Source organism: Collimonas sp., from assembly GCF_035566555.1.
In the GTDB taxonomy this organism is placed as follows: Bacteria; Pseudomonadota; Gammaproteobacteria; order Burkholderiales; family Burkholderiaceae_D; genus Collimonas.
This window is the reverse complement of sequence record NZ_DATMRB010000062.1, coordinates 1-56838: the sequence shown is the minus strand read 5'-3', so window position 1 is coordinate 56838 and position 56838 is coordinate 1. Positions and strand designations below refer to the sequence as shown.

Here is a 56838-nt window from a genome sequence, read left to right as displayed (position 1 = left end):
TCGGTCAATTTCGACGGCGCCCATGAGGGCTGGTTTTCGCAATACATGTCAGGCGCCGCGGTCGCCATCACTGCCGATACCCTGTGGCCGCCGGCCCAGACCTGCAGGATGATGGTGCGCGAGGGTGTCACCATGACGTATGTGCCGCCTGGCTGCGCTGCTCAATTGGCGGAATGGGCGCTGGCGCATGGCGCGCCGCCGACCCTGCGCTCGCTGACGGTAGGCGGCGAAGCTACTTCGCGTGAAGCCTTTGCAGTGATGCGCCGGGCCTTCCCGGAGGTGCGTATCGTCAACGGCTACGGCCCTACCGAAACGGTGATTACGCCGATGCTGTGGATGTTCCGTCCACAAGACGATAGCGGCAAGTTGGCTGACAGCGCCTATCTGCCGATCGGCACGCTGGTCGGCGCGCGCAGCGCCCACGTGCTGGATACCCGCCTGAATCCTTTACCGGTCGGCGTAATCGGTGAACTATACCTGGGCGGCGAGGGCGTCGGCGTGGCGCGCGGCTACCTGCAGCGGCCGGCGCTGACTGCCGAACGTTTTGTGCCGGATCCTTTCGGCGCGGCTGGCGCGCGGCTGTATCGTACCGGCGATCTGGTCAAGCGCCGCGCCGACGGCGTGTTCGATTTTATCGGCCGGGTGGACCATCAGGTCAAGCTGCGCGGCCTACGCATTGAACTGGGCGAAATCGAGGCGCAACTGGCTGCCCATGACGACGTGCGCGAGGCGGTGGCGATTGTCCACGGCAAGGGCACGCAGGCAGCCCTGGTGGCGTATGTCGAATTGAGCGATGAAGCAAGGGCGCGCCAGCTGCGCGCCGACGCTGCTGAACTGGACGCCCATCTGCGCCATACCTTGCCGGACTATATGGTGCCGGCGCATATCGTCGTGCTGGAAGCGCTGCCGCGCAACGCCAACAGCAAGGTTGACCGTGCTGCCTTGCCGGAGCCGGAACGCCAGCAGCGGGTATACGAGGCGCCCAGTGCCGGCATTGAAACGGCGCTGGCGCAAATCTGGCGCGAAGTCCTGAATGTCGAACGGGTTGGCCGCGCCGATCATTTCTTCGAGATGGGAGGGCACTCCCTGGCGGCAGTCCGGGTTGCGACCCGTGTAGCCGAGCGTTTGGCGCGCGAGTTGCCGGTACGGGCCTTGTTCGAGGCGCCGCTATTGTCGCAGTATGCGCAACGGGTGCTGGCGGCGGCACCGATAGAGACTGATTTCCAGTCAGATTTTCATGGCGCCGCCGGCGCCTCAATATGCGTCGATGCCAATGGCCTGTTGCCGCTGTCGCCGGCGCAGCTTGGCCTGTGGTTCCTGTGGCGTAGCCAGCCGGATAATGCCGCCTACAACATTCCGCTGGCAATGCGTTTGCGCGGACCGCTGGATCTGGCTGCGTTGCGCGCGGCTTTTTCCCTGGCCGCCGCACGCCACCCGGCGCTGCGCGCCAGGCTGGTCGAAAGCGCCGGCAGCCTGCCTCGCCAGCGCATAGAGCAACATCGGGAAGTCGCGCTGCCGTTGATCGACCTGACGCATGACACCAGCGAAGCGGGGCGGCTGGCCCGCGCGACTACGCTGACCGACGAAGATGCGCTGACGTCATTCAACCTGGGCGAGGACAGCTTGTGGCGCGTCCGTTTGCTGCGCCTGGCGGATGACGACCATGTGCTGTCGCTGGTAGTTCACCACATTGTCTCGGATGGCGATTCGATAGCTCTGTGGCTTGACGATATCCGCACCGCCTATGTCGCCCAGGTTTCAGATTCTGTCTCTGCACGCCTTGCATCGGCGCCGCTACCGCTGGCGGACCTGCCGCTATTGCCTGGTGCCGCGCCGCGGGCAGGCCTGGCGTTCTGGCACAACGCCCTTGACGATCTTCCGCAACTGCTATTGCCTGCCCCTTCCGATGGGCGCGCAGCTGCGCCGCGCTGGCTGGCGAGCCGCCTTCCTTTCGAGGTCGACCGCTCTTTGCTGCAGCAGCTGCGCGCGGTGGCGCTGGAGGCCCATGCAACGCTGCCGATGTTGCTGCATGCGGTCTTGAATGTGGCTTTGTACCGCGCTAGCGGCGCCTGTGACCAGCCGATCGGCGTGCTGGCTTCGACGCGGGAATTGACACATGAGTCAGCTTCAGACGCCGCACGCCTTGCACTTGGCTTGTTCATCAATGCCGTAGTGGTGCGCACCCGCTTGTCGGGCAGCGATTCTCCGGCAGTGATCCTGGCGGCTGTGCGCGACGCTGCGCTGGCGGCTTATGCGCATGCCGATACACCTTTCGCAGACGTCGTGGCGGCCTTGCGGGCGCCGCGCGGCGCTATCGGCAACCCGCTATTCCAGGTCATGTTCAATTACATGCGGCCGCATGGCGGCGCCAGTAAAGACTGGGCCGGCCTGACGCTGAGCGACTTCAGCGACGTCAGACATCGTGTGGTGTTCGAGCTGGAGCTGGATGTGGTCGAACACGCCGACGGCCGGGTTACTGCGGCATTCTCTTATGCCAACGAGCTGGTCGATGCCGGATTCGTCGAGGCGCTCATGGCGGACTACCTGAACGTAGCCCGGCGGTTTGCCGAAGCGCCGCATGCTGCGCTGGGCCCGGCGCTGGTCCGGCCCGAACAGGAAATCCGGTGTGCGCCGCCTGCCGCTGCAGCAAGCCAGATACCTCTGGCGCAAATCGCTCAGCTTGCCGAAGCGCTGGAGCAGGTCTGGGATGGCTTGTTTGGCAGCGCGCCTTCGCACTACGACAATCTTTTTGATGCCGGAGCGACGTCCTTCGACATTGTGCGCTTTGTCGATGCGGCTTGCGTTGCCGGCCATGCGCTGACGATTGCCGCGGTATTCGGTACTCCCTATTTTGCCGGACTGGCGGAACGGCTCGCAGCCGGCCTTGCCAATCCAGTGACGCTGCGCGATGACAATTGAAGACGGCTGGGCAGTGCCAGCCACGGATTTTTCTTTGACCGGCGCATTTGCTGTGCCGGCTAAAACTGATAAGGACCTTAGACATGCAACGAGATAGCCTGTTTGACATGATTGGCGTCGGCTTCGGGCCGTCCAATCTCGCACTTGCCGTGCGCCTGGCGGAAGAGCCTGGCGCAGCCAGCCTGGCGCATTGCTTTATCGAACGGCAGCCCGAGTTCGGCTGGCATCGCGGCATGCTGCTGGATGATTGCCGCATGCAGATTTCCTTCCTCAAGGATCTGGTTACCTTGCGCGATCCGAAGAGCCGTTTCACTTTTATTAATTATCTGTTTGAACGCGGCCGCCTGCCTGATTTCGTCAACCTCAAGAGTTTTTACCCGACCCGGGTCGAATTCCATGATTACCTGAACTGGGTCGCCCAGGCCTTCGACGACAAGGTGCATTACGGCGAGACGGTGACCGGCGTCGAGCCGGTGATGGCGCAGGACAGCAGCGGCCAGGTCAATGCCGTACGGGTGTTTTCGCGCAACCAGGCGGGGCGCGAATGGCAGCGCATAACGCGTGCGCTGTCGATCGGCATCGGCGGCAGCGCGCAGGTGCCGGAGGCGTTTGCGGCGCTGGGTCCGCATAACGTGATCCATACAGCCAATTACCTGACCTCGATCGATCGCGTAGTGGGTGCGCCGCAAAGCGGCCCGCGCAAACGGATTGCGGTGATCGGGGCGGGGCAGAGCGCGGCCGAGGTTTTCATCGACCTGACCCGGCGCTTCCCCGGCGTCGACGCCAGCCTGGTGATACGTTCAGGCGCATTGAAGCCGGCCGACGACAGTCCGTTCGTCAACGAGATTTTCAGCCCGGCTTTCACCGATGTCATCTTCGCCCAGAACAAAGACATGCGGCGCTCGCTGATAGACCGCTTCCGCGACACCAATTATGCGGTGGTCGACCGCGCGCTGATCGAGCAGATCTATGAAATGCTGTACCTGCAAGGCGTCGGCGGCGAACCGCGCCATCGCCTGCTGGCCAATACGGCGATAGAAACTGCCGTCCGCCACGGCAATGGCCAGCTGGAGCTGACCTTGCGCGACCGCCTCAGCGGCCATGCCTGCGCCGAGCGCTTCGATGCACTGGTGCTGGCCACCGGTTATGGCCGCGCCACCCATCTTGGCCTGTTGGACGGTCTCGCTCCTTACCTGGGCGACGCGCTACAGCAGGGCAACGTCGGCCGCGACTACCAGCTGGCCACGCCGGCGCACTTCAAGCCGCGCATTTACCTGCAGGGCTGCTGCGAGGATAGCCATGGCTTGTCCGACACCTTGCTGTCGGTGCTGGCCTTGCGTTCGGACGAAATTACGGCCTCTTTGATGCAGGGCGCCGACCAGGCCAGGGCTAACGGACCGCAGGCAGAACAAAAAAATAACGGGGTGGGCGGCGGCCGCATGGCTTCCGCTCTTTAATGAGGAACGCGACTAACAATCGCATAGCAATTGGAGTTATAAGAAGATGGAATGGACAACAGGTACGCGTCGGCGGGCGATGGTGGTAGCGATCAGCGTGATATTCGACGCTGGCGTGGTCGGTTATGCGCACGCCCAACAAGTAGTACAGCCAGCAGGCGATGTGCAGAAAAGCGGTAAAGCACAGTCGGCCGCCACGCCAGACAGCACGCTACCCGAAATCAGCGTCAGCGCGGGGGCTGACGACAACGGCACGGTAGGTCTGGTAGCCAAGCGCAGCGCCACCGGCACCAAGACCGATACGCCGCTCAATGAGATTCCGCAGACCATCAACGTAGTGACGGCGGCGCAGATCGAGCAGACCGGCGCTGCCAGCGTCAACGATGCCTTGCGCTACGTGCCTGGCTTTTCGACCTACGGTTCGGAAGTGCGCTCGGACTGGTATTCGGTCTTGCGTGGCTTCACGCCTACCGTTTACACCGATGGCCTGGCGGTGCCGACCACCATCAACCTGGCCAGCTGGCGTGTCGATCCCTTCATGATCGACAGCATTACCGTGTTGCGCGGCCCCAGTTCGGTACTGTACGGCCAGGGCGATCCGGGCGCGATTGTTGACGTCCAGAGTAAACTCGCCAATGGTGAACGGATCCGTGAAGTGCAGATGCAACTCGGGGACTACGCCAGGAAGCAGATTGCCTTCGATATCGGCGACAAGATCGATGCCGACGGCAAGCTGTCGTACCGCGTGCTCGGTGTCGGCCGCGACGGCAATTCCCTGACAGGACCGAACGGCGAGCGGCGGATTGCCTTCTCGCCATCCATCAAGTGGCAGCCGGACGCCAACACTTCGCTGATCGCCGCTTTGACTTACCTGCAAGACCATGGCGACGCTTCCAACAATTTCCTGCCGGCGCAGGGCACTGTCTTGCCCAATCCGAACGGTACTATCTCGGAAAACCTGTACACCGGCGATCCGAATTTCTCGCATTACCGCAAGAAGCAATGGTCGGCCGGCTATCAGTTCGAGCACAAGTTCAATCCGGTCTGGACTTTCCGCCAGAACCTGCGCCTGATGCACCTGTCGCTGGATCAGGGACAGGTATTCGGCGGCGGACTGGATGACACCGATCCGACCCAGCAATCAATGGTGCGTTACGTCGGCGACTACCAGTTCAACTACAGCCGTTTCGATATCGATAACCAGGCACAGGCCAAATTCAGGCAGGGTCCGTTCGACCATACCGTGTTGCTGGGCCTGGAGTACAACCGTCAGCGCACTAGCGACACCGAGCTGATGGCTACCGCCCCCAGCCTGAACATGTATAACCCGGTATATGTCCCGATCACAAATGCGATCTTCTCTAGCCCTGCTGCATTCCCGCGTACCGATACCCGCACTACGCTGAGCATGCTCGGCGCCTATGCCCAGGACCAGATCAAATGGCGGCGCTGGACCCTGACTGTCGGCGGCCGGCAAGACTGGAGCGACACCAAGCAGAGCGACCTGGCCGGCGGCACCCAGTTCCAGCAAAACGACCATGCCTTCTCGGGCCGGGTCGGACTGGTCTACCTGGGCGATTACGGTCTGTCGCCTTACCTCAGCTACTCAACCTCGTTCAATCCGGTGATCGGCGTCAGGATGGCCAGCGGCGGGCTGGCGGCGCCGACCAAGGGCCGCCAGGTCGAAGCCGGGGTGCGCTGGCAGCCGGAAGGCAAGAACCTGGCGCTGAATGGTGCGCTCTACCAGATCTATCAGAACAATGTGCTGACGCCGGATCCGACCGATCCGACCGGAACCTTCTCGGTACAGACCGGGCAGGTACGTTCGCGCGGTCTTGAGCTAAGCGCGGTCGGCAATATCACGCGCGAGTTCTCTATCATCTCTGCCTATGTGTACCAGGATGTGAAGAATACCCAGGCCAACGATTCCTCGCTGGGGAAATGGCCGGTCGATATCCCGCGGCCGCGCCAGATGGCGTCGCTGTGGGGTGACTGGACCTGGCACACCGGTGCGTTGTCAGGTTTCGGCCTGGGCGCGGGTATCCGTTACCAGAGCAGTGCGGCGGGGGCGTCTGACAACTCGCTGCTGGTGCCGAGCAATACCGTGTACGACGCCGGCGCGCATTACGACATGCAGAACTGGCGCTTCACGCTGAATGCCTCGAATCTGTTCAACCGTCGTTTCGTCAGCGGCTGCCAATCGGTGAATACCTGCTTCTATGGTAATCAGCGCACGGTAGTGGCATCTGCCAAATACGTTTGGTAAATATCGTGATGAGGCAACGCTGAAGAGCGTTGCCTCTTTGATCAATGAAGGTAAGCATGCAAAAGAAAAAACTCGTTTATATCTGGTCCCTCAGGAATGCCGCTGCCGACAAGGCAGGGCAGGATGTCGCCTACAAGGATGGCGCGCGCTACATGAAGTCGGTGCTGGAATCGCTGGTGGAAGCGCTCAACCAGACCGAGCTAGGACAAATGTATTCTCTCGAAAAGGTGATCTACGACGACGATGCCGAACTGGCCATCGACAGGGAAAAGCTGAAGGACTACGGCTTTTCGTATGAGCCGGGCAAGCGCTGGTTTTATCCACCCGATCTGCAGGTGCAGGGGAGGCCGGTGAATGAACTGCTGCTGGCCATTCCATCGGCTTACCGGCGGCACGGCATGCAGGCGCCGGAGCGGGTGGCGGGTAAAAGCGCGTTTGAAAAGCACTTGCTGGACACCTTGCTGGAACTGGACGCCGACATTGTCGTGCTGGACGGCCTGCTGATCATCCTGGACGAGCTGGTGCGGCCGGGCAGCCTGTTCCACCGCAAGATCGTCAACATCCATCCTGGCGTCACGCGCCTGGAATCACCCTATGAACGGCGCGGCGCCTATGCTACGCTGGATGCGCTGTACGGCGCGCGCGGCCAGAAAGTGGTCAACTGGCAAACCATGGAAACCGTGCCGGTGAAGCCGCTGTACATGACCGGCGCATCCTTTCATTATGTCGACAACGGCATCGATTCCGGTGAAGTGATCCATGACGTCCTGAAAACGGAAATCGACAAGGAAGACACGATTCTTGAACTGCGCTGGAATAATTTCAACCGCAGCCTGTTTCCGGCGCTGCACGAGGGACTGGTGAAGATATTTTAATAAGGCAGCACGCCAGCGATTAAATAATAACGGCCATGCACGGGAAGTCGCATGGCCGTTATTGGGTGCGGCAGGGTTCAGCTCTTGTCAGCTCTTCTTGCTTAGCTGGTCGCGGATCGGCAGGTTGCGGATGCGCTTGCCGGTGGCCGCAAAGATGGCGTTGCACAAGGCCGGCGCAATCGGCGGCGTGCCCGGCTCGCCGACGCCGCCGAGCGGCATGTCGTATTTGTGCGGCACCATGTGGACCCGCAGATCGCGCGGCGCGCTGAAGGCGCGCAGCACTTCGTACTCATGGAAATTGCCCTGTTCGGCGCTGCCGTTCTTGAAGGTGATTTCCCCCGTCAGCGCCAGGCTCAGGCCCATGATGCAAGCCCCTTCGACTTGCGAGCGGATGCGGTCCGGCGTGACCTGCGGACCGCAATCGATCGCCATGTCGACCCGCGGAATGCTGACGCTGCCGTCGTCGGCCACAACTACCTCGATGACCGCGGCGACATAGGACATGAAGCTGTAAGCCACGGCCAGGCCCAGCCCGTGGCCTTTGGCCACCTTGCGGCCCCAGCCGGCTTCCTTGGTCGCCAGCTCCACCACGGCGCGCATGCGGCCGGTATCGAGCGGATACAAGACCGGCGATTCACCGTAATTGGTGGTATCCGACATCTCTTGCGGATTGATCTGCCGTGCCGGGCCGATCAGCTCCAGCAGGAATTCCCGATGGTCGCGCTTGGCCGCGGCCGCCAGTTCGGCGACAAACGACTGCACCGCAAATGCGTGCGGGATGTTGTAGACCGAACGGAACCAGCCGATCCGCGTGTGCGCCTCGACTTCCGGCGCCTCGATGCGGATATTCGGAATCACGAACGGGATGTTGATCGCGCCCATGCCGAGTTCGCCCGGCTGTTCGCCCTTGGCGCCGGCGACGAAGGTGGAAGCGATGGTCGGCGCCGCCGTGCGGTGCAGCCAGGCCAGCGGCTTGCCCTTGGCGTCCAGCGTGCTTTCCAGGTGTTCCAGCGAGACCGTGTGGAAGTAGTCGTGGCGCAGGTCGTCTTCGCGCGTCCAGGTGACTTTCACCGGCGCGCCGTCCATGGCTTGCGACAGCAGCGCCGCTTCGGCCGCGAAGTCAGGCTTGGACTTGCGGCCGAAACCGCCGCCCAGCAAGGTGACATTGACTTTGACGGCATCGGTCTTCCAGCCCAGCCGGTCCGCCACCGTGTCGCGCGTGGCTTGCGGATCCTGCACGCAGGCCCAGACTTCGCACTTGCCGTTGGCGGTGCGGGCAGTAGCGGCCGGCGGTTCCATGGTGGCGTGCGCCAGATGCGGAATGTAGTACTCGGCTTCGATGCGTTTGCCGGCGCCTGCCAGCGCCGCCATGGTATCGCCGTTGTTGCGCACCACCTTGGCCGGCTTGCGCGCGGCTTCCTGCAAGGTGGTCTTGAAGGCGGTGGAATCGTAGCCGGCATGCGGGCCGTTGTCCCAGGTGATCTTCAGGGCTTCGCGGCCCTTGATGGCGGCCCAGGTATTGCGGGCAATCACGGCGATGCCGCCAAGCGGATTGAACTTGGCCGGCGGCGGACTGCCTTTCAGTTCGATCACGCGCAGCACGCCCGGGATCTTGAGCGCATCGGCGCTATCGAAACTCGCGACCTTGCCGCCATACACCGGCGGCCGCGCGATCACCGCATACAGCATGCCGTCCAGGCGGGTATCGATGCCGTAGTGAGTGTTGCCGGTGACGATGTCATGGAAATCGACGCTGTTGAAGACGTCTTTGCCGATATAACGGAATTGCGCCGGATCTTTCAGCTGTACTTGCGCTGCCGGCGGCACCTGCAGCTTGGCGGCATCCACCGCCAGCTCGCCATAACCCAGCTTGCGGCCGCTCTTGGCGTGCAGCACTTCATGATTCTTGGTGGTGATTTCCGCTGCCGGCACGTTCCAGCGCGTTGCTGCGGCTGACACCAGCATCGCGCGCGCGGTGGCGCCGACCTGGCGCATCGGCGTAAAGAAGTGGCGCATGCTGCGCGAGCCGTCGGTATTCTGGTTGCCGTAGCGGCTTTCGTCGGCATTGGCTTGCACCACGCGCACCCGGCCCCAGTCGGCGTCGAGCTCGTCGGCCACGACCAGCGGCAGGCTGGTGCGGATGCCTTGTCCCATTTCGGAGCGGTGGGCGATGATGCTGACGATGCCGTCGGCGCCGATGGCGACGAAGATCAGCGGATCATTGACGGTGCCGCCCGGCATGCCGGCGCCGCCGTACTTTTTGGCGGGAGCGGCGGCATCAGCCGCGCTGACCAGGCCGTTGACGCCGACCGTCAGCGCCAGTCCGGTAAACGCTCCTACACCCTTGAGCCAAGTGCGACGGCTCATGGAGGCGATCGCCGGGGTCTTGCCATCGCCGGCATTGGTGTTAGCGCTATCTTTGTCGAAATCGAAAGCCGCGCTCATTTTGCGGCTCCTTTATCCGCAACCTGTTTGATGGCTGCGCGGATGCGGGTATAGGTGCCGCAGCGGCAGATGTTGCCGCTCATGGCGTCGTCGATTTCCTTGTCGGTCGGCTTGGCGGTGGTTTTCAGCAGGGCGGTGGCGGACATGATCTGGCCGGCCTGGCAGTAACCGCATTGCGGCACGCCCAGCGCGATCCAGGCTTCCTGCACCGCATGGCCAACCTTGTCTTCGGCCATCGCTTCAATGGTGGTAACTTTCTTGCCGGCGGCGGCGCTGATCGGCGTGATGCAGGAACGGATCGGCTCGCCGTCCAGGTGCACGGTGCAAGCGCCGCACAGGGCCATGCCGCAGCCGAACTTGGTGCCGGTCAGGCCGATGTGGTCGCGCAGGGTCCACAGCAAGGGGGTGTCTTCCGGCAGATCGATATCGTGCTGCTTGCCGTTGATATTCAGGCTTGTCATGGTTTTACCTTTCCAACTTGGGGTTGATAACCTATTGAAGGAGTTATTCGCTATAGTGTAGCTTATTTGATAACTTGTGTTTTCAAATCCTGAGCTGGTTTCTGTCTGGGCAGCTCCCCACCAAGGCATTGTAGACCCAAGTCAAATTTTTGGATGGGAAGCAACTGTTTCGAGGATAATTAGCGCATTGCAATTTTTAGTGATGGAGTTTCGATGTCCGATTTGTTGAATAAAACCGGCCGTATTGCCGATAATGTATCCCTGCCCGAACTGACGGTGCGGGGCATCATTCTTGGTGCTTTGATAACCGTCGTCTTCACCGCCTCCAATGTGTATCTGGGCCTGAAAGTCGGCCTCACTTTTTCTTCCGCCATTCCAGCCGCCGTGATTTCCATGGCCGTGCTGCGCATGTTCAAGAGCGCCAACATCCTTGAAAACAATATGGTGCAGACCCAGGCTTCGGCCGCCGGCACCTTGTCTTCGATTATCTTTATCCTGCCGGGCCTGGTGATGATCGGCTACTGGCAAGGCTTCCCTTACTGGCAGACGCTGGCGATCTGTGCCGCCGGCGGCATGCTGGGCGTGATGTTCACGATTCCGCTGCGGCATGCGATGGTGGTGCAGAGCGATCTGCCTTACCCGGAAGGCGTGGCGGCGGCAGAAATCCTGCGGGTCGGCAGCGCCGATGCGGAAGCGGTCGGCGCCGACGGCAAGCCGGGCGCGAAAGCCGAAACCGGCATCGTCGACATCATGGCGGGCGGCCTGGTCGCGGCCGTCGTCACCCTGGCTTCCTCGGGTTTCCGCATCCTGAGCGAAGGCATCAGCCTGTGGTTTGCCGCCGGTCCGGCGGTGCTGCGGATTTCCAGCGGTTTTTCGCTGGCCTTGCTGGGCGCCGGCTACCTGATCGGCATTGTCGCCGGCATCGCCATGCTGATCGGCCTGCTGATCGCCTGGGGCGTCGCCGTTCCTGTGCTGACTTCGATGCATACCATTCCGGACGGCATGACGCTGGCCAAGTACGCTACCGGCCTGTGGAGCAAGGACGTTCGTTTCATCGGCGCCGGCACCATCGGCGTGGCCGCGGTGTGGACCTTGATTACCTTGTTCAAGCCGATGATGGAAGGCGTCAAGACTTCTTTCCAGGCCCTGAGCGGAGGCAAAGGCCGTGTCAACATCCCGCGCACCGAGCAAGATCTGTCGCCGGCCTGGATCATCGGCATCACGCTGGTGCTGGTAGCGATCCTGGTGGCTACCTTCGGCAGTTTCCTCAGCGCCGCGCCGCTCAGTTCGGGCGTGATGTGGGGCCTGGTGGCTTACAGCGTCCTGTTCGCCGTGATCTTCGGTTTCCTGATCGCCGCCGCCTGCGGCTACATGGCTGGCCTGATCGGTTCTTCCGCCAGCCCGATTTCCGGCGTCGGCATTGTCGCCGTGGTGCTGGTCTCCTTGCTGATCCTGCTGGTCGGCAACGCCGACGGCTTGCTGGCGACCGAAACCGGCAACAAGCTCGGCATCGCGCTGGCGATCTTCACCACCTCTGCCGTGATCGCCGTGGCCACCATTTCCAACGATAACCTGCAGGATCTGAAGACCGGCTGGCTGGTCGGGGCCACCCCGTGGCGCCAGCAGGTGGCTTTGCTGATCGGCTGCGTGGTCGGCGCCGTGGTGATTCCGCCTGTGCTGGAGTTGCTGTACAACGCCTACGGTTTCGCCGGCGCCATGCCGCGTGCCGACATGGACGTGGCGCATGCCTTGTCGGCGCCGCAAGCGACCCTGATGACGGCGATTGCCACCGGAATTTTCACCCACCAGCTGAACTGGGACATGATCCTGATCGGCCTTGGCCTGGGCGTAGTGCTGGTGATCGTCGATGAAATCCTGCGTCACCGCGGCGGCTTCGCCCGCCTGCCGGTGCTGGCTGTCGGTATCGGCATCTACCTGCCGCCAACCGTGGCCTCGACCCTGGTGCTGGGCACCTTGCTGGCCTGGGGCATCGAGCGCGTTCTCAAGAAGCGCGCACAGCAAAAGGGCGTGCCTTACGAACAGTACGCCGAACCGTCCAACCGCCGCGGCGTGTTGCTGGCGTCCGGCCTGATTGTCGGCGAAAGCCTGGTGGGCGTGGTGCTGGCAGGGATCATCGGTTTCAGCGGCACGGATTCGCCGCTGGCGCTGGTGGGGCCGGCGTTTGAAGGCACGGCGCAATGGCTGGGCCTGATCGTATTTGTGGCTGTGGCCTGGATTTTTGCACGACGGGTGCTGAACGCAAAGACGCAGTAAACCAGGCTTGGTCCGGCCGTCAGCCGGGCTGCGCTGCAGTTAAATGGATCGGCATGATTTACGCGGTTTTATAGCGTAGATCAGCCGGTCCATTTTCTTTGGCCGGGCATATCCTGCCGCCTTATTTCCTAGTGGGATCTTAGTGGCTGTGCCGATGATGGATGTCGGGATAGTGCGCATGGCTGTGGCTGATCGGCAGATGGCGGTGCGGATGGCTGTGCGGTTCGCGGCCATCCCAGGCGAAGTCGTGTTCGTGCTGGTGATGCAGGTCATGGCTGTGGCGATGGCCGTGCTCGATTTCCTCGTGGGTGTGGGCGTGCTGGTGGCGTTCCGTCAGGTGCAGCCAGATGCCGAGCGCCATCAATGCCGCGGCCAGCCAGAATAGTCCGCCGACTGCATCGTGCAAGAGCAGCAAGGAAATCGCCGCGCCGATGAAAGGCGCGGCCGAGAAGTAAGCGCCGGTGCGTGCGCTGCCAAGGTGGCGCAGCGCCAGCACGAACAGCACCAGGCTGAGGCCGTAGCCGCCAAAGCCGATCAAGGCCGCGGCGCCGATGCTGGCGGTAGCGGGCAAGCTTGCTCCCAGCAGCAAAGCCAGCGCCAGGTTGACCAGGCCCGCCACCAGACCCTTGAGCGCGGCGATCTGCAGCGCATCGCTGGCGGAAATCCGGCGCGTCAGATTGTTGTCGATGGCCCAGCACAGGCAGGCCGCCAGGATCGCCAAAGGTCCCCACGGCAGGCCGAATTGCGGCATCTGCTGCCACGACAGCAGCACGCCGGCGAGGACGATCGCCAGCATGCCGAGGGCGATGCGGCGATCGAAGTTTTCCTTGAACACGAACCACGCCAGCGCGGCTGTGAGTACACCTTCCATGTTCAGCAGCAGCGAAGCGCTGGACGCCGGCGTCTGCGCCAGCCCGAACATCAGCAGCACCGGACCGGCGATGCCGCCGCTGAGGATGGCCGCAGCCAGCCAGGGCAAGTCGGTTTTGCGCAAGCCGCCGGCAGCGCCCTGGTTGCCGCGGCGCAGGCGGAGCAGCCCATACCAGAGCGAGAGGCCGACGCCGCTGCCGAGATACAGCAGGGCGGCCAGCATCACTGGCGAGACCTGGCCGACCAGCAGTTTGGCGAAGGGGGTGCTGGCGCCGAACAGGGCGGCAGCCAGCAATGCAAAAATTACACCTTGATGCATGAGTTGCTTCCTGATGGGTAAAAAAACGAGTCGCTAGGTTTGGTCCAGGGTGATGCCGAATTGCGCCGTCAATGCGCTGCGGCCTTCGGCGGTGATGGCAACCACGCGCGAATGCTTGCTGCGCGTCAGCCAGCCCAGTTCAATCATGCGCTTGGCCAGCGTCGCCCCGAGCGCGCCGGCCAGGTGGTCGCGTCGTTCGCTCCAGTCCAGGCAAGGGTAGGCGAACTGGCGCCGGCTCTTTTGCAGCTCGTCGGTATCGATGCCGAACTGCTTGAACCAGGTTTCGCCGGATGGCGACAGCGCAAACAGGCCATCGTCGGCATTCAGCAAGCCGCGCGTCACCAGCGTTTCGGTCAGGCGGGTGCCGAGTTTGCCGGCCAGGTGGTCATAGCAAAAGCGCGCGGTGCAGATCGCATCGTTGCCGGTGGCAGGACCGACCCGCTTGCGCTTCGGCGCGAACACCATCAGCGACTCGATCAGGCGCGCCACTTCCGGCGACGCCAGCCGGAAATACTTGTGCCGGCCCTGGCTGGTCATCCCCAGCAGGCGGTCTTCCACCAGTTGCTTCAGATGGCTGGTGGCGGTCGCCGGCTTGATATCGGTGCCGTAGGCCAGTTCCTTGGCGGTCAGGGCGCGGCCTTCCATCAGCAGCGCCAGCATCTGAATGCGGGTAGGATCGCCTATGGTGCGGGCAAGTCGGCTCAGGTCTGGTTCGTTATCCATAGTTTGATGGTAACCGTACTGTTGTTGTGTGACAAGCGACCCGGACAGGCTCAGAATCAAGGCTTGCTTACTCTGTTACTGGATGACTGTAATGACCTCTCATCAAGCGCTATCCACTACCGAATCGACAACTTCAGCGACACCTCCGCTTGCAAATGAAACAACTGCGGCAGTCAAATGGACGATCGCCGCGAGCAGCTTCGCGTTTGTCGTGGTCCAGCTCGACGTCACGATCGTCAACGTCGCCTTGCCGCAAATCGGCGCAGATCTGGGCGCGCAGGTGTCGGCTCTGCAGTGGGTGGTGGATGCTTATACGCTCGGCTTCGCGGTGTTCCTGCTTTCGGCCGGTGCGCTGGGCGACAAATTCGGTTCCAAGCGCCTGTTCCTGGCCGGATTTCTATTGTTTGCCCTGACGTCCCTGGCTTGCGGACTTGCGCCGACTGCCGGCTTCCTGAATATCGCGCGCGCACTACAGGGCATAGGCGCGGCCTTGCTGGTGCCGAGTTCGCTGGCAATCCTGAACCGTGCATGCGCCCACGATAAAAAACTGCTGGCCAAAGCGATTGGCCTGTGGACGGCGGCCGGCGGCGTCTCGATTGCGGCCGGCCCGGTGATCGGCGGCCTGTTGCTGGCGGTCGCCGGCTGGCGCAGCATCTTCCTGGTCAACCTGCCGATCTGCGCATTCGGTTTCCTGCTGACCTGGCGCGTGGTGCCGGCCATCGCGGTAAGCGCGCATGCGCGTTCTTTCGATCCGTTCGGGCAGCTGCTGGCGATCATTGCGCTGACCGGGCTGGTCGGCGCCGTGATCGAATTCCATCCGCTGGGCATGCAGCATCCGCTGGTGATCGCCGGCTTTGGTATCGCCCTGGTCGCCGGCGCCGCCTTCATCATGGTCGAGCGCAAAGTGGCGCACCCGATGCTGCCGCTGAACTTCTTCCACCAGACCAGTTTTACCGCCGCAGTGTTGTTCGGCGTGCTGGTGAATTTTTCTTATTACGGCGTGATCTTCGTCATCAGCTTTTACCTGCAGAAAGTGCAGAACTACAGCGTGCTGCAAGCCGGCCTGGCGTTCCTGCCCTTGACCGGCACCTTCATTTTCTCGAACCTGGCCAGCGGCTGGCTGATCGGCAAGGCCGGCATCCGCCTGCCGATGGTGCTGGGCGGCCTGATCGGCGCCGCCGGCTATGGCCTGCTAGGCAGCATCGGCATCGCCGGCCATGCCAGCTTCCTGCACATGCTGCCCGGCTTCATACTGATTCCGGCGGGGATGGGGTTGGCGGTGCCGGCGATGACCACCTCGATCCTGTCTGGCGTCGAGAAAAGCAGGGCCGGTACCGCTTCAGCGGTATTGAACACCGCCAGGCAGGTTGGCGGCGCGGTCGGCGTTGCGGTATTCGGCGCGCTGGTGAGCGACGGCGTCGCCGGCGACATGAGCAGCGGCGTCAGGATCGCGCTGGCGACGGCAACCGTGCTGCTCTTGATTGCGGCTGGGCTGGGCTACCTGGTCAAGCCGAAGGCCGTAGCAAGTTAAGCGGCTGTTGTGGCCGGTGAAATTTTTTTTCAAAAGAATGCGGTGGCTGCCTGAAAGCGCTTCTACAATTGCTGATCGCGCGGCGCCTGGATCGCGCCGTTTTCACCAAGGAGCCATGAATGAAAAAACGCCAGTTCATATCGACCGCCGCTGCCTCCATTGCCGGGGCTTTGGGCGCATCAGCACTACCAGTATTCGCCGCAGCCGCTAGCGCCAAGGAGGGCAGCGGCCCAGCCGTGCTGACCATCGCCGGCGCCATCGAACACAGCAACCGCGGCCCGACCAATGCGGTGATCGACCAGATGATGCACAAGCAAAATGTACAGTTCAAGAGCGCCTTCGCCTTTGACCTCGCCGCGCTAGAGAAACTCCCCGCAGCGACCATCAACCCGACCCTGGAGTACGACGGCAAAGCGCATCAGCTGCGCGGCCCGCGCCTGGCTGCGGTGCTGGACATGCTCGGCGCCAGCAAGGCGGCCGATACCCAGATCGTGTTTCATTCGGTGGACGGCTATATGCCGCAGGTGAGTTTCGATCTGCTGCGGAAATACGACTACATCCTGGCCACACAGATCGACGGCATGCCGCTGTCGATAGGCGGCTTTGGTCCCATCTTCGCCATTTATGACGCTGACCGCATTCCAGAACTGGCGCAGAAGCCGCTGGCCCAGCGGTTTGCGCTTTGTCCCTGGGGCTTGTATTGCATCGAGGTGGTCGCTGGCAAGTGACGTGATGTCTGCGCCGAAGCAACCGGCTGTAGCAAGACCTGAGGTTCGGTCAATTGGTGCACATTCTTGATATCTGGTATCGAGAATGTGCACATTTGCGTTGTTGAATCTGCTTTTAAATCCGGTATGAAAGAAAAATTGCAGGGAATGTGATTTTTTCCAATGGCTGCGAGTACAAATTGCTATGATGCTGCAATATTCTTTCGATAATAATCAATGAATCCCGTCTCAGTTTCCTTTCATTCGATCCTGCTCACAGCTGCTTGCGATGAGGTGCTGGAAAACCATCGCGCCTATTGCCAGTTGCATGGTTACACCCATACAACGCACGCGATCGCCAGCCCGGATAACGGCGCGCGCACGCTCCTGCTATATAAATACAGCCTGGTCCGCAAAATCCTGGCCGCGGCGCCGATCGATACACTGCTGGTTTTTGCCGATGAGTCGGCCGCCGTTTACATACCGCTGACTATCCAGGAAGTGATCGGCGCTGAAGCCCATTGGTTCGCGCAATGCGAATTCCATGATCGTCCCGATGCCTGTTTTTTCGCGATGAAGTCCGGCCCGCAAGCGCTGCGCCTGGTCGACGGCATCCTGGATCAGATGCGATTTATCCCGGACAAGGGCGCAGACCGCTGGAATCATGCTGAACTGGCGGATATCCCGGCCCAGCCTTACGATCAGCCGATCGGCGCCGTTCATCGGGCTATTCTGCTGTTTACGCCATTCGGCCATCACTTGCCGGGCCTGTCCGCCTTTGTCCTTTCATTCAATCCGAGCGTTCATCAAAATACGCACGATGCCCGGATCGTCGAGCTATTCGTGCGTTATCTCAACCAGGTGCGTGCGCGCAATGGTGTACTGTTCGACGATATCGATTCGGGTCTTGCGGGAAAGCCGGCATATGAAGTCGTCAATCCCGGGAAAGCCGTTGCGCTGGTGACTTGCTACACGCCGAATATTGCCCAGTATGCGGTCATATCGGAGCGTAATATCTCGGCATACTGTCTGCGCCATGGTTATTCGCATTACATCTACCGCGATCTGCCGCAAGACCTGGGGAAGCAGGTCAGCGGCAACTGGATCAAGGCGATCTTGTTGCTGCGGCATTTCGACGAGCATGAACAGGTGGCTTGGGTCGACGCCGATATCCTGATACACGACCTGGCGCGGCCGCTGGCGTCCATCACGCAAGGCCAGTCGGCGACGCTGGCGCGCGATGTCTCCGGCCATGCTTTCAACAGCGGCTTCATGGTATTCGGCAATTCGCCTGCCTGCCGCGCCTATCTGGAGCGGGTGCAGGCGCTGATCGACGCCGTGCCTGACAAGAGCGGCGTCTATGCCTCGGGCGGCGACCAGCGCTTTTTCATCTCGGCCTGGGAAGAAGCGGGTGGGGCGGCAGCCATGCCCTTGTCTGACTGTGTATCCTTCAATTCGCATCCCGCGCTCTACGACGCCGACAGTTTCATGCTGCATTACATGGGTTACCCGGACCGTTTGCGTGCGGTAGTGATGCGCGGCGACGCCAGGCGTGCCGCGCAGCGTGCAGTTGCTGTGCCGGCATCCGGTGAAGAGTCTGTTTTCATCCAGACCGAGGGACGGCACGGGCGCTTTTTCATCAATCGCAATGACACACATGTAGGGCGTAGCCTGCAGGCCTATGGTGAATGGGCTGAGCCAAAGATCGCATTGTTCCGGCAGATTGTCAGGGCGGGAGATGTGGTGATTGAAGCTGGAGCCAACCTCGGCGCGCATACCATTTTCCTGTCCAGGCAGGTCGGCGATGCCGGCTGCGTGATTGCTTGCGAGCCGGCGCGCCATAGTTTTCAATTGCTGTGCGCCAACCTGGTCGCCAACGGTTGCGTCAATGTCATGACCATGCAGAAAGCCGTTGGCGCGGAAGTTGGTGCAGCCGAGTTTCCTTTGCTTGACCCGCGCCGGGCAGCGAATTTCGGCGGCGCTTCGCTGCAATGGCCATGGGCAGACAAAACCGAACGGGTAGCCAGCACGACGCTCGACGCCCTGGCGCCGGAGCGGCTGGATTTCATCAAGGCCAGCGTCGCAGGCGATGAACTCGAACTGCTGGCAGGCGCCAGGGAGTCTATCTCAGGCCACCGTCCGGTGGTGTACGTGGACATCTATCATGCCGGGGTGCGCAATCAAGCCGTGGCGCAGCTCGAGAAAATGGATTATTCCTGCTGGTATTACATTACATCCTTGCACGATCCGGACAACTGGCGTGGACAAGGGCACGATGTGCTGAAGGGCTATTCGTTCGACATGGTGTGCGTTCCGAACGAACGATACGAAGTCAGCGGCATGCTGCGGGCCGGTGTCGACGACAATCTTGTCACCTACCTGGACGGGCAGATTCGATGGGCAGCAACGGATTGGCGGCTGGCGCGTATTTCTCGCCGCGAATTTAAGGACGGATGAGCGCTGGTATTTGCCCACCTTGGATTGACCTGAATGTTGAGTACCGCGTTGTAGAATTTTCACTGGTAAAAAAGTCATGAAGCTTTTAAATTTTCAATGCAATGCGATCGGTGACCAGATCAGCGTGTCCGGCATGCCGGAAGCGGTATTCCTTGCAACTGGCGAAAAAGTCGCCGTGTGCAACGATTCGATGTGGGTGTTCGACCACAATCCCTATGTGACGAGAATCAGCAAGGAAGAGGCTGCCGCGTTCGCGCCGGAGGACGTCTATTTCATCGTGCCCGATTGCGCATTCCAGGAACACCGGGATGCGTATTGGAAAACTCACCAGGCAGCCGTAATTGCATCGCAGACGGATTTCATGGTGACTTACCTCGGACTGGCAGCGCCTGCCAGCAGGCTGCCGCGCCTGTACTATCCGGCGACGGTTCCAACGCTTGTAGCGAACCGGATTGTCATCCATACGACAGGATCCGACAGGGCACGCATAGGCGAAGCTCCCTTCAGGGCGCAAAACGGCGAAGACCATATTCGCGTGATGACGCCGGAAGTGATGCAGGCGATTGCGGAAAATTACCAGGGATGGGAAATGCTGCAGATCGGGGCGGCGGACGACGTCCCCATGCCGGGCGCGACCGATTTGCGCGGCAAGCTGTCGATCTGGGAAACCGCGGAGACGATCGGTTCGGCGAGCCGCTTTGTCGGCGTCAACTCCGGACCGATGCACCTGGCAAACGCATTTCCCCGCGTCGACAAGCGGATTGTCCTGATGGAGTTCAGCCGCGAATACCTGGCCAGCAAATCTGCGGTTCAGCCGACCCCTTTCCGGCCTGGCGACATCTACAACTATGTAGCGTCATGGCTGGATCCGGCCAACCGGCATTTCAACCGCTTCGATTGCGATATCGGTGTGACGCATCGTATTGCCGATATATAGGCCATGAATAAGCCATGAACAATCTGGTGCGCAAGATGCGCAGCTGGCGGGCGCCTGCAACATACCGGTCTGGATGATTCCGGCACGGGCCTGCGATCCCCGCTGGCATGTCAGCCAACGCTATCGCCGTGGTATTCGTCCATGCGCCTGTACCGTCAAGCTGCGCTCGGTGATTGACAGCTGGCGATTGACGACATGCTGGCCACGCAGCAGGATTGATCTGCCTGCTTATTCCTCGCCAAACAATTCACCTTGCGCCAGCGTTGTGCCGTTGTCAGCCAGTTCTTTCCGCGACAGCGCCGTAACCCGCACCCCCAGCAAGCGCAAGCGCCGGTCCAGGCTGACCCGGCGCAGGCATTCTCCGGCAGCCTGCCGGATGGTCGCCGCATCGTCGGTCGCATCCGGCAAGGTCAGGTCGCGCGTCACGCCGCGAAAGTCGGCAAACTTCAATTTGATGCCGATGGTGCGTCCGACATAGCCCTTCCTCTGCAGATCGCCGGCAAGGCGTACGCAGAGATCGGTGAATATCGGGGTGAGCGTGTCGCGGTCGAGCTTGGCGTGCAGGTCGCGCTCGAAAGTGGATTCGCGGCTGATCGACTTGGTTTCAGAACTGGTGACGACCGGCCGTTCGTCCTGGCCGTGGGAAATGCGCATCAGCCATTCGCTGTAAGTGCGGCCGAAATGGTCTTGCAGCAGCGCCGGATCGGCGGCGGCGAGGTCGCCGATGGTGTGCAGCCCGAGCGCGGTGAGTTTTTCCGCGGCCTTGGGACCGATGCCGTTGACCTTTCTTGCCGCCAGCGGCCAGATGCGCGTGGGGATGTCTGCTGCGCTGATCAGGGTGACGCCGTCCGGCTTGTCCAGCTCCGAACAGATCTTGGCCAGCAGCTTGTTGGGAGCGATGCCGATCGAGCAGGACAGGCCGGTGGCCGCACGCACTGCATCCTTGATGCGTTGCGCCAGCGGCCGGGTTTCTTCCGCGTGTTCGCTGAGGTCGATATAGATTTCATCGATGCCGCGATCTTCTATCAGCGGCGCAATCCCGGCTACCGCACTTTTGAACAGGCGCGAGTAATGGCGGTAGGACTCGAAATCGGTAGGCAGCAGGATGGCGTCCGGCGCCAGCTTGGCGGCTTTCATCATGCCCATCGCGGAAAATACGCCGAGTGCACGCGCTTCGTAAGTAGAAGTGGTGACGACGCCGCGGCCGACGTAGTCGCGCAGCTTGTGGAACTGCAGCTTGCCGTCGGCGCCGGGCTCGGGCTGGTGGCGTGAACCGCCGCCGATGACGACCGGCTGGCCGCGCAGTTCAGGGTAGCGCAGCAGCTCCACCGACGCGTAGAAAGCGTCCATATCCAGATGCGCGATACGACGAATTGCTGCTTCCATGGTGCGTATGAAATGGGATGTCCGATACGGCCATAGGATAACACTACTGTATGTAAATACAGTGCACAAAATCAGGTTTTTGTTTAGATTTCGATGCCGTTATGGCATGTTTTTGTGCGATTTCATTGATATTTCAACCAAATTTACCCCCTGCCAAGGTAGGTCCCCAGCCACCAGATATTGCCCTCCGGATCGCGGATCCCGGCGCTGCGGTCGCCGTACGACTGGTCGGCCGGCGTGGAGATGCTGCTTGCGCCGGCAGCCAGCGCGCGGGCATGGCAATCGTCTACCGAAGGCACATAGACGTGGGTGGAGCAAATGGCAGGATCGCGACCGTCCGGGCGTTCTCCCAGCATGACGATGGAGTCATCGATACGTACTTCCGCATGCTTGACTGAACCATCCGGCAAGGTCATCTTGTAGATCTCGACGGCGCCGAAGGTGGCGGTGAGGAAGAGCAGCATGGCCTCGACATCCTGTACCAGCAAATAGGGCGAGACTGCATTGTGATCGGCGGGCTTGTGGGCCATCGTGTGTGCTCCAGAAAATTCGCCGCTGGCACTGCCAGGGACGCAGGAAGATTCCTGAATACAGGCTGTCAAAGTGCTGCCGGGCTCGGATTGCTGCCTGAAGCGGCGAGGCATAAATTCTATCAAGATTAACGCTGGCCGGTCGCACAGCGGCACGACAAGTTCAAAGTAATGGACTCACCAAGCGCGCCACATGGATCAGCACCCGGTACAGATAGTGCAGCCTGGCGTAGTCGGCGACGTCGATTTCCCGGGCCTGTGCAAAGTCGGTCTTTAGCATGGACTCCACTTCGCCGGCAAATGCGTTGTCGATGTTCAGTGAAGTGATCTCAAAGTTCAGCCGCAGCGAACGGTTATCCAGGTTCATGCTGCCGACCGAGGTGGTGTCGTCGTCGATCAGCATCACTTTCTGATGGATGAAGCCGGGCTGGTAGCGGAATATGCGTACGCCGGCGCGCACCAGTTCGTGCGCATACAAGGTGGACGCCAGGAACACGGTGCGATGGTCAGCGATGGCCGGGATCAGGATGCGCACATCGACGCCGCGGAACACCGCCAGCTGCAAGGCGGCGTTGACGGCCGAATCGGGCACCAGGTAGGGTGTGGTCAGCCACAGCCGGTGGCGGGCAGCGTGGATGGCCTGGACGAACAACAGCGAACAGGTTTCCTGGGCGTCGGCCGGGCCGGTGGCGGCGATCAGCGCGGTGGCCTGGCCGTCGGCCGGGCGCGGCGCCGACAGCTTGAGCGGCTGGCCGGTGATCCATTGCCAGTTTTCATCGAACGCCAGCTGCAGATCGGCCACCGCCGGCCCCTGCAATTCCATGTGGGTATCGCGCCATGGCGCCAGCGGCGGCTTGTGGCCGAGATATTCCTCGCCGACATTGAGGCCGCCGACAAAGCCGCGCCAGCCGTCCACCACCACCACCTTGCGATGATTGCGGAAGTTGAGCTGGAAGCGGTTGCGCCAGCGGCGCGTGGCGAAACGATGGATTTCGACGCCGCCGGCGCGCAGGATCGCGCCATAGGAGGGAGGCAGATCGTGGCTGCCGACGCCGTCGTACAGCACATACACGCGGACGCCGGCGGCGGCGCGCTCGAGCAGCGCCGCCTGCAGTTTGCGGCCGAGCTCGTCGTCATGAATGATGAAGAATTGCACCAGGAGGTAATGCTCGGCGCTGGCGATGGCGGCGAAGATTGCCTCGAAACTGGCGGCGCCGTTGACCAGCAGGCGCAGCCGATGGCCGCTGAGAAAGGGCACGCCGAGCATTTTGCTGATGGCCTGGTAGCGCTGGGCGCCGGGGTGTGGCGGATATTGCGCTGACAAGGCCAGCAGCGCCGGATCGTCCAGCTGCTGCAAGCGCGCCTGGCGCGAGTGATGCAGTTCGGCATAGCCCGAAAAACGCTTACTGCCGAGGAACAGATAGGGCAGCAGGGTGAAATAGGGCAGCAGCACCAGGCCGAACACCCAGGCCACCGCGCCTTGCGGCGTGCGCGTATGCATCAGTGCGTGGATGGCGGCGACGATGCCGGCGGCATGCAACAGCAGAACGACGGCGGAAATCAAGGCTAATGGCAAATGCGGCATTCAGGCAACTCCGGATTTGTAGGGCAGCTTGCATATTAGCCAATATTCAACGTTTGCGGCGTCCTTATTTTTTTGCCTGCAGCGCGATCCTTACTGCCAGGCCGGCCAGCACCGTGCCCATCAGCCAGCGCTGGATCAGCAGCCAGCTCGGCCGGCTGCCGAGGAAACCGGCAATGCTGCCGGCCGCCAGCGTCACCATCGAATTGACGGTGATGCTGATCAGGATCTGGACCACGCCCAGCCCAAGCGACTGTACCAGGATGCTGGCGCCGTTCGGGTCGATGAATTGCGGCATCAGCGCCAGGTACATCAAGGCCACCTTGGGATTGAGCAGGTTGGTGAACAAGCCCATGAAGAACAGTTTGCGGTTGCTGTCAAGGGGCAGGTCGCGCACTGCGAAAGGCGAGCGGCCGCCCGGCTTGACTGCTTGCCAGGCCAGGTAGAGCAGGTAGGCAGCGCCGCCGAAGCGCAGGATGTCGTAGGCCAGCGGCACCGCAAACAGCAGGGCGGTGATGCCGAAGGCGGCGCACAGCATGTAGAACACGAATCCGGTGGCGACGCCGGCCAGCGAAATGAAGCCGGCTTTCGGTCCCTGGCAGATCGAGCGCGAAATCAGGTAGATCATGTTGGGACCTGGCGTCAGCACCATGCCGAAGGCGACCAGCGCAAAGCCCAGCAGTAAATTAAGATTCGGCATAGATAATGAGGAAGCAGTGGTAGGACCCGCAATGGGCCAGGCCCCGTATTCTGACGTAAAACATGGCCATCTGCATAGCGGCGCATCTGCTGACGCCGCTTTCCGCTTCGTGGTTTAATGGCATGATCATTTAGGCAAGTCCCGCAAACATAAGGAAGCAGACGATGAAGTTATTACGAATAGGTGCCAAAGGGCAGGAAAAGCCGGCCATGCTGGATGGCAGCGGCAAGCTGCGCGATTTGTCCGGCCTCATCCCGGACATCACGGCGCAGCAGCTGACGCCGGCAGGCCTGGCGCAGCTGCGCGCGATCGATGCCGCCAGCCTGCCGGAAATCAGCGCGCCCGGCCGCATCGGCGCACCCTTCAGCGGCCTCGGCAAGTTCTTGTGCGTCGGCCTCAACTATAGCGACCATGCCGCGGAATCAGGCATGGCTTTGCCGGCCGAGCCGGTGCTGTTCAATAAGTGGAACAGCTGTTTCGGCGGCCCCAACGATCCCATCGTGATGCCGAAAAACTCCGTCAAGACCGACTGGGAAGTCGAGCTGGGCGTGGTCATCGGCAGCAAGGCGCGCTATGTCGCGCTGGACCAGGCCTTGTCGCATGTCGCCGGCTATTGCGTGATCAACGATGTTTCCGAACGCGAATACCAGCTCGAGCGCAACGGTACCTGGGACAAGGGCAAGGGCTGCGACAGTTTCGGTCCGGTCGGTCCCTGGCTGGTGACGGCGGATGAAGTCGGCGACCCGCAGAATCTCTCGATGTGGCTGGAAGTCAATGGCAAGCGCTGCCAGGACGGTAATACCAACACCATGATTTTCAATGTCGCTTTCCTGATCCACTACATCAGCCAGTTCACCACGCTATACCCGGGCGACATCATTTCCACCGGCACGCCGCCGGGCGTAGGCATGGGCCAGAAGCCGCCGCGCTACCTCAAGCATGGCGACGTCGTCCGGCTCGGCATCGACGGCCTGGGCGAGCAGCAGCAGACCGTGCATGCCTGGGACGAGAGCCTGCTGGATTGATCTGACTGATTTATAAGCGGGCTTCACTCGCAAGCGTGGCATGGCGTAAGATTTGGCCTTGCCCGTCGTTTTAGCCCGCTTTGGTTCAAGGAGAATGCCAATGTCTTTTGATGTCGATCTGTTCGTAATCGGAGCGGGCTCCGGCGGCGTCCGCGCCGCCCGTTTTGCTGCCGGCTTCGGCGCCCGCGTCGCCGTGGCGGAAAGCCGCTATCTGGGCGGCACCTGCGTCAACGTCGGCTGCGTGCCAAAGAAATTCCTGGTGTACGGCGCCCATTTCAGCGAGGATTTCGAGGTTGCATCCAGTTTCGGCTGGACTGCCGGCCGGCCGCAGTTCGACTGGACCACCCTGATCGCCAACAAGAACCGCGAGATCCATCGTCTCAACGAAGTCTATCGCGGCCTGCTGCAGGGCAGCGGCGTCGCCCTGCATGAAGGCCACGCCCGGCTGCTGGATGCGCACACGGTGGAAATCAACGGCCAGCGCATCAGCGCCGCCCACATCCTGATTGCTACCGGAGGCTGGCCGCAGGTGCCGGACATCCCTGGCAAGGAACATGCGATCACTTCCAACGAAGCCTTTTTCCTGAAAGAGCTGCCGCGCCGCGTGCTGGTGATCGGCGGCGGCTACATCGCGGTGGAATTCGCCTCGATTTTCCATGGCCTTGGCGCCCGCACCAGCTTGCTGTATCGCGGCGATCTGTTCCTGCGCGGCTTTGACCAGGGCGTGCGCCTGCACCTGAAACAGGAATTCGAGAAAAAGAGCCTGGACCTGCAGTTCAACGCCGATATTGCGCGCATCGACAAGCAGGCGGACGGCAGCCTGAAAGTGACGCTGAAGGACCAGCGCGTGCTGGAAACCGATTGCGTGTTTTACGCCACCGGACGGCGTCCGATGCTGGATAACCTGGGCCTGGAAAACGTCGATGTGGCGCTGGATGCCAAAGGCTTCATCAAGGTTGACAGCGAATACCGCAGTTCCGAGCCGTCGATTCTGGCGCTGGGCGACGTCATCGGCAAGGTGCAGCTGACGCCGGTGGCGCTGGCCGAAGGCATGGCCGTGGCGCGCCGCCTGTTTCGCCCGGAGGAGTATCGGCCGGTGGATTACAAGCTGATTCCGACCGCGGTGTTCAGCCTGCCGAATATCGCCACGGTGGGCCTGACGGAGCAGGAAGCGCGCGACGCCGGCCACAAGATCAAGCTGTTTGAAGCGCGCTTCCGGCCGATGAAGCTGAGCCTGGGCGACTACCATGAAAAGACCATGATGAAACTGGTGGTCGATGCCGACAGCGACAAGGTGCTCGGCTGCCACATGGTGGGGCCGGACGCCGGCGAAATCATCCAGGGTATCGCCATCGCCTTGCGCGCCGGCGCCACCAAGCGCGTGTTCGACGACACCATCGGCATCCATCCGACCTCGGCGGAAGAGTTCGTGACCCTACGCACGCCGCTGCCGGAAGTATTGTAAGCCGAACGCAAAGCGGTCTAGAATGGGCCACCCTCTCTGGCCCTGCCGCTTGGCGCATCTTCAGCGCCGCGGCAGCTCATCATTCAATTTATCAAGCATAGTGAAACCCATCCATGAATGAAAACGACAAACCGGAACCGGAAGATGAAACAGGCGGTTTTACGCGCCGCCGTTTCCTCGGCAGCGTGGTGGCGGCCGGCGCCACGCTGGCCTTGGCCGATTGCGCCAGCGACGGCAGCCAGCAGGTAGCCGACGCCAGCCAGGAAAAATTGCTGGACCGGCAGCTGCAGGCAGCGGTCAAGCACGTGGTGGTGATCTATGCGGAGAACCGCAGCTTCAATAACCTGTATGGCAATTTCCCTGGCGTGCAACGGCCGCTGGCGCAGGCCATGCAGAGCGGGCGCTACACGCAGCTGGACCGCGACGGCAAGACGCCGCTGCCGCAGCTGCCGAAGATCTGGGGCGGCCTGGTGCCGCAGGCGCAGCAGGTGGACGGCCAGCGCTATGCCATCACCGAAGAGCAGATCAGCGGCTTGCCGAACGCGCCGTTCAAGCTGAGCGATGCACAAGGCAAGCCCTTGCCGCAGGGCGTCATCACGCGCGACCTGTGGCACAAGTTTTACCAGAACCAGATGCAGATCAACGGCGGCAAGAACGACCAGTTCGTGGCCTGGGCCGATTCCGGCGGCCTCACCATGGGCCACTACGGCGAAACCGCCAGCAAGCTGCGCCTGTGGCAGCTGGCCGAGCAATATACCCTGTGCGACAATTTTTTCATGTCGGCCTTCGGCGGTTCCTACCTCAATCATATTTTCCTGATTTCCGGGCAGACCCCGTTCTATCCGGATGTGCACAACAGTCCGGCACGCCATAATGTATCGACGGTGGAGGGCGACGATCCCACGGGCACGCGCTTGAAACTGGACGACAAGAACCCGGCCTCGGCCATAGCCGGTCCGCCCAAATTCCTGCGCGACCGCGCCATCACGCCGGACGGCTATGCAGTCAATACCATGGCGCCGCCGTACCAGCCGAGCTTCGTCAAGCCGGCCAGGGGCGGCGATGCCGCCTATGCCGACGCCAGCGATCCGATGGTGCTGCCGCCGCAGACTTATCCCACCATTGGCGACCGCCTGTCCGAGAAAAACGTCAGCTGGAGCTGGTACTCCGGCGCCTGGCAAGCAGCGCTGGATGGCAAGGCCAACGACGATGCCGTGCCGAACTTCCAGTACCATCACCAGCCCTTCAATTATTTCAAGAGCTTCGCCCCGGGTACGACTGCGCGCGAGCTGCATCTGAAGGACGGCGGCCTGGGCGACGATCCTGCCACCAACAAATTCCTGGCCGATGTCGACGCCGGGCGCCTGCCGCAGGTCAGTTTCTACAAGCCGCAGGGCAATCTCAACCTGCATGCCGGCTACGCCGATGTCGAATCCGGCGACCGCCATATCGCCAACGTCATCGCCCATCTGCAGCGCGGGCCGCAGTGGCAGAACATGGTGGTGATCATCACCCACGATGAAAACGGCGGCTGGTGGGACCATGTGGCGCCGCCCAAAGGCGATCGCTGGGGGCCGGGTTCGCGAATACCTGCGACCGTCATTTCGCCGCATGCGAAGAAAGGTTTTGTCGACCACACCGTGTACGACACCACCTCGATCATGCGCTTCATCACGCGCGTGTATGGCTTGCGCAAGCTCGATGCCTTGGTGGCGCGCGACGTCGCCTTCCTGCAGAACCAGCAGGCGCCGCTGGGCGACCTGACCAATACTTTGAAATTGTCGTAGGGTGGGCACAACGTGCCCACGCGTGACGGTCATAAACGGAGTGTGGGCCTATGCAACGCCATAACAAGGCATGTGCGCGGAGTGAGTTCACGCGTGGGCACGCTGTGCCCACCCTACCATACCGTTATTGATTGAAGGAGTGAAATTTGGACCAGATAGAAATGATCATCCGGCTCTTGATAGCCGCAGCCCTCGGCAGCGTCATCGGCTTCGACCGCGAACGATTATCCTGGGCCGCCGGCCTGCGCACTCACATGCTGGTGTGCGTCGGTTCGGCGCTGGTGATGATCGTTTCCGCCTACGGTTTCCAGGAAGTGGTAGGCCGTCCCGGCTACGAACTTGATCCGTCGCGGATGGCGGCGCAGGTAGTCTCCGGCATCGGTTTCCTCGGCGCCGGTTCGATCCTGCTGCGCGGCGAAGTGATCCGCGGCCTGACCACGGCGGCCAGCCTGTGGTCGGTGGCCGCGGTCGGCCTGGCGGTGGGCGGCGGGCTGTATATCGCGGCAGCGGCGGCTACGCTGATCATCCTGATCATCCTGGCCGGCCTCAAGCCGCTGGAAAAGCGTTTCTTCATCGCTCGTCAGCGGCGCGAGGTGCGCCTGGTGGTGCGGCGCGGCGCCTTGACCTTCCAGATGTTCGGCCAGTTGCTGGATAAAGGCACGGCGCAGATCGAGCAGTTTGTCGTCGAGCAGAACACCAATGACGCCGACATCGAAGAAGTCACGGTGGCGCTGCTGCGGGTGTTGCCGAGCGAATTCGACGCCATCTTGCTGAAGCTGAAAGCGCTGCCCGATGTGCATGAGGTGAGTGAAATCCGCTTGCCGTAGCGCTTGCCTTCAGCAATCACCGCAATCTCCGCGTTCGTCTCAGCTGGGCTGGCTCATGCCTTGCGCCGGAATTTCAGGAAATCATCGTATATCGGCACGATGGCCAGGCACATCAAGGTCGCGGCCAGCGGCGCGGTGGCGATGAAGCCGACCTGCTTGAAGCCCATGGCGCCGATCAGGCCGCCGCTGAAAAACAGCGACACCAGCGTCGTCAGCAGCCGCAGTTTGTCGCGGTCGCCGAGCACGTCAGGCTGGTCCTGGCTGGGCTTGATCCTGTTCCAATACAGCAGTTTGCCGAGTTCGATGCCGATGTCGGTCACCATCCCGGTAATATGGGTGGTGCGGATTTCCGCCTTGGAAATCTTGGTGATGATGGCATTCTGCAAGCCCATGATGTAGCACAGCAGTATCACCGTGATCGGCACGAACAGCCATTTATGGCCCTCCAGATTGCCGCCCAGCAGCCCAAACAGCAGTAGCAATGCGGCTTCCAGCATCAACGGCAGCGCGTATTCCGCGTGCAGCGCCTGGCGCCGTCCCCAGTTGATCAGCAGCGCCGAACTCATCGCGCCCGCCAGAAACGCCAGCAGGCTAGCCAGGCTGGCCAGCATCAGTCCGATCGATCCCAGCGCCAGATTGTCCGCCATCGAAGAGACGATGCCCGACATGTGCGAGGTGTATTGGCCGACTGCGAGAAAGCCGCCGGCATTGATCGCTCCTGCAATAAACGACAGGAAATAGGCCAGGTGGCGGTTCGCTTGCTGGCTGCGATCCTTGCCGGTCAGTTTTCTCAGATAGGGAATAGGCATGACTTACGATTCTTTGCGGGGCGACAAGCTGATACTACGCTGTTGTGCGCGCAGTGGGCCGATCAAGAATCGCTGGACGTAGCCGGTAACGGCCATGCCGGCATCCGGCCACGCGCCTGGGCCGATTAAAACCAGACCCGGGGGCCTCAATCAGGGAATATTCCTACAGTTATCTATTCGTCATTAGTTGTCTATTTATATATACTATTCATTGGCCGTCCGTGGCTACGTCAGCTTTTCCCTGCATAGCGCGGCATCAGCACCGGGAAACAGCGCAGCGGAAGCAGTATCCGCAGCGATCATCCCGATTTCAATCAATAGAGGATATGGCATGAGAAAAATGGTATTGATCGCCGGCATGCTGAGCGGCATCGCCGGCGCCGCGCAGGCGCAAAGCAATGTGGTCATCTACGGCATCGTCGACCTGGGACTGAATTTCACCAATAACGCCGGCGGCAACCGTGCCTATCAGATGGAAAGCGGTTATCCCTCCGGCAGCCGGATCGGCGTCAAGGGCAAGGAAGACCTGGGCGGCGGCCTGAGCGCCGTGTTCCAGCTGGAGAACGGCTTCGACGCCGACACCGGCGGCTTGGGTCAGGGTGGCCGCCTGTTCGGACGGCAAGCATTCGTCGGCCTGTCCAGCAAGCAGCTTGGCACGCTGACGATGGGACGCCAGTATGATTCCGTGGTGGATTTCCTGGGCCCGCTGACTGCCAGCGGCAACTGGGGCGGCTACCTGTTCTCGCACCCGTTCGACAACGACAATACGGATAATTCCTTCCGCGTCAATAACACCGTCAAATACACCAGCGCAGACTATGGCGGCTTCAAGTTCGGCGGCCTGGTCGGGCTGGGCGAGACCGCCGGCGCGCAACGGAACAATATGACTTATAGCCTTGGCGCCCAATACGTCAATGGCCCGTGGGCAGTGGCTGCGGCCTACATGAGCAATATGCTGCCAGGCGCCAGCGCCACAGGTTCGATTGCCGAGAATGACGCCAATTTCCTCGCCTACCAGCAGCGCACCGCCGGCGCCGGCATCAATTACACGGTGAGGAACGCCACCTATGGCTTCGTCTATTCCAACACCAATTTCACCAATCCGCTCTCATCGGTCTATGTCGGTCCGATTACGCCCGCGTTTGGCAGCCTCAACCGGCTGGTGTTCAACAACTATGAACTCAACGCCAAGTATCAATTGACGCCGGCGCTCTCGCTGGCCGCGATGTACACGTTTACCCAGGGTAAATTCAATACCTCGGAAGCCAATTTCAAACCCAAGTGGCATACCTTGGGCCTGATGGCTGACTACGAGTTGTCCAGGCGGACTGACGTATATGCGCAAGCGGTTTACCAGCAAGTTGCCGGCAAAGACACCGGTTCCGTGCTGGACCGTGCCTATATTCCTGGCGCGACCGATGTTTCGTCGGCTGCGCGGCAAGGGATGCTGCGCCTGGGGCTGCGTCACAAATTCTGAGTCTGTCTCTAACCTGGAAGGGATGTACGCAAGGTTTTCCCGTGCGTCCATCCCCCTTTCTCATATCCCGGAAAGGTGGCGTCAGCTGGCGCCGCTTATTGCTCCACGATCGTCGATGGTTGGCGTCGTTTCAGCACAAATCAGGGTAATTCGCACGATGATAATTTCCAAATATTAATAAAATTGATATTTGGAAATGTGTAGTTTTTAACTATTTATGTAAGTACTCCGCTTGTTGTTCGACAAAAGTCGGGAATTGACATCGACTCAGCACAAATTGGGTCATTCCCTTGGTCATAGTTGACATCTATTTTATTAATTGATATTTAAAATTTGATAGATTAAAACTATTTGTGCAAATATTGCACTACGCATTTTTGCGTAGAAAAAACAGGAGAACTAGGCATGAATTTCTTAAAGACCCGCGCAATTGCGCAACTGGGTGCGATTGGTCTGAGCACCTTGCTGGCAGGAGCCGTCACCGCACAAACCATGACGCGCGACAACGGCGCACCCGTTGGCGACAATCAGAATTCGGAGACCGCAGGGCCGGATGGTCCAACCTTGCTGCAAGACGCGCACCTGATCGAAAAACTGCAACGCTTCGACCGCGAACGTATTCCTGAACGGGTGGTGCATGCGCGCGGCACCGGCGCGATTGGTGAGTTTGTCGCGGCTGGAAACCTGTCGCAACTGACGCGCGCCAGCCTGTTTGCCGAGGCTGGTAAAAAGACCAGGGTATTCGTGCGCTTTTCTACCGTCATCCATCCCAAGGGCTCGCCGGAAACCCTGCGCGATCCGCGCGGCTTCGCCACCAAGTTCTACACCGACCAAGGCAACTGGGACCTGGTCGGCAACAATCTGCCGGTCTTCTTCATCCGCGATGCCATCAAGTTTCCGGACATGGTGCATTCCCTGAAGCCGTCGCCGGTCACTAATGCGCAAGACCCGAACCGTTTCTTCGATTTCTTCAGCCACCAGCCGGAGAGCACCAACATGCTGACCCGGGTGTATTCCGATCTCGGCATCCCGGCTTCCTACCGCATGATGGACGGCAATGGCGTGCATGCCTACAAGATGGTCAACGCCCAGAACCAGGTGCGCTACGTGAAATTCCACTGGAAGAGCCTGCAGGGCGAAAAGAACCTGACCCGCGCCGAGGCGGCACGCGTGCAGGGCGAGGACTTCAACAACCTGACCGACGATCTGTACGCAGCAATCAAGCGCGGCGACTTCCCCAAATGGGATCTGTACGTGCAGATCCTGAAACCGGAAGAGCTGGGCAAATTCAAGTTCGATGCGCTGGACGCCACCAAGATCTGGCCCGATGTCCCTGAGACCAAAATCGGCACCATGACCTTGAACAAGGTGCCGGACAATTTCTTTGAAAGCACTGAGATGGTGGCGTTTGCGCCGTCCCATCTCGTACCCGGTATCGAAGCCTCTGAAGACCGTCTGCTGCAAGGACGCATGTTCTCGTATGCCGATACGCAGCTGCACCGACTGGGTCCCAACAACCAGCTGATCCCGGTCAACCAGCCCTTGGTGAAAGTGAATAACTACAATACCGACGGCGCCGGCGATACTGGCAAGCGCAGCGGCGATGTCAATTACCAGCCATCGCGGCAAAGCGGCAGCGCAGTCGACGATCCCGCCTACAAGTCGGTGCAGACGCCGCTGTCGGGCAGCACGCAGCAGGCCGCCATCGCCAAGACCGACAACTTCAGCCAGGCCGGCAGCTTCTACCGTTCACTGTCGAAGCAAGACCGGGAAAACCTGATCGGCAACCTGGCGGCGGATCTGGGGCAGGTCAAGGATGTGGAAACCAAACAGATCATGCTGAGTCATTTCTACAAGGCAGATGTGGATTACGGGACGCGCCTGACGGTGGCGGTCAAAGGTGACTTAGGTGATGTGAAGCAACGCGCGCAAAAGCTGGCCGAGTAGGGCTGCACCGGATCCCTGGCAATCTCGATGATTGCATTGCTGGGGAAGCTTTGGCAAATGAACGGGCGGGCATGCCGCATGACATGCCCGCCCGCTGACGATCTGACAAATATCTACCCGAATCTTAAGTTCGGATCGGCTGCAAAACCGCTGTTTATTTGAACGTGTAACGCATGTTCACGTAAAAATAACGGCCGACCAGGTCATTGATGCTCTGTACGAAATCGTCCTTATACGCCGTGTTGGCATATACCGGACCCTTGTCGAACACGTTGTTGACGCCAAAATTCAAGGTCATGTTGCGGTTGACCTTGGTATTCACGTTCAGATCCCATACGGTAAAGGAACCGATGCGTGCATTGGTGACGGCCGGATCCTGGGTATGGGTCGGATCGTCGATGTTCAGCGTGCTGGCCTGAGTCCGGGCAGTCAAGGCAAGTTCCGTATTGGAATACTCATAGGCGGTACGGAAGGAGTTGCTCCAGCGCGGATGATAGATGGAATCCAGGCGGCTTTGCGGCGCCGTACCCGGCGTGATGCTCTGCTTGTAGGTCAAGGTGTAGTCGTTTACCTCGCGGAATTTCAGCTTGCCCCAGCCGGCCAGCGACAGTTCGTAGGACAGGTCGATATCCAAACCCTGGATGTCGGTTTTGCCGACATTGATGTAAGGAGTAGTGACGCTGTTGATGCGCCCCTTGGTCAAGCCCGGATACCGGGCTTCCAGCGCCGGATTGCGTGGATCGCGTCCGACCAGTGAGGCGTAGCCCGGAATGATGTCTTCATTGTCGACGATGTATTGCGGGTCCAGCGCCTGGATCGTGTTGCGCTGCTTGATCGCATACCAGTCGACCGATGCCGACAAGCCTTTGAGCGGCTGCAGCACCATGCCGAGCGAGTAGTTGTTGGCTTTCTCGGCTTTCAAGTCCGGATTGCCGACCGCATACTGGCGCGGGCTGTAGCTGCAGTTTGCGCCGGTATAGCCGAGTGGCCGGCAACGCGCCCAGTCAGCAATGCCGTTGGCATAGCCTGCCGTGGTCGAGCTGACTTCGGGCAAGGTCGGCGCCTTGAACGATGTCGTGGCGGAGCCTCGCAGCAGGATTTCCTTGCTGGGGCGCCAGGCCAGTGCAATTTTCGGATTGAAGGAATTGCCGAAGTCGCTGTAGTGGTCGCCGCGCACAGCCAGCTGCATTTCGAGCTGTTTCATCAATGGCACATTGAATTCGCCATACAGCGAATAGATCGAGCGGCTGGCGTTGCTGGCAGTAGCGCCTGCGTTGACGATATTGCCGGCGACATTGAGCGGGTCAGGGCGGTCGTCGATCGATTCGTGGCTCGCTTGCGCACCCCAGGCGAAACCGACCGGTGCACCGTTAAAGGAAAACAATTCCGGCGCGGACATCTTCCAGTCCAGGGTTTCCAGACGCGAGACCGCCACCCGTTCGGTGGTGGTCAGCATCGGATCGACGACGCTGGCTGGATTCCAGTAGGCAAACGGATCGTAGCCGCCCTTGCCGAGCAGGCCGTTTTGCAAAGAGGCCGTCGAGACATCTTTGAGGACGGAATTGGAGGCAGCGTCCTTGAGGCGGTTCTGGTTCAGGCTGAGCGCGCCTTCGCTGTCCCAGTTGCCGATCTGGCCGCGCCATCCGCCTACCAGACGGATAGTGTCGCTGGTGATTTTATTGACGGTTGGCGGCGCTTCATAGATGGCGCGGTACACGCGCAGCTGATCGCCGGGCGTGAATCCTTGCAGGGAACCGTCCGGGCTTGGCCCTGGCAGGTTGGCCAGGCCGGGATTGGTGGAGCCGGCAGTTTTGCCGATGAATTGCGAATCAAAGCTCGGCAAAGCATACTGGACGCTGGTTTCGCTGTGATTGAAACTGGCTTCGCCGAACAGTTCGTCCTGGCCGCTGAGCCGTTTTGTAAAGATTGCAGAAATCCCGCCGCGCAAGATCTTTGGCGACAGCTGCACCGTCTGGTTGTTGAAGCAGCGCGTGTCGCCGGTGCCGCTGCTGACGCCAACCGTGCCGCGGCAGCCGGGTATGGGAAAGCCTGGTTCGCCGGTCGTGTAGTCGTTGAGGCTACCCAGGTAGCGATCGATGCTACGGTTATCGCTGCCGCCAAAGCGGCTGAAATCGCGATTGGCGGTGGCGTCGTGCTTATCGCTCTGCAAAGGATTGCGGCGGAACACGTCGACCGTCAACAGCAGGTTCTGGCCATCCTTGTCGAGGTCGCCCCAGCCGGCAGTGACGCTGGCGCTGGCTGTGCCGCCGTCGCCTTTTTCATTGGTGCCCAGATTGGCTGTGCCCTCGACACCTTGATAGTTTCTTTTGGTTTTGAAGTTGATTACACCGGCCACTGCATCCGATCCATAGATCGCGGATGCGCCGTCGCGCAGGATTTCAACCGATTCAATCGCTGCCAGCGGCAGGTTGTTCAGGTCGACGAAGGAGTTTTCGGCGCCGTCCGCGAAGCCATAGTTCGCCAGGCGGCGGCCGTTCAGCAGGATCAAGGTATATTTTGCATCCAGACCACGCAGACCGACCGAGGCGGCGCCTTGGGCGAAAGATGTGTTGCTGTTGCCGTCAAGACCGACCGAAACCGAGGGCAGCTTGCTCAACAGTTCCAGGACAGTGCTGGCCCCCGATTTCTCGATTTCCTCGCGCTTGATTACTTCAACCGCGGTCGGCCCTTCTTTGTTGATGCGGGAAATATTTGAACCAGTAATCGTGATGCGTTCAAGACTGTCGGGGGAAGGGGTGGTTTGATCTGCGCCGAAGGCGACGGGGTTGTGAGCGAGGCAAATTGCTGCAACAGCTGATGCCAAAAACTTCTTCTTCATCTGAAAGCTCTCCACTTTATTTATAAGGAAATGATCAATTTCGCTTCATGCTTTTTTTACGGCCAATTCGATAAATTCGCCGCGCAGCATGTTTTCGTTTTGTTTTGCCGGAGTGGACTGTGTGTGTCCAATCGACAAGCGGTGACCCGTACCTTGCAACGGTTTGGGGCATCGCCATTTCATTTTGTATCAGTTTGAGAGCCGATGTAACGCGCCTGAAATATTTTACTATTTACGTTGTTTTATTTTCCGTGCGGCACAATTTTCTCGCGAAATGTGATAAATAAATTCCTTTAAAGCAATAAATGTAAAATGAATTTCTTTTGTAAATAGACGATTATTTAGTCAATTAGACGAAGATTGGCGAAGTTTTGCGATAATTGATAATTACCTAGCAAAAAATAACCTATTACTCTTGTGTCATGAATGTAAAATGCAAAAAGTCCGTGTCGCTGGCGATTACTTGTGGTTTTTTACAGAAAAAATTGCCCGTGCAAGCAGGGCCGCGCTGCCTATACTGTGCATACGGCGCCAGGATAAAGATCGCGTCGCCGGATAGTTTTGCCGCTATCCGCAATTTTGTTTAACATTGGAAAACATGGAAATCGAATTAAAATTATTGCTGGATCCGGCCGATGTAAACCGCTTCCGGCGCCATCCCTTGTTAAAAAAACATGCGGTCAATAAGCCACAGTCGCGGCAACTGGACAGCGTTTATTTCGATACCCCTGAGCTCTACCTGAAACAGAATCACACCGCTTTGCGTGTGCGCCGGGTCGGCAGGCGCCTGATACAAACCTGTAAAAGCGGCGGCCAGGTAGCGGCCGGCTTGCACCAGCGCCCGGAGTGGGAGTCGGAGATCCATGGCGCCAGGCCTGACCTGCCGGCCTTGCTTGGACTGATCGAGACCGGTTCGGCGGTGGCCGGGCTGATGTCCGCGCCGGCGCTGGCCGAGCGGCTGCAGCCGGTGTTCGCGACACGCTTCCGGCGCACCATATGGTTGCTGCGTTTGCCTTCCGGCGCTGAGATCGAACTGGCGCTGGACCAGGGAGAAGTGGTCCATGGCGACCAGACGATTCCGATCAGTGAAATCGAGCTGGAATTGAAAGCCGGCGATTCTGCCAGCCTGTTCGATGTCGCCCTTGAACTGCAAAACAGCCTGCCTCTGCGCAGCGCTAATATCAGCAAGGCGGAGCGCGGCTATGCCTTGCATACGCCGCAAGCACCGGCTGTCGTGAAAGCGCAGCCGCTCAAGCTGTCGCTGGCACTGACACTGGAGCAGGGTTTCCAGCAACTGTTGTACAACTGCCTGGCGCAGATACAGGGTAATGAAGACGGCGTCATGCATGGCGGCGATCCGGAGCATTTGCATCAGATGCGGGTCGGGCTGCGGCGCTTGCGCGCGGCGCTGGGACTGTTCAAGAAAATCATCCAGACGCCGCCGGAGATCGCCGCACAGCTGCGCTGGCTGGCAGGCCTGCTGGGGCCGGCGCGCGACTGGGAAGTGCTAGCGTCTGCCACCCTGAGCGATGCTGCCGAAAATAGCCGGCATGCGCCGCAGCTAGAACATCTGCGGCAGCATACCGTCAGCGAGGCAGGCAAGCACCGTCAAGCGGCTGCCAATGCCCTGGCTTCCCGTGCCTATGCCAGATTGCTGCTGTCGCTGGGAAGCTGGCTGGAAGGGCGGCGCTGGCGCCAGCAGCAAAGCGCTGAGCAGATTGCCGCGCTGTCGATGCCCTTGAAGAAATTCGCGCGCAGCAAGCTGGCCAAGTTGCAGAGCAAGCTGCTGGCGCGCGGCAAGGGCATCAAGCGCCAAGGGCCGGCAAAACGGCATCGCCTCAGGATCGCCGCCAAGAAAGCACGCTACGCCGCGGAATTCTTTGAATCGTATTTTCCACCCAAGCGCATGCGATCCTATGTGCAAGGGCTGAGCGAGTTGCAAGACATGCTGGGCGTTTCGAATGACCGCAATGTCGCCAACGGGCTGCTGCGGCAGATCGCAGAACAGCGGCCCGAGCTGGAGCCGCACTGCGAGCTGGCGTTGGACCTGCTGGACGACAGCGGCAGGCAGCACGCGGCAAAAATCAGGCGGACCTGGCGCCGATTCGGTGGAATAAGGCCGCCAGCCAAGGCAGGCTGAGTCCGATAACTTGGTCCTCGGGGCTGTTTGATGCGAAAATACGCCCGCCTAGTGTAGTGCTGCGCATGTAATGGCGCTTAAGAAATGGTGTATTTTTGCGCCAGGCTAGGCGTAAACCGGAGCGATAGTGGGCTATCGCGAGGATTTACAACGACGCATGGCGCAAAAAGACACCGTTTATTAAGTGTCATTATGTGCGCAACACTGCACTAACTCTTCCTGTAACGTGGTGGATGAAGGAGAGCGAGGCAGGAAACACGGGAGTTAATCATGACCTACGAAGAATATCTGGATGAAGTCACGACCTTGATGGTCGAACTTTACGACCTCAAGGACGATGCCGCGATCAAGTACGTGATGCGGGCGCAAGCGGCTGACTTTTTTACCCTGCACGACGACGACCCGGCCATGCGTACGCTGGAACGCGCACGGGCAGACGCCAAGACCATTTACGAACAGCGCAACAAGTCGCGTCCCGAACTGTATCGCAAATAAATGAAGATCAAGGCATACATACATGACTGAATCCATCCGCCTGGCGAAACAGCTCGCCGACCAGCTTTCCTGCTCGCGCCGCGAAGCCGAACAATATATCGAAGGTGGCTGGGTCAAGGTTGACGGCGTGCTGGTGGAAGAACCCGGACAGCGCATCGGCGCAGGGCAGCAGATCGAATTGCTGCCGGAGGCCACGCTGGAGCCGCAAGATCCGGTTACCATCTTGTACCATAAGCCGGCCGGACTGAATCTGTTCGCCGAGACGCCGGTGGCTGAGCTGGCGGCGCGCCTGGTGGCAGCCGACAAACGGGCGGCCGACGACCGTGCCGAACTGCGCTTTCTCAAGCGCCACCTGAACAACCTGAACCTGATCGAGCCGCTGGAGACGCTGGCTAGCGGCCTGCTGATTTTCAGCCAGGACTGGCGGGTGACGCGCAAGCTGGTCGACGATGCCGCCAAGATCGAACACGAATTCATCGTCGAGGTGAGCGGCGACATCATTGCGGACGGCTTGAAGCTGTTGAACCACGGTTTGAGTTTCAACCGCAAGCCGCTGCCGCCGATCAAGGTCAGCTGGCAGAACGAAAAACGCCTGCGCTTCGCCCTCAAGGCGCCGCAACGCGGCTTGCTGGTGCACATGTGCGAGCAGGTCGGGCTGCAGGTGGTGGCAATCAAGCGCATCCGCATCGGCCGCCTGCCGATGGCCAGCCTGGCGGTTGGCGAGTGGCGCTATCTGCTGGGCTACGAACGGTTTTAGGCCCGGTTAGCGCGGGCTGATTGAGCGGCTAGGCTGTTTAAAAATGCGGCAGCCATTGCCGCAGCTGCGAAACCAGATACAGCAACAGGCCGATCAGGCCGCCGACGATAGTGCCGTTGATGCGTATCCATTGCAGGTCCTTGCCGATGTTCAGTTCAATCTGCCGCGCCATTTCCCGGCTGTCCCAGTTTTTGACGGTATCGCTGATATGGCGGGTCAGGAAGTCGGCAAAGTCGGGCGCCATGTTCTTTGCCGCCTCTTCCAGATGCTGGTTGACGGACTGCCGGAATGCAGGATCGTCCGCCAGCGTCTTGCCCAGCCAATGGCCGGCGGCGACAATGTTCCGGTGCAGCCGCGAGTCGCTGCGGGCCAGATCTTCTTTCAACCAGCTGCGCAGCGATCCCCACAGGGTTTTCAGGTAGAGATAGAGGGTAGGGTCGTTGAGCAGGTAGGCTTTGATCTGTTCGCCTTTGGCGAGGAATTCCGGATCCTCCTTGAGCTGCTCGATGAAGCGCTTGGTGAAGACGTCGAACCTGCCGCGCAAGGCATGGTTTTTGTTGCCGCTGATCTCGGCAATCAGGCGGCTCACTGCATTGACGGCAACATCCGCGCCTTGCCGGCCTAGCCATTCGGATGGCAGGACCTTCTCTTTCAAGGGATGGTCTTGCTTGAGCCAGACCACGATTTCGCCGGCGATCAGTTCTTGCGTATCGGGACTGTTCAACAGCCCGGCGCACTGCCGCAGCGCTTCATCCAGCAGAGCCTGATGGCGGCCGTCTTTGGTCAGCTGGTCGAGAATCACGCCGGCCGATTGCGACAGGTCGATTTTTTCCAGCGCCACGTGCAGCGCCCTGGTCATGAAGCGCTGCACCGGAGCGTCTTCGATGAAGTCCAGCATGCGTGCGGCTTCCCGCAGCAGATGGCGGCCGAAGTTCTCGGTATTGTCGGGGCCGCTGAGCCAGGCGGAAAGCAGCTTGGCCGGATCGTGCTTGCGGATCAGCCCGGCGATCGACTCGACATCGAAGAATTTATCCTTGACGAACAATGCCAGGTTGTCGGCGATCTTGTCTTTGTTCCTGGGAATGATGGCGGTATGGCGCGACAGCAGCGGGATCGGTATCCGCCGGAACAGGGCGTGCACCGCGAACCAGTCGGCCAGCGCGCCCACCATCGCCGCTTCTGAGACGGCTTTGACCAGGTCTGGCCAGAAACCGCCGGGCAGCAGCAGCGTGACAACAAACACGGCGCTGGCGACGCCCAGGAACAGCAGCGCCAGATGCTTGGATTTCGCCAGTTCCTGCTGTTTATCGATCATGGCTGCCGTACTGTGCCGTCAACCCTGGCAAGCCGGTGCGGCGCCGTTCTTGAATGTACCGACGCTGGCAGCGATGGCGCCGGCGGCATCGGCCACGGTGCGCTGCACGCCCAGCACCAGGGCGTCGATGCCGGCAGCGACCGGTTCCGCTACTGTCAACTGACAGGCGCTGGTCTTGGCATTGTCCGAGCGGGTGACGGTCCAGCCGTAGGTGGCTTGCACTTTGTCGCCGGGGGCGGCATCGAATTCGCGCAACTCGATGGCGATGCGGTAGACCGGCTGGTCGGTCGGCCTGCCGGAGCGGCTGACGTCGGTTGCGCCCAGGCGGCTGGCGATGGCGCTGGCGAGCGCATCGCGCAATTCGTTGTTGAAGGGCGAGGACCAGCGCTCCTGCTCCAGGATGTCAACCCGGGTGCCGGCATTGGCGCCGCTGCTGCGCACCACCAGTTGCGGCCGCGCCAGGCGCTCCGGCAAGGCGATGGGCGAGACTTCGATAAACAGTTTGGCATTTTGCGCTACCGCCGGGATTGCAGCCGGCGGCGCCGACAGCGTATAGAAGCGTGTCGGGCTGGAGGCGCAGCCGGCCAGGGCCAGCGTTGCAGCTACTGTCGCCGCTGCGAATATGGCGCCGCGCGCGCGGCTTGCTGTGGTCTTGGTCGTCATCATTTATTGCTTTCTTCTTGCTTGCCGCGGATCAGTGACTCCGGATGGCGTTCCAGGTAATCGGTCAGGATGCGCACCGAAGCGGCCGAACGCGTCAGTTCCTGCAGCGTCTGGCGGATATCCTGCTGCAGCGGCGAGTTGTCGGACAGGGTGCGGTCGGCGTTGTCCAGCGTCTTGCGCACGTCTTTCATCGCCGCCATGATTTCCGGCGCCACGTCGTTATTCAGGCTCTTGGTCAACTGCTCGGCATTGAGCAGAGTACGGTTCATGGTGCCGATGGTTTTTTGCAGGTCGGCGGCGATCTGGTCGAACGGCACCTTGCTCAGCTTTTTGGCGATCTCGGCGATCTGCGACTGGATTTCATCCAGGCTGTTCGGAATCGTCGGCAACACTACCACCGAAGTCGAATTGTCGAGTTTCACTGGCGGCGCTTTCGGGAAAAAGTCGAGCGCGATATACAGTTGCCCGGTCAGCAGGTTGCCGGTGCGCAGCTGCGCCCGCAAACCGCGGCCGACCATGTATTCCAGCCGCTGTTTGGCGGTGTAGGTGGAATGGCGCTCATCCTCGGCGTACTTGCGGCCCAAACGTTCCGGATAGATCTGCACCGCGACCGGCATCTGGAATTCACGCTGCTTGGCATCATACTCGATACCTATCGACTTGACCTCGCCCAGCACCACGCCGCGGAAGTCGATCGTAGTGCCCGGCGTCAGGCCGCGCAGCGACTGATTGAAATACATGATCACGGTTTCCGACGGGCCATCGGGTTCCTTCAAGGCGGTTTCTTCGTCCGGCGCCAGGTTGAAGGTGGTGTTTTCCTTGGCCTTGATGCCCAGCTCATCGTCCGGCGACTGGAAGGCGATGCCGCCCAGCACCACGGTCGCCAGCGATTGCGTGCGCAGCTTGAAACCGCTGGCGTTGATCTGCATGTCGAAGCCGCTGGCGTGCCAGAAGCGGGTGTTGACGCCGATGAACTTGTCGTAGGGCGCATCGATGAAAATGCGCAAGGTCACGCCTTTGCCGTCTTCATCCAGGTCGTATGCGGCCAGCTGGCCGACCTTGATGCGGCGGAAATAGATCGGCGAGCCGATGTCCAGCGAGCCGATGTCGGTGGCGTGCAGCATGTACTGCTTGCCGCTGGCGTCGAGCCGGACGATAGGCTGCACTTCCAGACCGGTGAATTCGTCCTTTTTGTCCTTGGCGGTGCCGGCGTCGGCGCCGATGTAGGCGCCCGACAGCAAGGTGCCCAGTCCGGAAACGCCAGAAGCCGCCACCCGCGGCCGCACCACCCAGAAGCGGGTGTCTGCGGCGGTGAAGCTTTCCGCTTCCTTCGACAGCTGGACGTTAGCCAGTACGTGCGAGCGGTCCTTGCTGAGGGTGATGGTCTGTACCAGGCCGATGTCGACATCCTTGTACTTGACCTTGGTCTTGCCTGCTTCCAGGCCTTCGGCGGTGCGGAAGGTGATCGTGATCGACGGCCCGCGTTCAACCAGGATCTTGACCACCAGCGTCAGGCCGACCACGGCGGCGACGATAGGAATCAGCCAGATCAGCGACGGCAGCCAGTCGCGTTTGCGGCTCAGCTTCGGCGCGGGCAGGGGCGGCAGGGAGGGCGCCGGGGTGTTTTCATCGCTCATCTTGTGCTTTCACTTTTTTGCTTACTTATTTTTTGACTTGTTTGTCAATTCTGTTGCTTTGTTGCCGCTTTGTTGTCGCTTTGTTGTCGATTTTTGCGCAAGACGGTGCGGCCTGTCGTCCCAGGTGAGGCGCGGATCGAAGCTGAGCGCAGCCAGCATGGTCAGCACCACCACCGAGGCAAACGCCACCACGCCGAAACCGGCGGTGATCTTGGCGAAACCTTCAATCTGCACCAGTCCCGCCAGCAGCGACACCACGAACACGTCCAGCATCGACCAGCGGCCGATGATTTCCACCAGGCGGTACAGTTTGGCGCGTTGCAGGCGGCGCCAGCGGCTTTGGTTTTGCGCGGTCGCCGTCAGCAGGATCAGCGAGGCCAGCTTGAACAGCGGCACCAGGAAACTGGCGATGAAGATAATCGCCGCCAGTTCCCAGGAACCGGATACCCAGAAATAGATGACGCCGCTCATGATGGTGTCTTGCTGCACGCCTAGCAGGGTCTTGGTGACCATCACCGGCATCAGGTTGGCGGGAATGTACATGATGCAGGCGGCGATCAGCAGCGCCCAGCTGCGCATGATGCTGTGCGGCTTGCGCATGTGCAGCGCGGTGCCGCAGCGCTGGCAGTCGTCATCTTCGGCCACATCCTGCCATACCGTGCCGCAGTGGTGGCACGACATCATGCCCAGGCTGGCGGCGGTGTGCTCCGGCAGGTCTTCGTCGCCGGCAACGATGATCGGATCATCCGCTTCGATGGCGCCGCTGCTCATGGCGATTCCTGTGCGCTGCTGTCGGCAAACGCCATCTGCCAGAAGCGGCGCGGATTGAAGGAAACCACCGCCGTCAACAATACGGTCAGGACCCCGAAGGCCCACAGTGCGACGCCAGGCAGCACGGTGGCCATGTTCGAAAGCTTGACCACCGCCACCAGCACGCCCAGCAGGAATACTTCCACCATGCCCCAGGGGCGCAGGTTTTGCATGGCGTGCACCAGCCAGCGGAAGCCGGGCGGGGTGCGATCGCTGCGTAGCGTTAACAGCAAGTACAGCAAAAACAGCAGCTGCAGCAGCGGAAACAGGATGGTGGTCGCCAGCACCAGCATGGCTACCAGCGACATGCCTTCAGCGCTTAGCGACAGCACGGCGCCGAACAGCGTGGTCTGGCTGCGCAGGCCCTGCAGCTCGATTTCGACGATGGGAAAGCTGTTGGCGATCAGGAACATGATCAGGCTGGCCACGGTCAGCGGCAGGATGCGTTCGCGCTGGCGGCCGTCGTCGCGGTCCAACTCGGTGCCGCAGCGCGGACAGTGGGCGATTTCGCCGCGGCGCAGCTGCACCTTGCGGTATAGGGCATCGCATCCTTCGCAAGCAATCAGGTCGGGGACTTCGCGCATTGATAGTCTTAGGTTTGAGTAGATGAGATTCTAACAATAAATCCCCTCAAACACGGGGCAAACTGTTGAAAACGCCGGTTTAATCCCTATTTACGAGACAGGGAGCGGTTTGCAAGGGCCGCCGTCAAACGGATATTTTCGAATAATCGTAAAATGGCGCGTATACCTAGCATTGTTAAACCACATATTAATTGCGGGCATGTCATTTATGCAATGGCATGCCTTTTATTCACTCTGAACCTATCTGATGAGCACCACTAATAATAAAGGCAATCTATCTGCCGCCTCAGGCTATCAAGCGCTGGAATATGTGACCTCGTGCGCGCTGCCGACGCCATGGGCGACTTTCCAGCTGCACGCATTCATCGAACACAGCACCGGCAAAGAACACCTGGCCATGACTCTGGGCGAAGTCAACGATGGCGCGCCGGTACTGGCGCGCGTCCATTCCGAGTGCCTGACCGGCGATGCATTGTTCAGCCAGCGCTGCGATTGCGGCGCCCAGCTTGAAGGCGCCTTGCAAAAGATCGCCGCCGAAGGGCGCGGCGCCATCTTGTATCTGCGTCAGGAAGGGCGCGGCATCGGCCTGATCAACAAGCTGCGCGCCTATCATTTACAGGATGGCGGCGCCGATACGGTGGAAGCCAACCAGCAACTCGGCTTTGCCGCGGATCTGCGCGACTACAGCCTGTGCGAAACCATGCTGGAACACCTGGATATCACCGCGCTGCGGCTGATGACCAACAATCCGCGCAAGGTAGCGGCGCTGCAGAAAATCGGCATCAACGTGGTCGAACGGATTCCACTGATGCTCAATCGTAATCCTTTCAATAGCAAATACCTGGACACCAAAGCGGCCAAGCTCGGGCACTTGCTGCCGGTCGACGGCATGGAGCAGGACCTCGACGAAAACGAGCTGTAAGCGCCGGCCGGGCAGCGCTGCCCGGCCCGGGAGCGGCTGTCAGTGCCTGGCGTTCCCCACATGCTTGGCATTGATCACGGCGTCGGTTACATTGGCCGGCGCCTCGGCGTAATGCTTGAACTCCATCGTGTACGTAGCGCGGCCCTGGGTCAGCGAGCGCAGCGTGGTGGAGTAGCCGAACATCTCAGCCAGAGGCACTTCGGCGCGCACGATCTTGCCGACGCCGCCCGGGATGTCGTCCATGCTCTGGATCATGCCGCGCCGCGACGACAGGTCGCCGATGACGTCGCCCATTTTTTCTTCCGGCGTTTCCACCTCGACCGCCATCATCGGTTCCAGCAGCGCCGGGCTGGCCTGGCGGCAGCCATCCTTGAACGCCATCGACGCCGCCATGCGATAGGCGTTTTCGTTGGAATCGACATCGTGCGAGGAACCGAAGAACAGGGTGACCTTGACATCCACCACCGGATAGCCGGCCAGCACGCCGGTGGCCAGGGTTTCGCGCACGCCTTTTTCCACCGCCGGGATATATTCGCGCGGCACCGTGCCGCCCTTGATGGCGTCGACGAATTCAAAGCCTTTGCCGTGCGGCTGCGGTTCGATTTTCAGCACCACGTGGCCGTACTGGCCGCGCCCGCCCGACTGCTTGATGAACTTGCCTTCGCTCGATTCGCATACCTTGCGGATGGTTTCGCGGAATGCCACTTGCGGTTTGCCGACCGAGGCGTCGACGCCGAATTCGCGGCGCATGCGTTCCACCAGCACTTCCAGGTGCAACTCGCCCATGCCGGAAATGATGGTCTGGCCGGATTCCTCGTCGGTCTTGACGCGGAATGAAGGATCTTCTTCCGCCAGGCGGCTTAGCGCCACCCCCATTTTTTCCTGGTCGGCCTTGGTTTTCGGCTCCACCGCCTGCGAGATCACGGTATCCGGAAACACCATCTTTTCCAGGGTGATGACGCTGCCGGGATCGCACAGGGTATCGCCGGTGCTGGCTTCCTTGAGGCCGACCGCGGCGGCGATGTCGCCGGCATACACTTCGCTGATTTCGGTGCGGTGGTTGGCATGCATCTGCAGCACGCGGCCTATCCTTTCCTTCTTGCCCTTGTTCGGGATGAAGACCGAGTCGCCCGACAGCAGCACCCCGGAATACACGCGGAAGTAGCTCAGGTGGCCGACGAACGGATCGGTCATGATCTTGAAGGTGAGGGCGGAAAACTTTTCGTCGTCGCTGGCGCGCCGTTCCACCACCAGGTCGTCGGCGTCGTGACCCTTGACCGGCGGGATGTCGGTCGGCGCCGGCAGGAAATCGATGACGGCGTCCAGCAGGGCTTGCACGCCGCGGTTCTTGAAGGCGCTGCCGCATAGCATGGGGACGATTTCACCGGCGATGGTGCGCTGCCGCAGGGCGGCCTTGATCTCATCTTCGCTGATGTCTTCGCCTTCCAGGTATTTCTTCATCATGGCGTCGCTGGCGTCGGCCGCCGCTTCTATCATGCGGCTGCGCCATTCCTTGGCGCTTTCCTGCAGCGCTGCCGGAATGTCGATGTACTCGAACTTGACGCCCTGGGTGGCGTCGTCCCACATGATCGCCTTCATCTTGATCAGGTCGACCACGCCATGGAAATTCTCTTCGGCGCCGACCGGGATCTGCACCAGTACCGGGTTGCCCTTGAGGCGTTCGCTGATCTGCTGGTGCACGCGGAAGAAATCGGCGCCGACCCGGTCCATCTTGTTGACGAAGGCCAGCCGCGGCACGCCGTACTTGTTGGCCTGGCGCCAGACGGTTTCGGATTGCGGCTGGACGCCGCCGACCGCGTCGTACACCATGCAGGCGCCGTCCAGCACCCGCATCGAGCGCTCGACTTCGATGGTGAAATCGACGTGGCCCGGGGTATCGATGATGTTGATGCGGTGGATAGGATAGTTGCCAGCCATGCCCTGCCAGAAGCAGGTAGTGGCGGCCGAAGTGATGGTGATGCCGCGTTCCTGTTCCTGCTCCATCCAGTCCATGGTGGCGGTGCCGTCGTGCACTTCGCCGATCTTGTGGCTGACGCCGGAGTAAAACAGGATGCGCTCGGTGGTGGTGGTCTTGCCGGCGTCGATGTGGGCGCTGATGCCGATGTTGCGATAGCGCTCGATGGGTGTTTTGCGGCTCATGACGATTTCCTCTGGGAGAAATTATGATGATCAGAATGTTTTGCAGCGACTGTGACGTGAGAGCTTACTCGTTTTTTTGATTGTCAGTTGATTGTCGGCTGGATAGGGCGCAAGGCCCCGTTTACGCTTGCGCAATGGTATGCTTACGAGCTTAGCGGTAAGTGACTCTCCATATCCGAATTGTCCGAATTTCCATTCTGCCCATACTCAACGATGAACTCCCGAACCTTTTCCCAGACTACCGCCGCCCCGCGCATCCAGCTGCTGCGCGATGCCATGAAACGCCACAATGTCGATGCCTGCCTGATTCCGTCGGCCGATCCGCATCTGTCCGAGTATCTGCCGGGGCGCTGGAAGGGCCGGGAATGGCTGTCGGGATTCACTGGTTCGGTCGCCAATCTGATCATTACCGCCGATTTCGCCGGCCTGTGGGCCGACAGCCGCTACTGGTCGCAGGCCGAAGCCGAGCTGGCCGGCACTGAAATCGTCCTGATGAAGACGCCTACCGGCAGCAGCCTGCTGCATCTGGAGTGGCTGTCGAACAATCTGGCGGCCGGCCAGACGCTGGCGGTCGACGCCGCGGTGCTGGGGCTGGCGACGGCGCGCGCGCTGGAGCAGGCTTTGGTCAAGGGCGGCAGCAAGCTGCGCACCGATCTCGATGTGCTCGGCGATATCTGGAGTGAACGGCCGGGCTTGCCCATGGCGGAAATCTACCAGCACGATGCTGCCCATGCGCCGCTGACGCGGGCCGCCAAGCTGGACCAGCTGCGCCTGGCCATGCAGCAGCAGGGCGCCGGCTGGCATTTCATTTCGACCCTGGACGATATCGCCTACCTGTTCAACCTGCGCGGCGCCGATGTCAATTTCAACCCGGTGTTCCTGGCCCATGCATTGATCGGACCCCAGCAGGTGACGCTGTTCGTCGCCGACGGCAAAGTGCCGGCGCCGTTGCGCGATCTGCTCCTGCAGGATGGCGTGGCGCTGGCGCCGTATGCGCAGGCCACCGCGGCTTTGGCAAGCTTGCCGGCAGATGCCGTGCTGCTGCTCGATCCGCGCCGCGTGACGCTGGGATTGCGGCAGGCAGTTGCCGTCACAGCCAAAGTGGTGGAAGCGATCAATCCGACCACCTTCGCCAAGTCGCGCAAGAGCGCCGAGGAGGTGGCCCACGTGCGTGCCGCCATGGAGCAGGATGGCGCCGCCTTGTGCGAATTCTTCAGCTGGCTGGAGCAGGCGATCGCTAAACGCGAGCAGGAAGCGGTCACCGAGCTGATGGTCGATATCCACATCACGGCAGCGCGGGCGCGCCGTCCCGGCTTTGTCAGCCCGAGCTTTGCGACAATCGCGGGCTTTAACGCCAACGGCGCCATGCCGCACTACAAAGCCACCGCGGAAGCGCATGCGACCATCAGCGGCGACGGCTTGCTGCTGATCGATTCCGGCGGCCAGTATGTCGGCGGCACCACCGACATCACCCGCATGGTGCCGGTCGGCCAGCCCTCAGCCGCGCAAAAGCGCGACTGCACCCTGGTGCTGAAAGGCGTGATTGCGCTGTCGTCGGCGCAGTTCCCGCGTTCCGTCAAATCGCCGATGCTGGACGCCATCGCGCGCGCGCCGATCTGGGCCGCAGGCATCGACTACGGCCATGGCACCGGCCACGGCGTCGGCTACTTCCTCAATGTGCATGAAGGTCCGCAAGTGATTTCCAACAGTGCGGCGCCGGAAGCGCATACCGCCATGGAGGCCGGCATGATCACCTCCATCGAACCGGGCATCTATCGTCCCGGCCGCTGGGGCGTACGGATTGAGAACCTGGTGCTGAACCAGGAAGCGGAAAGCACCGAGTTCGGCGACTACCTGCGCTTCGAGACGCTGACCTTGTGTCCGATCGATACCCGCTGCCTCGACGCCAGCCTGTTGCGCAGCGATGAAATCGACTGGCTCAATGCCTACCACGCGCAAGTGCGTGAGCGCCTCACGCCGCACGTGCGCGGCGATGCCTTGCAGTGGCTGGAAGAGCGTACCCGGCCGCTGTAAGGCTTGCTTTGATCAGTAATGCGGTGGCCGCTCGTTGGCGGCCTGGCTCGCATTGCTGTTGTCGGCGGCATCCTTGATGCGCTGCGCCAGGGCGGCGCACAGCGCTTCCAGCTGGTCTATCTTCAATTGCTGGCGATAGACCAGCTTGTTCAATTCATCCAGCAAGTCGTCCTGACGCGTCAGCTTGATTTCAATGTCGATCAGGCGTTCTTCTTGATTCATAGCGGTTCCTATAGCGTTTTCTTGATTTTTGCAGCGCAGATGGTAGCGCAATAGCGGCCGGCGCATGGCCATATTCGTTGCCGGAATCCGGCCTGGCGGGCGGAAAACCGCAAGCCGGGCGGGCGCAATTCCGGATTCCCGCACAAGAGTTGTCCTGTGGATAGTATTCTAGATAAGAATTTTCCAATAAATCAAGCGCTTAGCTTTTCCAGCCGGCCTGGCATGAAGTCTGCAATGGCTTATACAAAAATATAATCCACAGGAGACAAACATGAGCCGCAACACCAATTTTCCGCTGCATATCCGAGCCTGCGCCAGGCATCCGGCGCAGGCCTGACCCTAGCCGTAAATTCCCCCTTTGCTAGTTGTGCCGTCTGAATGGCATGATGTGGCTTGCGCATCAGCTCAAGCTGGATCAATCGGTCGTTGCCAGGATTGTACAAAAAACATTAAAACCAGGAGATAACCATGTCCGTGCTTCATCCTTCCGACCCTGCCGCCGCCGCGGATACCCGAAAACGCATTTTCGCCATCGTCGGCGCTTCGTCCGGCAACCTGGTGGAATGGTTCGATTTCTATATCTATTCGTTTTGCGCGATCTATTTTGCGCCGATGTTTTTCCCTAGCAGTAATCCAACCACCCAGCTTGCCAACAGCGCCGCCATCTTCGCGGTCGGCTTCTTCATGCGGCCGATCGGCGGCTGGCTGTTTGGACGCATCGCCGACAAGCACGGCCGCCGCACCGCCATGATGATTTCGGTGCTGATGATGTGCGGCGGTTCATTGATGATCGCCTGCCTGCCGACTTACTCCAGCATCGGTATCGCTGCTCCCTTGCTGCTGTTGCTGGCGCGCCTGTTCCAGGGCTTGTCGGTCGGCGGCGAATACGGCACCAGTGCTACCTATATGAGCGAGGTGGCGCTGGAAGGGCGGCGCGGCTTCTTTGCCTCGTTCCAGTATGTGACCCTGATCGGCGGCCAGCTGCTGGCGGTGCTGGCGCTGGTGATCCTGCAACAGCTGCTGACCTCGGATCAGCTGCATGCCTGGGGCTGGCGCATTCCCTTCGTGCTGGGCGCGCTGGCGGCTCTGGTTGCCTTGTACCTGCGCAAATCCCTGAGCGAAACCTCGACCGCGGAGACGCGCAAGAACAAGGACGCAGGCACCCTGGCCGGGCTGATGAAGCATAAGCGCGCCTTCCTGACGGTGGTCGGTTTCACCGCCGGCGGCTCGCTGATTTTCTACACATTCACTACCTACATGCAGAAATACCTGGTCAACACCGCCGGCATGAGCGCCAAGACCGCCAGCACGGTCATGACCGCGGCGCTGTTCGTCTACATGGTGATGCAGCCGCTGTTCGGCATGCTGTCCGACAAAATCGGCCGCCGCACTTCGATGCTGTGGTTCGGCGCCCTGGCGACGGTCGCCACCGTGCCTATCCTGCACGCGCTGAAAGACGTGACCAGTCCATACGCGGCGTTCGGACTGGTGATCCTGGCGCTGGCGATCGTCAGCTTCTATACCTCCATCAGCGGCCTGATCAAGGCCGAAATGTTCCCTGCGGAAGTGCGGGCGCTGGGCGTCGGCCTGTCGTATGCGGTCGGCAACGCGCTGTTCGGCGGCACCGCGGAATATGTGGCGCTGGAGCTGAAAGGGCTGGGCTCCGAGTCCACTTTCTACTGGTACGTATCGGCCATGTGCGCCATCGCCTTCGTGGTCGCCTACAAGATGCGCGATCCCAGCAAGGAAGGCTATCTCAAGGATGTCGCACTGGACACCCACAAGCACATGCCTGAAGGCGCGGCGGCAACGCCACGTTGAACAGCCTGCGGCGACGTCCGGCAGAACGCCGTCGCCGCATGCTTCCTGTCGGCTGCTAGTTACGTTTAATCTGCGGGTGCTGTCATGAAACTGAAAAAGCCGTTGTTGTTGCCGGCGCTGGCGCTGATTGCTGCGCTGGCGGTGCTGGTCACTACCTATGTGATGGCGGCCAGGAAAGCCAGCAACGACATCAGCGAAGCCAGCGAGCGCCAGCTGCAGATCATCGCGCTGGACCTGGAATCGGTGCTGCAGAAGTTCGAAACCTTGCCGTTTGCACTAGGTTTTCAATCGGATGTCTTGCAGGCGCTGGCGCGGCCTGACGACCAGCAGAGCATTCAGCGTCTCAACCAGGCCTTGCAACTGATACAGCGGCAATCGAAAGTGGTGGCGATCTTCATGCTGGACCGCAATGGCATGACGCTGGCGTCCAGCAACTGGGATAGCAGCACATCGTTTGTCGGCCGGGATTTCGGTTTCCGTCCGTATTTCCGGGAAGCGATCAAGGGCAATCCCGGGCGCTTTTACGGTATCGGCAACACTACCAACGTTCCCGGCTACTTCCTGGCCCAGCCGATCTACGCCAGCGCCGCCGAGCACGGCGACAAGGCTGTGCTGGGCGTGATGGCGATCAAGATCGACCTGACCGAATTCGAACACACCTGGCGCAGCAGCGAAGAACCGATCACGCTGGTCGACAGCAGCGGCGTGGTGTTCCTCAGCAACCGTCCAGCCTGGAAGTATCACAGTCTGTACTCGCTGGACGGCAAGGTGCAGCTGAATCTGGCCGGCACCCATCAGTATGCCGACCAGGCCATCACGCCGGTAAGCGCCTTGCCGAAGCAGGAAAGAGCGGAATTCGGCCAGCACGTGACGCGCAATATCGGCCGCCTCGGCTGGCAGCTGATGCTGTTTCCGTCGCAGGCGCGCATCGCCCGCATCGCCTTGCTGTGGACCATGGCGGCAGCGCTGCTGCTGGCGATCGCGGCGATTTCCCTGTGGGCCGTTTACCAGCGCCGGCGGCGTCTGGAAGAGCGCCTGACTTCGGCCGAATACCTGGACCGCACGATTGCCCAGAGAACCCAGGAACTGATGGTGGCGAATCACACGCTGGAGGCGAAGTACGCCAAGCTGCAGGAAACCGAACACTTGCTGCGCTCGACCCAGAACAAGCTGATCCAGGCCGGCAAGCTGGCGATGCTGGGGCAGATGGCGGCCGGCATTGCTCACGAGCTGAACCAGCCGCTGGCGGCGATCCGCGCCTTCGCCGACAACGCCATCACCTTCCTCTCGCGCGAGCAGCGCGACAAGGCCGTGGAAAACCTCGGCCATATCAGCAACGCCAGCGCCCGCATGGGCAAGATCGTCGGCCAGCTCAACGGTTTTTCCAGGAAGAGCCATGAAGCGGTGGCGGTGATCGATTTGTCGAAATCGATTGAAGCGGCCGCGCTTTTGCTGAACAATGAATTCCAGACCCACGGCGCCAGCCTGCACATCGATATCCGCGAAGAGGCCCAGGTGGTGGGCGACTCGGTACGCACCGAACAGGTGTTGATCAACCTGTTGCGCAATGCGCTCGACGCAGTGGATAATGCCGGGCAAAAAAACGTCTCGCTGGAACTGGAGCGCGATGCCGGCGACGCCGTGATCCGCATACGCGATTCCGGGCCGGGCATTCCGGCCCAGGTCGCCCTGCATCTGTTCGAACCGTTCTTTACCACCAAACCTTCCGGCAAGGGGCTCGGCCTGGGCCTGGCGATTTCATCGTCCATTGTGCAGGCGATGAACGGCCGCCTGACCGCGAATAATCACAGCGAGGGCGGCGCCGAGTTCGTGCTGCGCATCCCTTTGCTGGAAACGCTAGATAAAACCACGGAACCATGATGGAGATGAGTGCAGCAGCGCCGCAAGCGGTATTGATCGAGGATGAGCAGTCGGTACGGGAGGCGATTGCACAGACGCTGGAGCTGGGCGGCTTTACCGTGCATCCCTGCGGTAGCGTGGAGCAGGCGCAGGCATGGCTGACGCCGGGTTTCGCCGGCGTCATCGTCACCGATGTACGCTTGCCCGGCCGCTCCGGCCTGGAACTGTTGACCCAGGTGGTGACGCTTGATCCGGATTTGCCGGTGATCGTGGTCACCGGCCATGGCGACGTCAGCATGGCGGTAGACGCCATGCGCGCCGGCGCCTACGATTTCATCGAGAAGCCGTTCGGCGCCGAACGCCTGCTGGAAACCGCTCACCGGGCCCAGGAAAAGCGTAGCCTGATCCTGGAAAACCGGCGCCTCAAGGCGGCCTGGGCGGCGCATCCTGACATGCCCAGCCTGATCGGGCAGTCGGCGGCGATCGAGCGGGTCAGGACCATGATCCGCAGCGTCGGTCCGACCATGGTCGACATCCTGATCAACGGCCAGACCGGCAGCGGCAAGGAAGTGGTGGCGCGCCAGTTGCATTTGGCTAGCGGACGGCAGGGGCCGTTTGTGGCCATCAATTGCGGCGCCTTGCCGGAAGCCGTCTTTGAAAGCGAGATTTTCGGCCACGAAGCAGGGGCTTTCACCAGTGCCCAGAAGCGCCGCATCGGCAAGCTGGAGTATGCCAAGGGCGGCACCGTTTTCCTCGACGAGATCGAATCGATGCCGCTGGCCCTGCAAGTGAAGCTGCTGCGCGTGCTGCAGGAGCGCAAGCTGGAACGCCTGGGCGGCAACGAAGCGATCGCCATCGACTGCCGCATCATCGCCGCCAGCAAGGCTAACCTGCTGCAGATGAGCGCGCAGGGCAGCTTCCGCGAAGACCTGTATTACCGCATCGGCGTGGTCAGCATTGACCTGCCGCGCCTGAACGAGCGGCGCGAAGACATCCCTTTGTTGCTGGCGCATTTCATCCAGGGCGCGGCGCTGCGTTACCAGCGGCCGTTGCCGCAATGGAGCCTGGCGCAGATGGCGCAGTGGCAGACCCGCGATTGGCCGGGCAATGTGCGCGAGCTGCGCAATTTTGCCGACCGGCTGGTGCTGGGGGTGGCGGAAGGCGTGGCCGATCCTGCCCTCGGCGCCAGCGGCGACTTGCCGCCAGGCGCCTCGCTGCCGCAGCAGCTGGAAGTCTACGAGCGGATGCTGATTGCCGAAATGCTGGAGGCCAGCAGCGGCAATGTCGCCAACGCTGCCGACCGTCTCGGTCTGCCAAAGAAGACCCTGTACGACAAAATCAAGAAATACCAGCTGTCGGCAGGAAAAAACTGACGGACGCGACGACAATCATGTCGTCCGTTCAACTATCTGGCATGTGTCAATCCCCTCAAGTGTTACAAAACGATATTCCGCTGGACAAGCGCGAGTGAATGTTTATCATTGGCATCTTTTTTAACACGGATGTAATAATGAGCGTTTCACCGCTGCCTCCAAGCTCATCCTACGTACCTGACCGCAATTCCAATTTCCAATTCGGCTTCATCGACCTGCTGAAGGTAGTCGCGGCGCAGCTGATCGTCCTGCATCATCTGGCGTTCTATGGCCCCATGGCCGATTACGTGCGGCCGGTGGCGCCGACCCTGATCGGCTGGCTGGATAGCTACGCCCGCATCGCGGTGCAGGTATTCCTGGTGGTCGGCGGTTTCCTCGCCGCCAAGTCGCTCTCGCCGCAGGGCAATTCCGGCGTTGCCGATCCCTTGCGCGTGCTGTGGCGACGCTACATGAAGCTGGTGCCGCCGTTCCTGGTGGCGACCGCCCTGGGAGTCGGGGCCTCGGCCTGGGCCGCCATGTGGATGACTCATTATTCGATCTCGGCCATGCCGACCGCGCTGCAGCTGGCTGCGCACGCGCTGCTGCTGCATACGGTGCTCGGCTATGAATCGATCTCGGCCGGCGCCTGGTACATCGCCATCGATTTCCAGCTATATGCCTTGCTCACCATGCTGCTGTGGTTCACCGGCAGCGTCGCCAGCCGACGCTCGGCACCGTGGCTGGCGCCGGTATTGGTGGTGGTCGGGATGACGGCTTCGCTGCTGTACTTTAATCGTGACGCCGCCTGGGATGCCTGGGCGCCTTATTTCTTCGGCAGCTACGGACTGGGCATCATTGCCTGGTGGGCGCGCGATCTGAGCCGCCGTCCGGCGGTAGTGGCCTTGCTGCTGGTAGCGATCGTGCTGCCGGCCGTGTGCGCGCTGGCGGTCGATTTCCGCACCCGCATCGCGGTGGCGCTGATAGTCGCTTGCGCCCTGGTGCTGGTAAGCCGGCGCGGCATGCTGATGTCGCGTCAGCGGCTGTCCTGGATCCGGGCCTTCGGACGCATTTCCTATTCCATCTTCCTGGTGCATTTCCCGGTGTGCCTGGTCATCAATGCCGCCTTCGCACGTTTCGTGCCGCCGCAGCCCTTGTTCCAGGCTATCGGCATGGTGCTGGCCTGGGCTGCCAGCCTGGCCGCCGGCGCGCTTTTCTACCGCTGGGTAGAGATTCCTCTAAGCCGTCTGTCGGCACGCGCGTCCGGTCAGCGCGTGGCTTTGCCTGCAGCGGCGGCAACCGCTTGAATCCGGCGCTTGGCGTAGCCGCCGGAAAGATGCGGCGACGCCAGCGCAGCTCCCTGCATTACATGGTTTCTTCGGCTTGCTGCGGACTGGCCGCTGCCTGAGGCTCCGCGCGCGCATGGCGCTGCCGCCGGAAGTGCAGGAACGCCA

40 protein-coding genes and 1 pseudogene are annotated in these 56838 nt (G+C 60.9%); 24 read left to right on the top strand and 17 right to left on the bottom strand.

Annotated elements, in window-relative coordinates:
* The 4 genes from VNZ65_RS08910 to VNZ65_RS08895 form a co-directional block, all read left to right on the top strand.
* Positions 1–2919: condensation domain-containing protein (locus tag VNZ65_RS08910; protein ID WP_325668109.1), on the top strand; the 2919-nt coding region annotated here is incomplete at its 5' end.
* A gap of 83 nt (positions 2920–3002) precedes the next feature.
* Positions 3003–4376, top strand: coding sequence for a lysine N(6)-hydroxylase/L-ornithine N(5)-oxygenase family protein (locus VNZ65_RS08905; RefSeq protein ID WP_325668107.1), 1374 nt, complete (start codon positions 3003–3005; stop codon positions 4374–4376).
* Between the two features lie 46 nt (positions 4377–4422).
* Positions 4423–6642 carry a TonB-dependent siderophore receptor gene (locus tag VNZ65_RS08900; protein WP_325668105.1) on the top strand — a complete coding sequence of 740 codons (2220 nt, stop codon included), beginning with the start codon at positions 4423–4425 and terminating at the stop codon, positions 6640–6642.
* Between the two features lie 56 nt (positions 6643–6698).
* Positions 6699–7517 carry a formyltransferase family protein gene (locus VNZ65_RS08895; protein WP_325668103.1) on the top strand — a complete coding sequence of 273 codons (819 nt, stop codon included), beginning with the start codon at positions 6699–6701 and terminating at the stop codon, positions 7515–7517.
* A gap of 87 nt (positions 7518–7604) precedes the next feature.
* Here VNZ65_RS08895 and VNZ65_RS08890 read toward each other — a convergent pair whose 3' ends face one another.
* Both VNZ65_RS08890 and VNZ65_RS08885 read right to left on the bottom strand, forming a co-directional pair.
* Positions 7605–9962, bottom strand: coding sequence for a xanthine dehydrogenase family protein molybdopterin-binding subunit (locus VNZ65_RS08890; protein WP_325668101.1), 2358 nt, complete (start codon positions 9960–9962; stop codon positions 7605–7607).
* Positions 9959–10423: a (2Fe-2S)-binding protein gene (locus tag VNZ65_RS08885; protein WP_325668099.1), complete on the bottom strand. Its 465-nt coding sequence runs from the start codon at positions 10421–10423 to the stop codon at positions 9959–9961. The genes VNZ65_RS08890 and VNZ65_RS08885 overlap by 4 nt, the downstream gene beginning before the upstream one ends.
* Positions 10424–10636: 213 nt before the next feature.
* Here VNZ65_RS08885 and VNZ65_RS08880 point away from each other — a divergent pair, with 213 nt between their 5' ends.
* A complete protein-coding gene (locus VNZ65_RS08880; protein WP_325668097.1) occupies positions 10637–12697 on the top strand; it encodes an OPT family oligopeptide transporter in 2061 nt (686 codons plus the stop codon).
* Between the two features lie 139 nt (positions 12698–12836).
* Here VNZ65_RS08880 and VNZ65_RS08875 read toward each other — a convergent pair whose 3' ends face one another.
* Positions 12837–13886, bottom strand: coding sequence for a DMT family transporter (locus tag VNZ65_RS08875; RefSeq protein WP_325668095.1), 1050 nt, complete (start codon positions 13884–13886; stop codon positions 12837–12839).
* Positions 13887–13919: 33 nt separating this feature from the next.
* Positions 13920–14609 carry a winged helix-turn-helix domain-containing protein gene (locus VNZ65_RS08870; protein WP_325668093.1) on the bottom strand — a complete coding sequence of 230 codons (690 nt, stop codon included), beginning with the start codon at positions 14607–14609 and terminating at the stop codon, positions 13920–13922.
* An 82-nt stretch (positions 14610–14691) separates the two neighbouring features.
* Between VNZ65_RS08870 and VNZ65_RS08865 the strand changes: the two genes are divergently transcribed.
* The 4 genes from VNZ65_RS08865 to VNZ65_RS08850 all read left to right on the top strand — a co-directional run bounded on the left by VNZ65_RS08865 (position 14692) and on the right by VNZ65_RS08850 (position 20241).
* A complete protein-coding gene (locus VNZ65_RS08865) occupies positions 14692–16140 on the top strand; it encodes an MFS transporter (protein WP_414649082.1) in 1449 nt (482 codons plus the stop codon).
* 119 nt (positions 16141–16259) lie between these two features.
* Positions 16260–16868: a molybdopterin-dependent oxidoreductase gene (locus VNZ65_RS08860; protein ID WP_325668089.1), complete on the top strand. Its 609-nt coding sequence runs from the start codon at positions 16260–16262 to the stop codon at positions 16866–16868.
* 216 nt (positions 16869–17084) lie between these two features.
* Complete coding sequence (locus VNZ65_RS08855; RefSeq protein WP_325668087.1) at positions 17085–19304, top strand: FkbM family methyltransferase; 2220 nt, start codon at positions 17085–17087, stop codon at positions 19302–19304.
* 76 nt (positions 19305–19380) lie between these two features.
* Positions 19381–20241 (top strand): glycosyltransferase family 9 protein, encoded by an 861-nt coding sequence (locus tag VNZ65_RS08850; RefSeq protein ID WP_325668085.1) that lies wholly within the window; start codon positions 19381–19383, stop codon positions 20239–20241.
* 228 nt (positions 20242–20469) lie between these two features.
* On the opposite strand, the gene dinB is transcribed toward VNZ65_RS08850, so the two are convergent.
* From dinB to VNZ65_RS08830, 4 genes are all read right to left on the bottom strand, one after another.
* Positions 20470–21627, bottom strand: a complete 1158-nt coding sequence (gene dinB, locus VNZ65_RS08845; protein ID WP_325668083.1) for a DNA polymerase IV — start codon at positions 21625–21627, stop codon at positions 20470–20472.
* Positions 21628–21770: 143 nt separating this feature from the next.
* Positions 21771–22157 carry a VOC family protein gene (locus VNZ65_RS08840; RefSeq protein WP_325668081.1) on the bottom strand — a complete coding sequence of 129 codons (387 nt, stop codon included), beginning with the start codon at positions 22155–22157 and terminating at the stop codon, positions 21771–21773.
* Positions 22158–22320: 163 nt separating this feature from the next.
* Positions 22321–23742 carry a cardiolipin synthase gene (gene cls, locus VNZ65_RS08835; RefSeq protein WP_325668079.1) on the bottom strand — a complete coding sequence of 474 codons (1422 nt, stop codon included), beginning with the start codon at positions 23740–23742 and terminating at the stop codon, positions 22321–22323.
* 64 nt (positions 23743–23806) lie between these two features.
* A complete protein-coding gene (locus tag VNZ65_RS08830) occupies positions 23807–24439 on the bottom strand; it encodes a LysE family translocator (protein WP_325668077.1) in 633 nt (210 codons plus the stop codon).
* A gap of 164 nt (positions 24440–24603) precedes the next feature.
* Between VNZ65_RS08830 and VNZ65_RS08825 the strand changes: the two genes are divergently transcribed.
* From VNZ65_RS08825 to VNZ65_RS08810, 4 genes are all read left to right on the top strand, one after another.
* A complete protein-coding gene (locus VNZ65_RS08825) occupies positions 24604–25464 on the top strand; it encodes a fumarylacetoacetate hydrolase family protein (protein WP_325668075.1) in 861 nt (286 codons plus the stop codon).
* A 100-nt stretch (positions 25465–25564) separates the two neighbouring features.
* The gene (gene gorA, locus VNZ65_RS08820; protein WP_325668073.1) at positions 25565–26929 is read left to right on the top strand and encodes a glutathione-disulfide reductase; all 1365 of its coding nucleotides are present in this window, start codon (positions 25565–25567) and stop codon (positions 26927–26929) included.
* Between the two features lie 113 nt (positions 26930–27042).
* Entirely contained in the window at positions 27043–28716 is a 1674-nt protein-coding gene (locus tag VNZ65_RS08815; protein WP_325668071.1) for an acid phosphatase, read from the top strand.
* A gap of 161 nt (positions 28717–28877) precedes the next feature.
* Positions 28878–29543: an MgtC/SapB family protein gene (locus VNZ65_RS08810; protein ID WP_325668117.1), complete on the top strand. Its 666-nt coding sequence runs from the start codon at positions 28878–28880 to the stop codon at positions 29541–29543.
* A gap of 80 nt (positions 29544–29623) precedes the next feature.
* On the opposite strand, the pseudogene VNZ65_RS08805 reads toward VNZ65_RS08810, so the two are convergent.
* A pseudogene (locus tag VNZ65_RS08805) lies at positions 29624–30352 on the bottom strand (YoaK family protein); the annotation flags it as partial.
* 331 nt (positions 30353–30683) lie between these two features.
* On the opposite strand from VNZ65_RS08805, the gene VNZ65_RS08800 reads away from it, so the two are divergent.
* Both VNZ65_RS08800 and VNZ65_RS08795 read left to right on the top strand, forming a co-directional pair.
* The gene (locus VNZ65_RS08800) at positions 30684–31829 is read left to right on the top strand and encodes a porin (RefSeq protein ID WP_325668069.1); all 1146 of its coding nucleotides are present in this window, start codon (positions 30684–30686) and stop codon (positions 31827–31829) included.
* Between the two features lie 405 nt (positions 31830–32234).
* Entirely contained in the window at positions 32235–33776 is a 1542-nt protein-coding gene (locus tag VNZ65_RS08795) for a catalase (RefSeq protein ID WP_325668067.1), read from the top strand.
* A gap of 154 nt (positions 33777–33930) precedes the next feature.
* Here the strand turns inward: VNZ65_RS08795 and VNZ65_RS08790 are convergent, their stop codons facing one another.
* Positions 33931–36615 (bottom strand): TonB-dependent receptor, encoded by a 2685-nt coding sequence (locus VNZ65_RS08790; protein ID WP_325668065.1) that lies wholly within the window; start codon positions 36613–36615, stop codon positions 33931–33933.
* 598 nt (positions 36616–37213) lie between these two features.
* Here VNZ65_RS08790 and VNZ65_RS08785 point away from each other — a divergent pair.
* From VNZ65_RS08785 to VNZ65_RS08775, 3 genes are all read left to right on the top strand, one after another.
* The gene (locus VNZ65_RS08785; protein ID WP_325668063.1) at positions 37214–38755 is read left to right on the top strand and encodes a CHAD domain-containing protein; all 1542 of its coding nucleotides are present in this window, start codon (positions 37214–37216) and stop codon (positions 38753–38755) included.
* A gap of 270 nt (positions 38756–39025) precedes the next feature.
* Positions 39026–39250, top strand: coding sequence for a hypothetical protein (locus VNZ65_RS08780; RefSeq protein ID WP_325668061.1), 225 nt, complete (start codon positions 39026–39028; stop codon positions 39248–39250).
* A gap of 22 nt (positions 39251–39272) precedes the next feature.
* Positions 39273–40007: an rRNA pseudouridine synthase gene (locus VNZ65_RS08775; RefSeq protein WP_325668059.1), complete on the top strand. Its 735-nt coding sequence runs from the start codon at positions 39273–39275 to the stop codon at positions 40005–40007.
* Between the two features lie 37 nt (positions 40008–40044).
* On the opposite strand, the gene VNZ65_RS08770 is transcribed toward VNZ65_RS08775, so the two are convergent.
* Genes VNZ65_RS08770 through VNZ65_RS08750 form a run of 5 tightly spaced genes read right to left on the bottom strand, consistent with a single transcriptional unit; the run spans position 40045 to position 45016 of the window.
* Positions 40045–41319, bottom strand: a complete 1275-nt coding sequence (locus VNZ65_RS08770) for a DUF445 domain-containing protein (protein WP_325668115.1) — start codon at positions 41317–41319, stop codon at positions 40045–40047.
* 21 nt (positions 41320–41340) lie between these two features.
* A complete protein-coding gene (locus VNZ65_RS08765; protein ID WP_414649081.1) occupies positions 41341–41988 on the bottom strand; it encodes a PqiC family protein in 648 nt (215 codons plus the stop codon).
* A complete protein-coding gene (locus tag VNZ65_RS08760) occupies positions 41985–43622 on the bottom strand; it encodes an intermembrane transport protein PqiB (protein ID WP_325668057.1) in 1638 nt (545 codons plus the stop codon). The genes VNZ65_RS08765 and VNZ65_RS08760 overlap by 4 nt, the downstream gene beginning before the upstream one ends.
* Before the next feature lie 21 nt (positions 43623–43643).
* Positions 43644–44393 carry a paraquat-inducible protein A gene (locus tag VNZ65_RS08755; RefSeq protein ID WP_325668055.1) on the bottom strand — a complete coding sequence of 250 codons (750 nt, stop codon included), beginning with the start codon at positions 44391–44393 and terminating at the stop codon, positions 43644–43646.
* The gene (locus VNZ65_RS08750; RefSeq protein WP_325668053.1) at positions 44390–45016 is read right to left on the bottom strand and encodes a paraquat-inducible protein A; all 627 of its coding nucleotides are present in this window, start codon (positions 45014–45016) and stop codon (positions 44390–44392) included. Before VNZ65_RS08750 ends, VNZ65_RS08755 begins: the two co-directional genes overlap by 4 nt.
* Before the next feature lie 247 nt (positions 45017–45263).
* Between VNZ65_RS08750 and ribA the strand changes: the two genes are divergently transcribed.
* Positions 45264–45938, top strand: coding sequence for a GTP cyclohydrolase II (gene ribA, locus VNZ65_RS08745; RefSeq protein ID WP_325668051.1), 675 nt, complete (start codon positions 45264–45266; stop codon positions 45936–45938).
* A 39-nt stretch (positions 45939–45977) separates the two neighbouring features.
* Here the strand turns inward: ribA and fusA are convergent, their stop codons facing one another.
* The gene (gene fusA / locus VNZ65_RS08740) at positions 45978–48098 is read right to left on the bottom strand and encodes an elongation factor G (RefSeq protein WP_325668049.1); all 2121 of its coding nucleotides are present in this window, start codon (positions 48096–48098) and stop codon (positions 45978–45980) included.
* Between the two features lie 213 nt (positions 48099–48311).
* Between fusA and VNZ65_RS08735 the strand changes: the two genes are divergently transcribed.
* Positions 48312–50132 carry an aminopeptidase P family protein gene (locus VNZ65_RS08735; protein ID WP_325668047.1) on the top strand — a complete coding sequence of 607 codons (1821 nt, stop codon included), beginning with the start codon at positions 48312–48314 and terminating at the stop codon, positions 50130–50132.
* A gap of 12 nt (positions 50133–50144) precedes the next feature.
* On the opposite strand, the gene VNZ65_RS08730 is transcribed toward VNZ65_RS08735, so the two are convergent.
* Positions 50145–50354, bottom strand: coding sequence for a SlyX family protein (locus tag VNZ65_RS08730; protein ID WP_325668045.1), 210 nt, complete (start codon positions 50352–50354; stop codon positions 50145–50147).
* Between the two features lie 468 nt (positions 50355–50822).
* Here VNZ65_RS08730 and VNZ65_RS08725 point away from each other — a divergent pair, with 468 nt between their 5' ends.
* The 4 genes from VNZ65_RS08725 (at position 50823) to VNZ65_RS08710 (ending at position 56691) form a co-directional block, all read left to right on the top strand.
* Positions 50823–52175: an MFS family transporter gene (locus VNZ65_RS08725; RefSeq protein WP_325668043.1), complete on the top strand. Its 1353-nt coding sequence runs from the start codon at positions 50823–50825 to the stop codon at positions 52173–52175.
* Between the two features lie 84 nt (positions 52176–52259).
* A complete protein-coding gene (locus VNZ65_RS08720) occupies positions 52260–54056 on the top strand; it encodes a sensor histidine kinase (protein ID WP_325668041.1) in 1797 nt (598 codons plus the stop codon).
* Entirely contained in the window at positions 54056–55408 is a 1353-nt protein-coding gene (locus tag VNZ65_RS08715) for a sigma-54 dependent transcriptional regulator (protein ID WP_325668111.1), read from the top strand. Before VNZ65_RS08720 ends, VNZ65_RS08715 begins: the two co-directional genes overlap by 1 nt.
* A gap of 137 nt (positions 55409–55545) precedes the next feature.
* A complete protein-coding gene (locus VNZ65_RS08710) occupies positions 55546–56691 on the top strand; it encodes an acyltransferase (protein ID WP_325668039.1) in 1146 nt (381 codons plus the stop codon).
* The last annotated feature ends 147 nt before the right edge of the window (positions 56692–56838 follow it).

Excerpts from the sequence above, each read along its gene's own strand:
- VNZ65_RS08905 (WP_325668107.1), top strand. The coding sequence starts at position 3,003 with ATGCAACGAGATAGCCTGTTTGACATGATTGGCGTCGGCTTCGGGCCG.
- VNZ65_RS08900 (WP_325668105.1), top strand. The coding sequence starts at position 4,423 with ATGGAATGGACAACAGGTACGCGTCGGCGGGCGATGGTGGTAGCGATC.
- VNZ65_RS08895 (WP_325668103.1), top strand. The coding sequence starts at position 6,699 with ATGCAAAAGAAAAAACTCGTTTATATCTGGTCCCTCAGGAATGCCGCT.
- VNZ65_RS08890 (WP_325668101.1), bottom strand. The coding sequence starts at position 9,962 with ATGAGCGCGGCTTTCGATTTCGACAAAGATAGCGCTAACACCAATGCC.
- VNZ65_RS08885 (WP_325668099.1), bottom strand. The coding sequence starts at position 10,423 with ATGACAAGCCTGAATATCAACGGCAAGCAGCACGATATCGATCTGCCG.
- VNZ65_RS08880 (WP_325668097.1), top strand. The coding sequence starts at position 10,637 with ATGTCCGATTTGTTGAATAAAACCGGCCGTATTGCCGATAATGTATCC.
- VNZ65_RS08875 (WP_325668095.1), bottom strand. The coding sequence starts at position 13,886 with ATGCATCAAGGTGTAATTTTTGCATTGCTGGCTGCCGCCCTGTTCGGC.
- VNZ65_RS08870 (WP_325668093.1), bottom strand. The coding sequence starts at position 14,609 with ATGGATAACGAACCAGACCTGAGCCGACTTGCCCGCACCATAGGCGAT.
- VNZ65_RS08865 (WP_414649082.1), top strand. The coding sequence starts at position 14,692 with ATGACTGTAATGACCTCTCATCAAGCGCTATCCACTACCGAATCGACA.
- VNZ65_RS08860 (WP_325668089.1), top strand. The coding sequence starts at position 16,260 with ATGAAAAAACGCCAGTTCATATCGACCGCCGCTGCCTCCATTGCCGGG.
- VNZ65_RS08855 (WP_325668087.1), top strand. The coding sequence starts at position 17,085 with ATGAATCCCGTCTCAGTTTCCTTTCATTCGATCCTGCTCACAGCTGCT.
- VNZ65_RS08850 (WP_325668085.1), top strand. The coding sequence starts at position 19,381 with ATGAAGCTTTTAAATTTTCAATGCAATGCGATCGGTGACCAGATCAGC.
- dinB (WP_325668083.1), bottom strand. The coding sequence starts at position 21,627 with ATGGAAGCAGCAATTCGTCGTATCGCGCATCTGGATATGGACGCTTTC.
- VNZ65_RS08840 (WP_325668081.1), bottom strand. The coding sequence starts at position 22,157 with ATGGCCCACAAGCCCGCCGATCACAATGCAGTCTCGCCCTATTTGCTG.
- cls (WP_325668079.1), bottom strand. The coding sequence starts at position 23,742 with ATGCCGCATTTGCCATTAGCCTTGATTTCCGCCGTCGTTCTGCTGTTG.
- VNZ65_RS08830 (WP_325668077.1), bottom strand. The coding sequence starts at position 24,439 with ATGCCGAATCTTAATTTACTGCTGGGCTTTGCGCTGGTCGCCTTCGGC.
- VNZ65_RS08825 (WP_325668075.1), top strand. The coding sequence starts at position 24,604 with ATGAAGTTATTACGAATAGGTGCCAAAGGGCAGGAAAAGCCGGCCATG.
- gorA (WP_325668073.1), top strand. The coding sequence starts at position 25,565 with ATGTCTTTTGATGTCGATCTGTTCGTAATCGGAGCGGGCTCCGGCGGC.
- VNZ65_RS08815 (WP_325668071.1), top strand. The coding sequence starts at position 27,043 with ATGAATGAAAACGACAAACCGGAACCGGAAGATGAAACAGGCGGTTTT.
- VNZ65_RS08810 (WP_325668117.1), top strand. The coding sequence starts at position 28,878 with ATGATCATCCGGCTCTTGATAGCCGCAGCCCTCGGCAGCGTCATCGGC.
- VNZ65_RS08800 (WP_325668069.1), top strand. The coding sequence starts at position 30,684 with ATGAGAAAAATGGTATTGATCGCCGGCATGCTGAGCGGCATCGCCGGC.
- VNZ65_RS08795 (WP_325668067.1), top strand. The coding sequence starts at position 32,235 with ATGAATTTCTTAAAGACCCGCGCAATTGCGCAACTGGGTGCGATTGGT.
- VNZ65_RS08790 (WP_325668065.1), bottom strand. The coding sequence starts at position 36,615 with ATGAAGAAGAAGTTTTTGGCATCAGCTGTTGCAGCAATTTGCCTCGCT.
- VNZ65_RS08785 (WP_325668063.1), top strand. The coding sequence starts at position 37,214 with ATGGAAATCGAATTAAAATTATTGCTGGATCCGGCCGATGTAAACCGC.
- VNZ65_RS08780 (WP_325668061.1), top strand. The coding sequence starts at position 39,026 with ATGACCTACGAAGAATATCTGGATGAAGTCACGACCTTGATGGTCGAA.
- VNZ65_RS08775 (WP_325668059.1), top strand. The coding sequence starts at position 39,273 with ATGACTGAATCCATCCGCCTGGCGAAACAGCTCGCCGACCAGCTTTCC.
- VNZ65_RS08765 (WP_414649081.1), bottom strand. The coding sequence starts at position 41,988 with ATGATGACGACCAAGACCACAGCAAGCCGCGCGCGCGGCGCCATATTC.
- VNZ65_RS08760 (WP_325668057.1), bottom strand. The coding sequence starts at position 43,622 with ATGAGCGATGAAAACACCCCGGCGCCCTCCCTGCCGCCCCTGCCCGCG.
- VNZ65_RS08755 (WP_325668055.1), bottom strand. The coding sequence starts at position 44,393 with ATGAGCAGCGGCGCCATCGAAGCGGATGATCCGATCATCGTTGCCGGC.
- VNZ65_RS08750 (WP_325668053.1), bottom strand. The coding sequence starts at position 45,016 with ATGCGCGAAGTCCCCGACCTGATTGCTTGCGAAGGATGCGATGCCCTA.
- ribA (WP_325668051.1), top strand. The coding sequence starts at position 45,264 with ATGAGCACCACTAATAATAAAGGCAATCTATCTGCCGCCTCAGGCTAT.
- fusA (WP_325668049.1), bottom strand. The coding sequence starts at position 48,098 with ATGAGCCGCAAAACACCCATCGAGCGCTATCGCAACATCGGCATCAGC.
- VNZ65_RS08735 (WP_325668047.1), top strand. The coding sequence starts at position 48,312 with ATGAACTCCCGAACCTTTTCCCAGACTACCGCCGCCCCGCGCATCCAG.
- VNZ65_RS08730 (WP_325668045.1), bottom strand. The coding sequence starts at position 50,354 with ATGAATCAAGAAGAACGCCTGATCGACATTGAAATCAAGCTGACGCGT.
- VNZ65_RS08725 (WP_325668043.1), top strand. The coding sequence starts at position 50,823 with ATGTCCGTGCTTCATCCTTCCGACCCTGCCGCCGCCGCGGATACCCGA.
- VNZ65_RS08720 (WP_325668041.1), top strand. The coding sequence starts at position 52,260 with ATGAAACTGAAAAAGCCGTTGTTGTTGCCGGCGCTGGCGCTGATTGCT.
- VNZ65_RS08715 (WP_325668111.1), top strand. The coding sequence starts at position 54,056 with ATGGAGATGAGTGCAGCAGCGCCGCAAGCGGTATTGATCGAGGATGAG.
- VNZ65_RS08710 (WP_325668039.1), top strand. The coding sequence starts at position 55,546 with ATGAGCGTTTCACCGCTGCCTCCAAGCTCATCCTACGTACCTGACCGC.